Consider the following 57,671-nt stretch of genomic DNA (forward strand, 5'->3'; position numbering starts at 1 on the left):
GCAGCCTTTTTTAATATATCCTTTTCTAATTCAATGCGTTGAATTTGCTTTTTAAGTTCACGAATTTCAATTTGTTCGGGTGTCATTGGTGAAGCTGTGGGTGTCTGGCCATTCCGCTCTTGCTTTAATTGAGTTACCCACTTACTTACAGTTGATTTATCAACACCCATAGCCTTAGCTGCATCTTCTTGTGTAGCCTTAGTCAACTACAAGCTGAGCTGTTTCTAATTTGATTGCAGCAGAATACGTTGCGCGTTTTAATTTCGTCATTTTTTCACCCAAATTTGTATGCTTATTAGCATAACATTTCTTTCTTAATGGGTGGCCAAATTAACTATGCCACTACATAGTTTAGTTAACATGTAGTGGCGAAATCGATATCCAAAGTAAGCAAGGGCTTGGTACAACTGTCACGGTTAAATTACCACTACCAAAAGCAAATAACACAGCAGATAAAGCCCCTAAAAAATAGTTTAAAGCACCTAATTTAAAGGGTAAAAAAATACTTATTGCTGAAGATAACAATATTAACCAAGTGTTGATTAAAGCCATGATGGCTAAAACGAATGCCGAGATCACAATTGTCGAAAATGGTTTACTTGCGTTTGAGGCTGTTCAACTAGAGTTGTTTGATTTGGTATTTATGGATATTCATATGCCGGTTATGGATGGGATTAAAGCCAATCAACGGATAAAAGCAATTCTGCCGCACATACCCATTATTGCGTTAACAGCCAATGTAATGGATAAAGACGTAAAACATTACTACCAGCAAGGTTTTATTGGTCATGTTCCTAAACCAATCGATATCAACGAGTTATATGGTACACTCAGGCGTTGTTTGTATTTAAACGGTTAATTAATGTTGGCTATATTAAATAAGGCCTGACCAATAGAGAGTATTTGATTTTGAAAATAACGTCAGCAGTATTTAAAAACTGCTGACTAATTCCTCGAAAAATATTGTATATAATACCAATCCACAAAATATTTAATCATCTTTCGGGGCTAAACGCGTCGCTACTTGCGTAAAAGTGCTCATTTAGAGCAACTAAATACCGATATTTTTGCCTAGCTATCAACACGTTTTCAAGCCTCAAAATAGATCACTTAATTAAGCGAGTGGGTACACTACTCGTTATTTTTCTACTTTACCTTTTAAAACATAAATTTCACCATCAAAGCTACCTTGAATAGTTAACCCTTGCCCGGCAAGCTCTTTTAAGTATTCGATATGTTCTTCAGTGATGTGTTGCCCCGGAACTAATAGCGGTATACCAGGAGGGTAGGGGGTAACTAAGCCAGCACAAATACGATTATTGCTTTTAGCAATAGGCACCGACTCGCGTTCGCCATAAAAAGCATCGCCTGGAATACACGCTAAATCGATGGCTGGTAAACTTTCTGGCAAGCGAGAGCGCCTTGTTGATTTGGCTAGTTTTACTCTCCCACTATCAAGTTTTTTCAATGCATTGTATAAACGAATAATCTTCGAACGAGTACCACCAAGCGTTAATAACACCAAAATTGTACTGTGAGTGTATTTTTCTATTTCTAGGCCAATTTCATCTAATAAAAATTTATGAATGTCTTTTAATGAGTAGGGTAATTCACTAATATCGATTAGGATTTTTAGTGGATCGTGCCCCATATTATCTTCACTAAAGTGTGGAAATATTTCCATAAAATCGTCTTTACCTAGCACTTTAATGTATTTCAACGATGCCATTTGTTGTTTAAATTCGTCGACATGGTTTAACAAAGCATTAAGTAATTTATAGCCTTCCATTTCCAATTGTTTTTGGCATACGTCAAGCGAGGCAATAAGCTGATACTTGGGGGATGTACTGGCGTAAATACTGTAAATTTCTCTAAAAAAGTCTGCATCGAAGTCTGGATCATTCACATGAATATAAGACGCCTGTGAAAACGCCGATACCACTTTATGTGCTGAATGAGTGACATAATCGGCTCCAGCATGAATGGCTGAGTAGTAACGCAGGCTCGGGTGAAACAAAGAGTAAGCAAACCAGGCTTCGTCAATGAATACTTTAATACCGTGTTGATGGGCAAAATCCACAACTTGTTTTAAATCGCTTAACAACCCATCGTAAGTACAGCCGGTAAGCACCAGTAGTTTTGCGTCGGTATTTTGCTCTATTGTTTGTTTTATATCGGCTAACGAAGGTGGCGCAAAAATACCATATTTAGGGTTTAATATACTCGATAAATAAATGGGTAAACTGGCTGATTGTAAAATGCCATAATGAACAGATTTATGACAATTACGGTCAATAATGACCTTATCACCTTTGCGTAGCAGGGTTTGTAAAATAATTTTATTTGAAGTAGAAGACCCGTTAGTTACAAAGTAGGTATGCTTTACCTCAAACGTTGCCGCCGCAGATTCTTGAGCACGCCCAATAGTATTGGTGCTATCAGATAAAGAGCCTAAGGAATCGACAGATACCGATAAATCGCCAACAAACACATTGCGGCCATAAAATTGATAGAAGTCTTTAATATACGGCGAGTTTCTGAAGCTAGAGCCGCCGCTGTGGCCCGGTGTGTGCCATGAATCGTTCGACTCGCCAACATAACGGCGATACGCAGTCCAAAACGGGGTTTCTGAACGATCGTCAAAGTCATTGATCATATAGCCTAAAATAGCTTCGGGGTCAGAAATAACCTCGTCTTTAAAGAAAAACGACTCAATTTCTTCTGACTCGTTAACTATTTCAAGTCCTTTAGTATCATCGCCAATTACATAAACTGGAAGTTCTAATCGAATGGCCTTTAACTGCTCAATAAAGCGGCTATACGTTCGCTCGCCAACCTTGTTTTGTAAATCCCAACTAAGTACAACAGCCTGAATATCACCATCTTCTTCAACACTTGTTATCGCATCTTTAAGCGTAAAACGCTCAAGAATATCGATATGGATATCGTCTCGCTCAAAATTTGGTATCGCTTTAGAGAGATTTGTAGACAACTCTTTTAAAGTGGATTGGTCTTGCTCAATTAATAATATACGCAGTAAAGGCAACATAAGGATTTTCGTAATAAAAGCTTATAATACTCAGTAGCATAACCAATGCATTGGCACTTGTGAAATCAATACTTTGCAAATGTGCATTAATTCTACTTTATGCATGTCTATGTTTGATGTGTCATTTACAGAAAAAGCTCACGCAAGCGAATGTTCAACAGCTGCTTTAAAGTGAAGAGTTGATTTGATATACGCAAACTTACCTTTTACTCTGTTTTATCTTTAAACTCACACAAGTCTTCAATAATACAGCTGCCACACTTAGGCTTACGGGCGGTACACACGTAACGGCCGTGAAGAATCAGCCAGTGATGTACATCGACTTTAAATTCTGCAGGGACCACTTTTTCGAGCTTTTTCTCAACCTCTACAACATTTTTTCCCATCGCAAACTTAGTACGGTTTGATACACGGTCGATGTGAGTGTCGACGGCTATTGTCGGCCAGCCAAAGGCTGTGTTGAGTACAACGTTTGCTGTTTTTCGGCCAACACCGGGTAGGGCTTCTAGCGCTTCTCGGTTTTCGGGAACGATGCTGTTGTGTTTATCTACCAATATTTGGCACATTTTATAAACATTGGCTGCTTTTGAATTAAATAGGCCAATGGTTTTTATATAATCACGGAGTTTATCGTGGCCTATATCTAAAATGGCTTGTGGTGTATTAGCAACAGGGAATAGTTTTCGGGTTGCTTTATTAACACCAACATCAGTAGCTTGCGCTGAGAGCGTAACAGCAACAAGCAACTCAAACGGGCTTGAGTATTCAAGCTCCGTTTCTGGGTTTGGATTGTTATCGCGTAAGCGTGTAAGTATTTGATAGCGTTTTTCTTTGTTCATATAACTTAAACGTACTTACTATTGAAAGTAGTACGTTTCCCCTTAAGTTAAGCTGGTAACACGTGCACGAGGGCCTTTTTCGGCTTCTGGTGGTGCAGTTTGTTTTGATTTTATTTGTGCATCAATCATATTTTTAGCGGCTATGAGTAACCCAAGCCCCAAAAATGCGCCAGGTGGTAAAATAGCAAGCAAAAACTGATTGTCAAAGTTAAACACTTCAATGCGTAAGCTTTGTGCCCAAGGGCCAAGCAATAAATCGGCGCTGTCGAATAATGTACCTTGGCCTATAAGTTCTCGCATTGCACCCAGCACAACCAGTACAAACATAAACCCAAGTCCCATCATTAAGCCATCAAAGGCGGATAAATGAATCGGGTTTTTAGAGGCGTACGCTTCAGCGCGGCCTATAATTGCGCAGTTAGTTACAATCAGAGGAATAAATATTCCCAGCGATTGATACAAACCAAAGGTGTAGGCGTTCATCAGTAACTGAACGATGGTTACAAAGCCTGCAATGATCATTACAAAAACAGGGATACGAATATCTTTTGGTACCCAGTTTCTTACAATTGATACGCTAACATTAGATCCAATTAATACCAGAAGGGTTGCAAGCCCCAAGCCTAGTGCGTTGGTAACCGTTGAAGTTACAGCAAGCAACGGGCAAAGCCCTAAAAGTTGAACAAGAGCAGGGTTGTTTACCCACATTCCATCTTTATACAGTGTTTTTATTTCACTCATTGCGTTACCTCTTCACACCGACTACTTGGGGCTGTAAAAATAGTATCAAACTCATTTTGCGCAAATAATACGGCGTTTTTAACTGAATTTACAACTGCACGAGGTGTAATTGTTGCTCCAGTGAATTGATCAAATTGGCCGCCGTCTTTTTTTACAGCCCAGCGGTTATCGTCTTCACTGTGCACCGTTAAGCCTTTAAATGTGGTGATCCATGATGACTTTTTAATTTCTATTTTATCGCCTAACCCCGGTGTTTCTTCGTGTTTGGTCGTACGTACTCCCGCTACGGTTCCATCGCGTAATATGGCGGTTAACAGCCTTATATCACCGCTATATCCGTTTGGTGTGACGTGCCTAACAACGAGGGCGACGGGTTGGTTATTTTTTCGTGCTCGGTAAATAACTTGCTTATTGTATGGTCCTAGTCGCTCATCCGTAATAACGATACAGTCTTTGGATAAGTCATTGTCGTAGGTAGTTGGGTCAAGTACTTCGTGCAATTGTGATGTTAAGTATAGTTGCTCTTGCTCTGCAATTTTATCAGCCGTTAGTGCATCAATAGTTGCCACTAGCCCAGTAGTTACAAGGGCGAACGCAGTTAAAATAGCGCCATTTTTTGCCATAGATGAAACAATCATTTTACTGCTCCATGGCCATAAGTACGTGGTTGTGTGTAGAAGTCAATAAGGGGTACGGCAATATTTAGCAGGAGTACTGCAAAGGCAACCGCATCAGGGAAACCGCCAAAAGTACGAATTAAATAAACAAATAACCCAATTAGTGCACCGTAAATCAAGCGACCTTTATTTGTGGTTGAGGCCGACACAGGGTCAGTTGCAATAAAAAATGCACCCATCATAGTTGCGCCACTTAATAGGTGAAATATGGTACCCGGCTCTGTGCCAGGTGCTACTATGTAACCAATAGCACTGCATAATGCTAAGCTGCCAATAAAACTGACAGGAATATGCCAGTTAATTACTTTTTCTTTTAGTAAATACAAGCCGCCAGCTAAAAAGCCAAGATTAACCCACATCCAACCAAGGCCGGCCCATTCGTTAAAAATAGGTTTTTGCATACTTTCATTCACTGTTAAACCATGAGCTACATCTGTTTTAATGATGTCTAGTGGCGTTGCCATTGTAGTGCCATCTATACCAGCACGTACTTGGTCTAAGCTATAACCAGTAGAGGTAAAGTCCGTAAAAATAAGCCGTAATTGTTCTGTAAAGCCAATAGGGTTACTGGCTAGATCTGTTATGGGTAACCACGCTGTCATTTGCACAGGAAACGACACGAGGAGTAAAACATAAGCTGCCATAGCAGGGTTAAATAAGTTAAAACCAAGGCCACCATAAAGTTGCTTGACAATAACAATGGAAAATAAACAACCAATAATTACAATCCACCAAGGTGTTAATGGCGGAATGCTTAGGGCTAATAAAACAGCGGTTAACCATGCACTACCATCACTGAGTGCTGGCCATACTGCTCGCTTACGTATTAGCATTACTGCAGCTTCAAAAACAGTGACAGCCACTAAGGCGAGTACAAGCTGAATAAGTACGCCGCTACCAAAAAAAAGTATTTGGGCAACAAGTCCAGGAATACACGCAGCAATAACGGTTAGCATTAACCGAGTAACCGATTTATGGCTATGATTATGCGGCGAACTGGCCATGGTTAATTTCATGACTGATCATTTCCTTCTTTTTGTAACTTTTTTGCTTTGGCACGAGCAACGGCGGCGGCAATAGCGGCTTTTTTCTTATCTTCACTTGTTTGTACTGGTTGCTCTTCTGTTTCGTTTTGCGTCTCTGCGGCTTTTGCAGCCTTTTTAGCTTTAGCACGTGCAATCGCTGCGGCAACAGCGGCTTTTTTGTCATCGACCTGTGTTTCAGCTTCGTTTTGCGTCTCTTCCGCTTTTGCAGCTTTTTTAGCTTTAGCACGTGCAATCGCTGCGGCAACAGCGGCTTTTTTGTCATCGACCTGTGTTTCAGCTTCTGACTGCTTTTCAGGTTCGTTTTGCGTCTCTGCGGCTTTTGCAGCCTTTTTAGCTTTGGCACGTGCAATCGCTGCGGCTACAGCGGCTTTTTTGTCATCGACCTGTGTTTCAGCTTCTGACTGCTTTTCAGGTTCGTTTTGCGTCTCTTCCGCTTTTGCAGCCTTTTTAGCTTTAGCACGTGCAATCGCTGCGGCAACAGCGGCTTTTTTGTCATCGACAGGCATGGCTGTTTCAGCGTCATTGGTATTAGCTTGTTCATCTTGTAATTGTGCCGCTTTTTTAGCTTTAGCGCGTGCAATTGCGGCAGCGACTGCAGACTTTTTGTCGTTAGGAGTTGAAGCCTCTTCCGAAAGCTCTTTTTGCTCTTTATATTTGCGAGCTTGCTCTTTGCGCAGTGCACGCTCTTTAGCTACTTCACTATTATCTGGCTCAATCTCTGTATTTTGGCCTTCAAGTTTTTTGGCTTTTGCGCGAGCTATTGCAGCAGCAACGGCTGACTTTTCATTCCCATCGTTCGATTTGTTTTTAACACGGGCAAGGGCATCCGCTACTTTTTGTTTTTCATCATCAGACTTAGCTGGTGCCTTGCGCTTATGACGATTTTTACGCTCTTCTTGCTCACGCTCTAAACGCTCTTTTCGCGCATCAAAGCGTTCTTTTGCTCTATCTGCTTTTATTTTTTCAGCTTGTTGTTCTTTTATTTCAACTTTGGCTACGCGGTAGTATTGAACAAGCGGGATCTCGCTCGGGCAAACATATGCACAGGCTCCACATTCAATACAATCAAACAAGTTATGTTCTTGGAGTTTGTCGTACTCTTTAGACTTTGCAAACCACTGTAATTGTTGAGGTAATAATGAAGCTGGGCAGGCGTCTGCGCAGGCACTACAACGTATACAGGCTTTTTCAGGGCCGGGCTCTGCAAGTTCTTTATGGTCGGGCGCTAAAATACAGTTTGTCGTTTTAATGACACCAATCCGTACGGTGGGCAATGTAAAGCCCATCATTGGGCCACCCATTACAACACGCTGTTGTGGTACTGGCGAAAACCCTTGGCAGTCGAGCAGGTGCTTTATTTCTGTACCCAACAAAGCCCATACATTACCTGGTTTGTGTATAGTGTTACCCGTTACTGTAACCACTCGCTCTATAAGAGGTTTCCCTTCGTAAACAGCTTGTTGCACGGCATAAAGGGTACCTGTATTGTGCATAAGTACACCAATATCAGCAGGAATCCCCATGCTGGGTACTTCACGATTAGTCAGCAGTTTTATTAGTTGTTTTTCGCCGCCGGAGGGATAAACTGTTGGCACGGTTTGAACAATAATTTTGTTGTTATGTTCAGCCGCTTTAGTCATTACTGCAATAGCTTCTGGCTTATTGTCTTCTATGCCCACAATACAAACTGTTGGGTCTAAAAGTTGCTGCATTAATTCAATGCCTTGGATAATTTCAGCAGCGTGCTCACGCATTAGCGTGTCGTCAGCGGTTATATAGGGTTCACATTCCACAGCATTGACAATAAAGAAGTCTATTTTTTGCTTTGTATCTGCCTTGATATAAGTTGGAAAACCAGCGCCGCCCATGCCACTAATACCCGCTTGATGAATTATATCAACTAACTCACTATGGCTTAGTGTTTTTGGCTCACTTATTGGGTTAAGTGAACACCACTCGTCTTTTCCATCAGGCTCAATAACAACACTTAGCTCTGGCAGTGCAGACGGGTGAGCCGAGGGCTTTGGCGCTATTTCTGTAATAATACCCGAACTAGGAGCATGTATTGGTACAGACCAGTTAGCAACGGGTTTAGTTAAGGCTTGACCTTTAAGTACGCGTTGGCCTTTTTCTACAAGTAATTTACCATTAGCGCCAATGTGTTGTTTTAGCGCAACTACAAGTTTGTCAGGTAGTGGGAGGCGAGCAATATTCGCACTGTTAGAAAGTGATTTTTGCTGAGGAGGGTGCACGCCGCCAGGAAATTTCCAAACAGTACCTTTTTGTATTTGTTCAAGTAATTTATCCACTCAAACCTCTAATCTATTTGTGTAACAGGAATAGCATTTAACTGCCATTTCCAGTTTTGTTTTGTTTCAGCAACCGGCAGCATATCAATACAATCTACAGGGCAGGGCTCAACGCATAAATCACAACCTGTGCATTCGTCTATTAAAACGGTATGCATTTGGCGAGTCGCACCTACAATGGCATCTACAGGGCAGGCTTGAATACATTTTGTACAGCCAATACATTCGTCTTCGCGTATGTATGCAACGGTTTTAATTGGCTCGGCTTGCTCTCCACCGGCAAGGGGTTTTTCATCAACGCCCATTAGGCCAGCGAGCTTTTTCATCGTGGCTTCACCGCCAGGCGGGCACTTATTAATTTCATCCCCATTGGCAATTGCTTCTGCGTAGGGGCGACACCCCGGGTAACCACATTGACCACATTGCGTTTGCGGTAAAATGGTATCGATTTGTTCAACAATGGGGCTACTTTCTACGCGAAAGCGTATTGCAGCAAAGCCTAAAATTAACCCAAAAACCAGCGCGAGTGAGCCAAGCGCAATTAAGGCATAAAACAAGGTCATATTAAAATTTCACTAATCCGGTAAAGCCCATAAACGCCATAGACATAAGCCCGGCGGTTATCATAGCAATAGAGGCACCTTTAAAAGGTGTAGGAACATCAGCAGCAGCAAGGCGTTCGCGCAGAGCTGCAAATAGTACGAGTACTAATGAAAAGCCAACCGCAGCACCAAAGCCATACACTGCTGATTGTAAAAATGAGTGGTCTTCTTTTATGTTAAGTAAAGCAACACCTAGTACTGCACAGTTTGTAGTGATAAGTGGTAAAAATATACCCAATAAACGGTAGAGTGTAGGGCTTGTTTTACGTACCACCATTTCTGTAAATTGCACTACAACGGCAATAACTAAAATAAAGCTCATGGTGCGTAAAAATTCTATATCCAAAGGGATTAAAATATACTGATTAACCAAGTAACTAGTTACTGAAGCAAGCGTAAGTACAAAGGTGGTAGCTAAAGACATGCCGATTGCTGTATCAAGTTTTCCTGATACACCCATAAACGGACATAAGCCTAAAAATTGTACTAACACAAAGTTATTAACTAGAACGGTTCCAATCAATAACAATACATATTCAGTCATGCGAGCCTCGCGCTTTTAAAGTCCCGTGTATTATCCTTTTTTCTGCCCTGATTAACAACATGTGCAGTGATTATCATTTAAATAAACATCATTAAATTAACTGGTAGTAATGATGATGTAACAGAACTATGAGATAGACATGCTTTTTTCTTTAACATGATGACTTTAATCTTACTAATTTAAGGGGGGCAGTGATCACCGTAGCGCTAAATAAAGGGGGCATAAACAAAAAAGAGCAACAGGTGCTCTTTCTTAAAATAGGTAGTTAAATATCTTTCGGCTTTTCGATGTAGTAGCCTTGAACGCCATCTAAGCACAGAGTTTCTATTATGTGTTTTTCTTCTTGGCTCTCTACACCTTCGGCAAATACACTCACTCCAATTCTGTGTGCTAGATCCACCATTAAACGCATAAAGTATTGATTATTTTTATCGTCCTCTAAACCGCGAGTGTAACTGGCATCCATTTTTATGAAATCGGGTTTTAAATCACGGAAAAACTTGAATGAAGTTAAACCGACGCCAAATCGCTCAACGGTAATGCGTGCACCTACTCGGTGAATCATATCAATAAAGCGTTTACTGGCTTTAATATTTTGTTGTAAACCAAACTCACTTACTTCGAAAACGAGTTTAGATGCTATATGGGTATCTTTTAACAGGCGACGTTCTAACCAAATAACAAATTGGTCGTTATGTGCACTTGAGGCCGTTACATTTAAGCCAAAGAATTTCTCGGATAAGTTACGGCTTTTCACTTTTTCAAGCGATGAGTCAATTATAAGGCGGTCGATTTCTATTGCCATATCAAGCTTCTCAGCCATGGCTAAAAACGATGCAGTAGGGAGCATTTGGTTATCTTCGGTTTTAAACCTAACCTGTATCTCAGCGTATGCCTTAATGCTTTTACCCAAAGGCATAATATTTTGCATTACTAAATGCACACGTTTTGATTCAATAACTTCGTTTATTACTTTACGCCAGTTTTGGTTACCAAAGCCTGCGCTCACATTGTTAACTAAATCGGTTTCGCGTTGCACGTGCCATGCATTAGTTTGCTTAGACTGAGCCATACTCATTGCGTTATCAACCACCGAAAGTAGCTCGCCTAATGGTTTACCTTTTTCGTAACCCACAATGCCGGTATTTGCCACAGAACTTAATTCTTGGTTTTGTTGATATTGAGTGAAGCGGGACTGTAAGTTTTCACCAAAACGCTCGGCTTCTTTAAGCGGTGTATGCGGTAAAATAACTGCAAAGTCAGAGCTGTTTAGCCTAAACAATTGGCTGCCAGTATAAGTGCCGCTCAAGTGTTTAATTATATCAGCAACACCCCTTACGTACTCGTCACCTTTTTGGTAGCCACGGCTTTGATTAATTGCTTGTAACTCACTACAGCGCACCATAGCTAGCGAGCCAAACGTACTTTGCTCGCAGTTCTCGATATGCTTTTCATAATACTCTACAAACATATTTCGGTTACCCAAAGAAGTAATGACATCTTTGTAGGCTTCTTGTTTTATGCTCATTGCAGCATTTTGTATATCTTGACTTTTAGACTTTAAAAAGTGCGATAACCGGTTAAAGCTTGGAACTAAATCTTTCCCCAGCTTTTTGAGACTAGAGCTATCGAGCGCAGTTTGTAGATCGTCATCAACTTGGTTTTGATTAATATAAATATCTATGATGTCAGATACCGTAGTGCTGATATTATTATTCAGCTGATAAAAAATTGACTTAAGTAAGATGATAGGAATGATCACCAACACGGCAGAAATTAGTATAACTATAAAGAGGGCAGTTTGAACTTGTTCGGCTAACTGGCGGATGTTGAGTGTAAACTCTACTTTAACGTCTGCTGCATCATTGACAGCAAATTGAGGGCGTATAGAGTTAAATTGAGACTGAATAAACTCGGCGAATGCTGGCAGCTCTGACGACGAATTGATACTAAACACTTCCGCGCCTTGATAATCTCTAAGCGTGAAGTTTGAAAAGGTATTGCCGTTTGCAATTGATTTTTTTAAGTTTTCTGCAGAAATATCGTTTATAGAAAGCTCATTTATATATTTACTAACGGTTACTTGAGCACTTTTTTGTGCTTCGCTCACCGCATTATCAAAGCCCACTGAAATGAAGTAGCTTCCTGCTGCAACACACAATAACCAAGATATTATTTGTATTAAAATAAGTTTTTTAAATCCAGCCATTTTTTCAATCTTTTTGATATTACAAAGAAAAGGAATCAAGTCCTTGATTATTTAACTAAATGCAACATTTAATAGTTTTTAATCAATGTTTTAGTTATAGGATAGAAGGGTAGTGGAAATAGTAGTGGATGTCTATGGAATTCTTAGAATTGGCTCCCCCTCCCCGACTCGAACGGGGGACCTGCGGATTAACAGTCCGTCGCTCTAACCAACTGAGCTAAGGGGGAACTAAATTTTGACTTGTATGATATTGGCTCCCCCTCCCCGACTCGAACGGGGGACCTGCGGATTAACAGTCCGTCGCTCTAACCAACTGAGCTAAGGGGGAACTACATCATATACATAAACTTGGCTCCCCCTCCCCGACTCGAACGGGGGACCTGCGGATTAACAGTCCGTCGCTCTAACCAACTGAGCTAAGGGGGAATCGTTTATGGTTAAAAAGCTTGGCTCCCCCTCCCCGACTCGAACGGGGGACCTGCGGATTAACAGTCCGTCGCTCTAACCAACTGAGCTAAGGGGGAAGCGTCTTGCCTTTCAACGGGGCGAAATATTAATGACCGCGCTGCAAAGTGTCAACATATAAAAGTCATAAATTAAAAAAAGAGGTTTATTCGTTGTTTTTATGTGCAATCTGCGTGTTTTATAGCTTTATTTGAAACCATTTATTGGACTTTCAATAAAACCATTAGTAGTTAATTAGCGCTGAGTGATCGTTTGCTATAGCCAATTGAGTAAATAAAATACGACTTTGAAATGATTTAGTCTGTTTAAAACACAAATTTAAAAAGTACTGACTCTTGGTTTTAGCTATTTATACTCAAAAATCTGACGTTAGGGTATTTTTTAATCCGAAATAATAAAATCTAAAGCGTATGCTTTATAACGTTTGTAATTTTAGCACCTAACCATATACGCAAGTAAAAGCAAAGGTGCTCATAATTAATACAATCAATGACTTGCAATTATTAATGCTGAAAACAGGTTAGCCTAATAATCACATTGTAAATAAAATTTATTAACCTGATGAAATAGGTTTGCAAAGGTTATAAAACAATATAAAAGCAAATCTCATAACTTTTTAAGTCAGGAGTAAAAGTGTATCTCTCTTAAACCCTTTATAAATGCGGGGTCCAATGAGTTATCCACGGTTTCTGTGGATAACTCTGTTTATGAAACTTTAAAAACATCAGCAGCACCAGTAATTTAGAGTGCTACAACGATTTCAAGCTTTTAAAACATTATTTTTATTTCATTTAAAAACAATGATTTAAGGTTTTTGTTTTATTGTGTGTGATACGATGAGTGGAATTTTTCGTTACGATAAATCTAAAAGTAGATTTGTGTAAAAAAGCATCAGGTAACGCGTGTGTTTTGTAATAAAAGTAACAATTATGTGTCTTAATTGTTTTTTGGCGCGTTAAGCCGCTATTTTAACAATACCGTTTAAAAAACAATGTTTACTTTGAGGGCGTGCTTTAAGCGGTTTTGTTGCATTAAATCTATTGATAAATCCGTGGCTTGAATTGCCCTGATGCTTTAAAATGATCAACTCAGTAAAAGAGGCTATTTATTTCATGCGCGCAACACAAAATCCCAAGACTCGCCCAGATTTACTAAATGCTCCTATCTTGCCCACGTTGAAAACCATGACTGTTCCAATGATTTTTGGCATGATCATGTTAATGATGTTTAATATTGTTGATACCTTTTTTATTAGCTTGTTAGGTACTGAGCCCCTTGCCGCAGTGAGTTTTACATTCCCTGTTACATTTACTGTAATTAGTTTGGCTATAGGATTAGGAATAGGTACCTCAGCTGTCATTGCAAAAGCATTAGGCAGTAACAAAATAGATGAAGCCCGGTTTGATGCCAGCATCTCTATATTGGTGGCTGTTGCACTGGTGCTTACGTTATCGCTTATTGGTTATCTACTTATTGACCCTGTATTTACATTATTAGGGGCAGGGCAGCAGGTGCTGCCGTTAATTCATGACTACATGAATATTTGGTTTATTGGCAGTGTATTTTTAATCACACCAATGATTGGTAACTCCGTATTACGTGCCAGTGGCGATACTAAAACGCCCAGTATCGTAATGGGAGGTGCAGGGCTTATAAATGCAATACTCGACCCCATGTTTATATTTGGTTTTGGTCCTATACCCGCTATGGGTATACAAGGGGCTGCAATTGCAAGTGTAATAGCCTGGGCTGTGGCTGTTGTTATTATCTTATATATTTTAATAGCAAAACGGTTACTTAGTTTAAAAGCTGGGTCACAAACAGTTATGGGGTCAATCCGCAAAATATTAAAAATAGGTGTACCTGCCGCAAGTGCTAATATGCTTACACCAATTGCAATGGCAGTAATGACGGCACTTGTTGCTAATCATGGTCCTGAGGCTGTTGCCGCGTTTGGTGTTGGTAGCAGAATAGAGTCTATTGCAAGTATTTTAGTTCTTGCCTTATCAATGACACTCCCTCCATTTGTTAGTCAAAATTTTGGGGCTGGAAAGTTATGTAGAGTGAAGGATGCATACAAAGGGACATTGAAGTTTGTCATGGTTTGGCAGTTCATAATTTATATTTTACTGATTATTTTTTCTGGCGTTATAAGTCAGTTATTTGGTAAAGAGCAAGCGGTTATAGATGTCATTAAACTTTTTATTTATATCATTCCACTTAGTTATGGTCTGCAAGGTGTGATCATATTATCAAACTCATCGTTTAATGCTTTGCATAAACCAATGAACGCACTGTTTTTAAGTGTTATTCGGTTGTTTATTTTTTATGTTCCGTTTGCTTATTTAGGTAGTCATTTTGCAGGGTTAACGGGATTATTTATAGGTGCTGCTGTCGGTAATTTATTTACCGCATTGGTAGCGTATAAATGGTTTATAAAAGAGCTTGAGTGTTTGAGCAGTCAGTCGTTACAGGAGTGCAATAGTTGAGTGATCATTTTCAGTTAAAATCACAGTTTAAACCAGCAGGGGATCAACCCACCGCAATAAAGCAGTTGTGCGAAGGTTTAGAGGCCGGGCTTGCTCATCAAACATTGTTAGGGGCTACAGGTACGGGTAAAACTTTTACCATGGCTAATATTATTAGCGACTTAAATCGCCCAACAATTATTATGGCCCACAATAAAACGTTGGCTGCACAGCTTTATGGTGAAATGAAAGAGTTTTTCCCAAAAAATGCCGTTGAATATTTTGTTTCTTATTACGACTATTACCAACCAGAGGCCTATGTTGTATCGAGCGATACGTTTATCGAAAAAGATGCCTCAATAAATGAGCACATAGAACAAATGCGTTTAAGTGCTACTAAAGCACTACTTGAACGCCGCGATACCATTATTGTTGCATCGGTTTCGGCTATTTATGGTTTGGGTGACCCCCAGTCATACATGAAAATGATGTTGCTATTAAAAGTTGGCGAAAAAGTTGATCAGCGTGACATGCTTCGCCGCTTAGCCGAAATACAATATACCCGTAACGACATAGAGTTTAGCCGAGGTACATACCGGGTTCGCGGTGAAGTGGTCGACATATTTCCTGCAGAGTCAGAAACATATGCAGTGCGTGTAGAAATGTTTGACGACGAAATAGAACGCTTGAGTATTTTTGATCCGCTGACAGGTGCAGTTGAAAAACATATTGTGCGTGCCACTATTTATCCTAAAACGCACTATGTAACTCCGCGAGAAAAAATTCTTGGCGCAATTGAAAATATAAAAATAGAGCTAAAAGATCGCAGGGCCCAATTGTTAAGTGCCAATAAATTGGTAGAAGAGCAGCGCATAGCACAGCGGACACAATACGATATAGAAATGATGACCGAGTTGGGTTATTGCTCGGGAATAGAAAACTACAGTCGATATTTATCGGGGCGAACTCCTGGCGATCCGCCACCAACATTGCTTGATTACCTGCCTGATGATGCATTAATGATTATTGATGAATCCCATGTAACGGTGTCGCAAATTGGCGCTATGTATAAAGGCGACAGAAGCCGAAAAGAAAACCTTGTAGAATATGGTTTTAGAATGCCTTCAGCCATGGATAATCGCCCACTTAGATTTGAAGAGTTTGAAGCCATTGCTCCGCAAACCATTTATGTATCGGCAACGCCTGGCGACTTTGAAATGGAGCGCAGTGGCGGGGAAGTTGCAGAGCAAATTATTCGTCCAACAGGGCTTTTAGACCCGCTTATAGAAGTAAGGCCCGTTGGCGACCAAGTTGATGATTTATTGTCAGAAATATACCAATGTGTTGATAAAGGTGAGCGCGTATTAGTTACTACGCTTACTAAACGTATGTCTGAAGATTTAACCGACTACCTAAGTGAACACGGCGTAAAAGTGCGTTACTTGCATTCAGATATAGATACTGTAGAGCGCGTAGAGATAATTCGTGATTTACGCGCAGGGGTATTTGACGTATTAGTTGGCATTAACTTACTAAGAGAAGGTTTAGATATGCCTGAAGTGGCGCTGGTTGCGATACTGGATGCCGACAAAGAAGGCTTTTTACGTTCAACGCGCTCGCTTATTCAAACTATTGGTCGTGCCGCGCGTCACTTAGATGGCCGTGCTATTTTATATGGCGATAAAGTGACTAAATCTATGGCAAAAGCGATAGATGAAACAAGCCGCAGGCGCGAAATCCAACATCAATACAATATAGATAACGGCATAGAGCCACGTGCTTTGGCTAAAAAGATTCTTGATGTGATGGATGTAGGGGAAGAGGCTGGCCCTAAAGATAACCTACAACTTATTCGCAAAGAGTCTAAAAAGGTGCTTAGCGCGAAAGAAATTGCAGCGCAAATCAAGCAGCTTGAAACTAAAATGCACGCGTATGCGAGTAATTTAGAATTTGAAAAGGCGGGCTCTGTGCGCGACGAAATACACGAACTACAACAACAGTTGATTAATTAAAAAATGACTATAAATTTTACGCCTCTTATCACGGCACTTGAGAGTGCCCCTATTTTAAATAACGAACTGTGTCGTGTTTTTCACGGGCGAGGCCATAGTATTGAGGCATTGAGCCACTTAAATTTAGATTTTTACCCGCCAAGCTTATTTTTAGTCTCTTACGATGAAATAGACGACAACACGCTTAATCAGTTAACCGAAACACTTTGGCAATGGGCGCAAGCGCATTACCCAGAATTAATTACCTCGCTTGTTTATCAGCAGCGTGCGGGTGTGCAAAGCCAAAACACAGTCATGTTTGGAACGCTCCCTGATAAGCATACAGTAACCGAAAACGGAATTCGCTTTTTAGTCGATTTGCAAAGTCGCCAAAATACAGGAATTTTTCCTGATATGCGAAGCGGCCGCGAGTTTGTAATGGCTAATAGTAAGCATGGCAAAGTACTTAATTTATTTTCATACACGTGCGGTTTTTCGTTAGCAGCAATGCAAGGCGGTGCCGATCATGTAATGAATATGGATATGAGTAAAGGGGTACTTAAAGTAGGTAAGCAAAACCATCAGTTAAATGGTTTTGACAAAGGGGTGAGTTACTTACCTCACGATATTTTAAAGTCGTTTGGTAAATTAAAAAAAGCAGCCCCGTTTGATTTAATTATTGTCGATCCGCCGAGTTTTCAAAAAGGCAGCTTTATTTTAACTAAAGACTACCAAAAAGTGCTTCGCAGGCTCCCAGAGTTACTTAATCAAACAACAAAATTGCTTTTATGCGCCAACAGCCCCGAGCTCTCAGAGGATGCATTTAAAGCACTGATTGACGAGCACACACAAGGTGCGATTACATTCGTAGAACGCCTTGCACCTACCGACCGCTTTATTGAAATAGACAGTGATAAAAGTTTAAAAGCACTCGTCTATAAAATGTCACATTCGCCTGATTAAATGAAACTCAGTAAACGACTGACTGCGATTGATGCGCTTATAACACGCCAGCAAAACACTATTTGGGATTGTTGCTGTGATCATGGCTATTTAGGAATGGCTTTGTTGAAGCGCTCAGCTGCCGATAAGGTCATGTTTGTTGATATTTTGCCAAATGTGATGACCGATTTAGAAGCGCGGTTAACTCATAATAAAAAATTTAGGGAGCCTGGTAATAAAAAGCCAGAATGGCAGGTCTTGTGTCAGGACGTTGGAAGTATAAAGCTTGATGATGTAACAAATCAGGTAGTGGTTATAGCGGGTATAGGCGGTGAATTAGCGCTGCGTTTAGTGCAGCAAATAATAGCTAACAACTCGTCAGAGTCTGTAAAGCATGTGCGATTTATTTTATGCCCAATTCACCACACCTATTTACTGCGCAGTGGTTTACACAAGCTTAATTTGGGTTTGCATAGTGAGCACATTATAAGCGATAAAAACCGTATATACGAACTCATAGAGGTTAGCTTTAAAAGCAGCCAAACGGTAAGTAAAACAGGTGATGCCATGTGGGACTTAAATAATAAACAGCATACGGCTTACATTCAACGATTGTTAAATCATTATAATAAAATGCTCAATAAAGATGAGCTTTATTGTCAAAAAGTTATAAGCGACTATCAAAGTCTATACGATAGTTAAAAAAGCCCAATTTTGTCGGGCGGCTGTGATCTAATTACATAACAAAACACGTAATGTAAGCACAGTTAATATCTTGCCCAGTGCGAGTTTATTTGGTTTATTTATGTCAGATAAAAATAGTCACCTAAATACGTTACTCAGTAACGACAAAAAATGGCAACATAGCTACGAGCAGCCAATTCCTTATGCGCCGCTTGTGCAATTAGCTAATAATAATTGGGTCGTCCCACAGCATTTTTTACGATACAAGCATACACTTGAAAGTGTAAATGAAGTTCTCGAAGGCATAGAATTTTCGGCCCACTTTAGAGTCCTAGCTGCACAAAAAGGCGATGAAATATACCTACAAGTTGCAGTACTAAGCCCTGACAACTACAAAAAAAGTGGCCATCAAAATGCCGATAAAGCAAAAAAATTGCTATTTGGTAGACGCTGGATAGTAGAAGAAAACTTACCCACTTCAGAACTTATTCAAACTGCTTTTTTAGCTTTAAAAGTAGCGCGTGAGCACGAAGTTAGAGAGTTATTTCAATTAAAACAAAATGGTGCAATTAGCACACCATTTAATAATCATCACGATTTACCTGTCATGTCGCAAAACCCAGAGTTAGTTTTACAAACGCACAATTGCGATAATATTAGCGATTTGGTTAGTCGTATTGTGTTTGCTGATTCGATTGTTGAACTGACCGACTATCAAGCCATTACTGACGAGCAGCATTTGTATACAGTAAAGCTGCATTGCGATGGCGCTCAGTTAAGCGAGTTCAACAATAAATCAATTGCGTTTTTGACTACGGGGTCGTCAAGTAATCACTTTTTACATGGTTTTATCACAGCCTTAGTTAACACAAGCAACGACTACGTAAATGAGCAGTTTAAGTATCAAGGTTTTGCTCGTTTTAGTAAAAATGTGGCGGTAGAAAGTATTGGTAAGTTAAGCATTGCAATGCGCTCACCAAATACAGTTGATTTGTGCTCAATGGGTAAGCAAGAAGCTAATCAATTAAACTTCGAAATAGACAGCGGGCGAGCACCTCAGGGGTGTGGACAAGCTATAGGTGGGTTTTTAGCAGCCCATGGAATAGAGCAACCAGAAAATGCCCATCTATATCCAAATTACCTTTAATAAATAAAGCGAACGAGTAAGCGTTTAAAAACGCTTACAGTTTGTTGATCTCTTGCTTAACGTTAAAGCTTGAGTCAGTCACAATGGCTTCAAGTGTTTGTACACGTTCTCTTAGTGCAATCACTTCTGCTTTTGTTTCGGCAAGTTGTTTATTAGCATCGCTATTGTTGTTTTGCATTTTATGTTTAAATTCTAAATGCTTTTTATACATATCGTAAACCACACCCGAACCCACAGATATAAGCACAATAAGTACAATCATCGTAGTACCAGACATAACTATATTCCTTTTATAATTTTATTTTTAAAGTATACGCTTTCTTCACTTTAGATAAAGCTGACAATTGTAACTTTATTTGTAAAGGGCGATGATTTGAAATAAATCAATTAACACTGTGGCTATATACATGTACATCAGTGCTTTTTGTCTGGTGTTCATACTTTATACAGTAACAGGGTTGTTTAATGTAAAATCAATCGCCATATAGTTACTAACACACTATTTTATAAACTAATTTTATCAGAGAGTTATTATGCTAAATAATAAAATACCTCCCGTTATAGTCGTTCTATTTTTTGCAGGCATTATGGCGCTAATAGCGCATTACAGTGTTATTGACTTTACTGTATTTGTTGCCTATTTTGCGGCAAGTTTAGTTATTATTGGTTGCGCAAGCTGTGTTGCGGGTGTTGTGAGCTTTAAGCTAGCCAAAACCACAGTAAACCCCAATAAACCAGAACAGGCATCAAAATTAGTTACCAGCGGTATTTACCGAATTTCACGTAATCCCATGTATTTAGGATTTGCATTTATTTTAGCTGGGTGGGGCGTGTGGTTAAGTTCGGTTTGGGCAATGCTAGGTGTTGTTGGTTTTATTGGTTATTTAACGTTGTTTCAAATAATGCCAGAAGAACGTGCACTTAGTAAATTATTTGGTGATGAATTTACTGCCTACAAAACACGCGTAAGACGCTGGTTGTAATTTTTTAAAAGTGTTTTTAATTATACGCCGTGTAATTAAATGCTATGCAATAAAAAAGGCTGCCATCAAAAGCAGCCTTTTCATTGTATGACCTAAATAACTCTTTATTTGTTGCTTATTCGTATTCTAACGGATCTGTAATATTGTTTAGTGCAAATGCTTCTAAACGTTCTTGGCAAGCACCACACTTACCACAGGCCTTTTCACGGCCGTTATAACAGGTCCATGTTTGGCTGTAATCTAAACCCATTTTTATCCCGTCAGTTAAAATATCAATCTTGGTGTTATTCAGATACGGGCTAAAAATTTCAACGGCATCATAATTAGCTATACGACACACATCATCCATTTTCTTCACAAACTCAGGGCGGCAGTCGGGGTAAATAGCATGATCTCCAGAATGTGCACCGTAATAAACTTGGCTTGCTTTTAGTGATACCGCATAACCAACAGCCAAAGAAAGTAAAATCATATTTCGATTTGGCACTATCGTGCTTTTCATGCTTTCTTCTTCGTAGTGGCCTTCTGGTACGTCGATGTTATCGGTTAATGATGAGCCACCAATAAGCTGATTAATAGCTGATATATCAACTATTTTGTGTGACACATTGAGTTTTTCACACACATTTGCTGCAACTTTAAGCTCTTTTACATGACGCTGACCATAGTCAAACGAAAGGGCATATACATCATGGCCTTGTTGCAGGGCTTTATTTAACACGGTGAACGAGTCCATACCGCCGGAATAAATAACAACTACTTTTTGCGTCATATCTGTTTTGCTCTTAGTTTTAATAGAGGTTTATATCAGGGCGCGATATACTACACGGCCTCGGCTTAAATAACAATTTTTGCTCAGCGCTTTTTCGTCTTTAATAGTAGCAATGTTGCTGCTAGGTAGTAAGTGAGATCTCTTTTGTACAAAATAAATGAAGTGTTTGAAACCATTCAAGGTGAAGCAAGCTTTACTGGCACACCCTCAATATTTTTACGCCTGCAAGGTTGCCCAGTAGGGTGTTCGTGGTGCGACACAAAACAAACATGGGATGTAGACAACGTATACAAAGTGTCTCTTGACGAAACCGTAGAGAAAAAAGCCGACTCAGATCATTGGGCCGATGCCAGTGCCGAGCAAGTACTTGAGCTGTTTAAATCACGTGGCTATACAGCAAAGCATGTTGTAATTACTGGCGGCGAGCCGTGTATGTACGATTTAAATCCAGTTTGTAAGCTATTGCACGATAATGGCTTTACCACACAAATAGAAACCAGCGGCACGTTTGAAATACTTGCCCCGGAGCAAACATGGGTTACCGTTTCGCCTAAAATAAACATGCGCGGCGGTTATGAAGTACTTACCAGCGCCATGAAGCGTGCCAATGAAATTAAGCACCCAGTAGCGATGCAAAAGCACGTAGAAGAGCTAGAAGAATTATTCTCTAAAACAGGGGTAAATCCTAAGCTTGTCTATTTACAGCCAATTAGCCAAAAGGTATCTGCAACCAAATTAGCAATCGACACCTGTATCGACAAAAACTGGCGCCTATCAATACAAGTACACAAGTATTTGGGAATTAGTTAAAGCGAAAGAGCAGCTGTAAGTGCTTAGCTGCTCTGCGTTAAGTTATATTCTGTAGATAAAAGGTTGGGTTGAGTGAAACGAATCCCAACATAGCAATTCCAATGCTCATTTATTCAAACATTCTTCACATTAACACACCAGCCTATTTAAACACGTAGCCGGATAAGCAAAGTGCTATCCGAGACGCTTAGTTAATTTCTTCCTTGCAGTGATAGCACTTATTTGTTGGCAGGCGATAGCTAGTAGCTGATTGCATTATCTGGTTTTTCTTACACTTTGGGCAAAAGTAATTAATAACATTCACAATTAGTACGATTGCAAAAATAAAACTGCCAATATAAAACGGGTTTGCATAAAACTGATTACTTGCCGGCGAAAACTGAAACCCAATAATACATGTGATCAAAGCCACTAAATACGCTTTAAATCTAACTGCCTTTTTCAAATTTAAATCCTTATATTTTGTTCTTTATGTACTTTTATCAAATAGTTTAGTGCTTATCCATATTTGATAAAAAAATATATCTCTGACAAAATAATTAGTGGGAAAGATGGTGCGTACTGGATTTAAGTGCACTTGAAGGGGAGTTTTGACTAGGTATTTTTTATCCAGCCGATACTGAGTACATAACGGCTACCTTTTTCTATTTTCGATACTTGGTGCTCGCTGATATCAGGACGAAATAACTTGATTCGTTTTGTTTCAAATAGGGGGTTAGAGCAAATAAACTCCCCGCCTATATCCGCTTTCTTTAACACAATATTTAGCCTGTAATGTTGACCAGCTTTAACGTGGTAAATGTGCGGAGGTATTTCACTTCCTTTTGGAAACTTTAATAAATACGCATCAAACTTTATTGGCCAAAATGCACCACAAATCAGCATTTTATCATAGCCTGATTTTTGCCTGCCTCGTGACCATCGAAATAGCTTTTTTACAAAATACATACACACTCCTTGATTTAGAAGCTTTTAATTGTTGCTTAAAGCATTATGCACATCGAATATGAGCACTTGGGGGCTTATAAATTATTCAGCACCATTTGTTTTATTTTATGAGCTTTTACAAAGTGATCTAATTGATGGGTTTGAATCCACCAAGTAGCAGCTTCCATTAACAGTTCAGGATTGTTGTTTTTATTAGCAAAAAAAGCATAGAAAGACAGGCCTACATTATCACCTTTACTGGCAATTTTTTTATCACACACTTCAATGATTTTAGTTCTTAATTCTTGTCTCATAAATAAGTGACCTAATAGATCGTATTGGTGAAAACAAAAAGGGACAAATTGTAACTTCAAATTCAAAACGAGCAATTGTATATTTATCTCTCGAAGATACTTTATTTAACCTGGATATTTAGTAAATAACATAAAAAAGCGCTGCTCTAAGACAACGCTTTATGTATTTTTTTGGAAGTAATTAGCTAGCTTATTCTGCTGCCAAATAATCAAGCACCACTTGGTGATGATCTTTGGTTTTAAATTTATCAAATAAGTGTTTAATTTTACCGTCTTGGCCTACTAAAAATGTTAGGCGGTGAATACCATCGTATTCTTTACCCATAAATTTTTTGTAGCCCCATACACCAAATGCTTCTGCAATGGCGTGATCCTCATCGGCTAATAAATCAAAGTTAAGCTCTTTTTTAGTTTCAAAGTTTTTAAGGCGCTTAATTGGATCTGGGCTAATGCCTACAACACGCGTGTTAAATTTAGCAAGCTCGTCTTGTTGGTCGCGCAGGTTTTCTGCTTGTACGGTACAACCCGGAGTAGAAGCTTTAGGGTAAAAATACACAAGTACTTGTTGCTCTTTTAACAATTCACTTAAAGTGATTGTTTCGTCGTTTTGGTTTTGTAAGCTAAAAGCGGGGGCTGTATCACCTGCTTGTAATGGACTAATTGTGTTCATGCTATTTCCTTAACGAATGCGTTTAAAAATATAATCTACGTTTAGGGTATGAGAAAGGCTCTCAAAACTAATTTTAAATTTATCTATGTCTACATCTATTGGGATATTAAATTCTACTTCACAGCGCATTTTTGTGTCAGTATCTTCGTTAAATGTATCTGACTTTAAAGAACAAATGCTGATGTGGTTATCGGCAAAAAAGCGTGTCACTTTGCTTAGTGTGCCCGGGGTATCTATACCTGTGTATTCGAGCGTGTAGCCGGCACAAAACTCGCCAGGGGTATGGCTTGTAGTGCGTTTCATCATGGTTAGCAGGCCAAGTTCCATTGCTTTGGTTGGTAACACATGTTCAATTCTGCTTATGGCCGACATGTCACCATGCAATAACATTATAAAGGTAAACTCACAGCCTAAAATGGCAATGCGGCTGTCTATAATATTACAGTGGCAGTCGCTAACCAATTGCGTAAGCTCACTGACAATACCCGGCCTGTCTTCGCCGATAGCGGTTAACACAATTTGATGATTTGAAAATGCAGTCATGGGTTAAAATACCTAAGTTACAAGGGTTATAACAACGCAATGGATAACACTACTAAATACACTCGAGGACGTGCTCGGCGGCGAAGTTTAACACAAAACGGTGTCTAAACTATAATGCGGGCTAATTAAGCGCGTTTAAAGTACGGTGTTTCTTGTTTTTACTGGCACAGGAAAGTACCATAGCTAAAATTTGCTTAATTGCCCTTAGTTTTTTTCTAAGTTGAGGTGCTGAACTTTATTGCAATTAAGTAGCCAAATAAAAATGTAAAGTTAATATTGATTTTACACTGAACCAAATCGGCATAACCCACTCATATATTTGTTAAAACAATTAAAGGGTATGCTAAGGAGAATTATCTGTGCAGTATTGGATCCCAAAAGCACTTGCAGTAAGTGCATTGGTAAGTTTATCAGGGTGTAGTGTATTTGTTAACGATGCGCATAATGAACGTAATTACCGCGCGCATGAGCCAGTAAAAGCACCAGCGTCTTTATCTCAGCCGGCTCAAGATCCAGTTTATAAAATGGAAGTAGGTCAATACAACAATAATCCAGACGCAACCAATTATCGCCCACCCGCTCAAGTACTCACTGTAGCAAAAGGCAGTTGGGTCGAAGAGGCTGATAATTTAGCACGCGTATATTTTGATAAAAACGATGGCATTGTTGATTTAGATGACTTTATTTGGGATTCAATTAAAGCTGTTTTAGCTGAAAATAACACCGCTACAACCAAAGAAGACAAGCTACTTGGTATTATTGAAACCGATTGGTACGCAATTATTAAAACCGAAGAAAGCTGGTTGTGGGGCGATGAAAAAAACGATGACCTGCAACGTTTTAGATTTTCTATTGAAAAAAAATCGCATGAACGTACAGCTTCTTTACGTGCTGAATTAATAGATTTTAAGGGTGATACAACACTTACAGACTTGCTTAAACAGCAATTAGAAGTGCGTGCACTTAACCAAGTTATTACGGAATTTGATTACCGCTATCGCCAACTTGAAGTTGATATGCGCAAGCGTCAAGGTATTATTTCTTTAGAAATGGGCTTTGACAATAAAGGCAATGCAGCGTTGGTTACTGAGCAATCTTACGATGCGGTATTTGATCGTTTTTCAGGCTTTTTAGAGCGTTTGTCGTTTACTATTGTTGAAATAAACCAAGATACAGGTTTAATTACAGCTGACTATAAAGCTCCAGAGAGCAGTATGTGGGATTCGATTTGGGGCGACGATGTTGCGCAATTACCTATTGATGAAGGCCAATACCAAATTTTAGTGAGTAAAACCAAGCAAGGTGGCACAAGCTTAACCTGGATGGACGATAAAGGCGAAACGCTTGAGCCAGGTACCATGAATGGTTTACAACAAGCACTAGAAGCAGCACTTATTAAGCGCGGCATTAAAATATAAATAATAATACGTCTTACCACAAAAAGAGCGCTTAGCTCTTTTTGTGGTTTTTATAGGTTAAAAATATGTCTCAATTATCAACTTCACCTCAGTACGATTGGCGTACTTGGTTTGCGTTCCTTGTGCCTTCGCTAATTGGTGTGTTTTTGTTTATGACGCCGGTGTCGAGCGGTGAAGCAATGACGATTCCTATTGCAATGATGGCCAAAGCCATGCAAGTATTTTTTGCAGATACAGCACAAGCCATTATTACTGCCATAATTTGTATAACGGGTGCGTTTTCACTCATTGTAAGTGTTTTTAAGCCTCAAGTGATTTGTAAAATACCGCTTTTAAATCATTTGTTTAACGTTAGTTGGATTTGGTTAGTTACGCGTTTATTTGGTACAGCATTTGTATTAATGACCTTCTTAGGCGTGGGGCCGCATGCGATCACGTCTGAAAATACAGGGGCACTCGTGTTAAACGACTTACTTCCTGTGTTGTTTTCGGTATTTATACTAGCAGGGCTTTTACTCCCTTTGTTACTTAATTTTGGGTTGCTTGAGTTGGTAGGTACATTATTAACTAAAGTGATGCGCCCGTTATTTGGCGTTCCAGGGCGAAGTGCCGTTAACTGTGTGGCATCGTGGTTAGGTGATGGTAGTGTGGGAATATTAATGACTGCGCGCCAGTACGAAGATAAATACTACACACAACGCGAAGCCGCTATTATTGGTACTACATTTTCTGCTGTTTCCATTACGTTTTGTTTAGTGGTTATTGGCCAAGTAAAGCTTGAGTATTTATTTGCTCCGTTTTATTTAACGGTGTGCTTGGCAGGTATTACTGCTGCTATTATTGTGCCGCGCTTACCACCGCTTAGGTTTAAAAAAGATTTACTTATTGATGGCTCAGAGCCTGATGCAAACTCAGAGCTGGTGCCCGAAGGTAAATCATTAGTGGGTCATTCTTTAGATATAGCGCTGGCCAAGGCAGATAAATCGCCGGGTGTAGTGGGCACATTAAAAGAAGGCGTACACAACGCACTTGATATGGTATTTGCTGTATTACCTGTTGTTATGGCCGTAGGTACATTTGCATTAATCATTGCAGAATATACGCCGCTATTTCAATATTTAGGTATGCCGTTTATTCCATTCTTAGAATTGTTGCAAGTGCCTGAAGCTGAGGCTGCAGCACAAACAATCATGGTTGGTTTTGCCGATATGTTTATCCCTTCAATCCTTGCAGCTGGGACTATTGAGAGCGATGTAACACGCTTTATCATTGCCGCGATGAGTGTGACTCAGCTTATTTATATGTCTGAAGTGGGGGCGCTGCTGTTAGGAAGCAAAATTCCAGTAAACATTGTTGAGCTGTTCGTAATATTTATTCTCAGAACACTTATAACATTGCCGATTATTTCGTTAATGGCACATTGGCTTGTTGGTTAAGCTTATTTTTAAATTAAAAGCCCTGATTTATCAGGGCTTTTTTGTGTCTTGTTTGTTTTTTAAGTGTGAGTCTGACTTTTTAAATTCCATATTAGCACTGTGTTTTATTAAGGCAATATTTCCTATTACAACACCAAATACCATCACCACAATGAGGATTACTTGCCATGTTTGCATTTTAATTTCTCAGTTTTTGTTTGCTGATTATTTTACGTTTTTAAATAGTAATTACCAGCAAACAAATCAATAGGGTATTAAAATCGCTTGGCAACCGATAAGGTCATAAATGAAACCCCGCATTAGAATAATGAATAATTCGCAAAGCAATGTTTGTATCGCCTAAGTCGGCAACGAGTCCAATACGATCTTCAAATTGATAATGGCTACTTAAATTTTTACCACCAAACTGTGTTTCGTCAATAAGTGAAACACCAATGCCTGCTTCAACATAAAACGGGGTGTTATTAAAACTAAATGCTGGAAACTGCAATACAGGCGATACCGCTAATACCAAGTTGGATTGTGAGTGGTGGTAATGCGCAAATTCCCACAGGTTTACACTGGTTTCGATATAAAAGCGGGTATCTCCAACTAAGTTTTGCATTTTTGGCATATGGTATTGATAAGCTAATTTTATTCCATTTATATTACCCGTGCCTTTAAGTACGTCGACAGCGTAGCCATGGTTTGATTGCGCTAATGCTGTGGTATTAATAAAAAGTGAGGCGATTAATAAAATAAGTATTTTAAAAAAGGATTTCATAGCTGCTCGCTGATAGTTGGTTTATCGAAAAAACAAATGATGAGGGTGGGGAGGTTATAAATACAAGACGAGAGAAAATGGGGATGTATACGGTGTGTTAATAGGTTTTATTAACTTATTGAAATTTAATTACTTAATCTATTGGTGCTTTTTGGGCATTAATAAGTTGCTTATTTGTGCCTTTTTTATTGCGTATTAATGACGTAAATTAGCCCTATCTTAATCACACAAACAAAAAATATTATGAAACTTATTAAACTATTTTTAATTGCTACCGCATTTTTAAGCACATCGCTTTATGCACAAGCTCAGCAATCACCAGATATACTTTTGGAGTCTGTTGCAGACACCCTTTTTGCTGATATAGGTAAAGTGAACAGTAAAGGTAATGCCAGTAAAAGTGAAATGTCGGGAATTGTTGAAAAACGTTTAATGCCACACATTGATATTAAGTTTGTGTCTTTTAAACTATTAGGTAAACACATTAAAGGTATTGAGCGCCAACAAGCTGTTGATTTTATTGACGCGGTTGAGCATTACTTAACTGGTACATATGCCGGTGCATTAATGAAATACACAGGCCAAAAAGTGGTTTTTGAGCGCAATAATGCACAAAGCGACTCAGAATATGCCACGGTTAATACGCAAATTATAGAGCCTAACGCCCCCACAATTGATTTAAGCTTTAAGTTACGCCTAGGTAAAGACAACCAATGGAAAGTGTACGACATTGTGGCTGAAGGTATTTCGCTTTTAAGTGCTAAGCAAAAAGAGATCATCCAGCGCATTTCAGATGTAGGCATTGACCAAGTAATTAGTGAGTTAAAGAACAAATAATTAACCTTTTTGTGTGAAAAAGATCAAGCCCAGCTCCAACCTAAAAAGCAGCCAAGTAATTAGTTACTTGGCTGCTTTTATATTTTTGATTATTCATCTACTTTGTTCTAGCGTGGCGATTTGGGTGTGCTAGAATATTGCCTCTTTGATTAAGCGTGGTGTCAGCTGAAAGCTGTTATAAACTGACCACTTACCTAAGCTACACTGGAGTTGTGTTGTTTTAATGGAAAATGTACTGATTTGGCCAAAGGAATATCCGTTACTCATTAAAGGTCTTGTAGAGCAAAACGGTGCCTTTATTTTAGATGCATTAGAAGCTTGGCCTGCTTGTCGTTCTACAAATGAAGACGATGGTGTGTGTACCACTGTTTTGCCCCCTATTTATTATTTGGCCTGGTTAACCCCGCTTGAGCCTTTTGAAGAGTGTTATTTCCAACATATTTGTGAATACGACGAAGATGCACAAGCGTATATTGGCGCAATGAAAACTCATTTTTACGATAATGAATATACCCCAGAGAGCTTAGTGCTTTTGTTGTGCCAACGTTTAGAAAAATACGCAAGTGTTGCTGCACAAAATGCCGTTGAAACACCGCTTTCATTATTAAGCTTATTTTTTAGTAAACGCTATTTTACACTGATTGAACATGCGTTAAATAATGGCAGTAAGCTCAGTGCTGTTGATGCGTTATCGCTTTGGAAAGAAGTTGATTTTAGAGATCGCTTAAGTCACTTTATACCGGAGTCAATTGCTGACCTAGCCGTGTTAAGTGAACTTGCAAGTGACAAAGTAGCAATGGGTAAAGACTATTTTACTTTATTAAAACAAGTGTCGCCTGATGTTGATTCTGTTGTTTTACTTGAGCAAGCATTACTAACACATTTGCGTAAAAAAACGGCTAAGCAAACAATGGCTATGCGTTTTATTGAGCAAGGAGCAACAGGCACATTAGCTGATGAAAACGGTAAAACTGCATTTATGTGGGCAGCAGAGCGTGGTTTTGTAAACGTGGTGCAAACCTTATTACCTCAGCAAGATAAAAAAGCCCTTGATAGCCTTGGTAACACTGCATTGCATTATGCTGTGCTCTCTAAAAATGAATCGTTAATGGTGATGCTAATTAAAGCCGGGTTTGATTTTAGAGCGCGTAATAACGAGGGCTTAAGTTGTTATAGGTTGGCTGTGAGTATCAAAGCGCAAAACCTAGTTAAATGCCTAGAGCGTGACTTTGGAATTAAAGAGCTATCCCCTGAAGGGCAATTTGATCGTATTAAAAAAGTGCATGTTTTACATGCTATTGTGACTTTATTATTGCCATTACAGTTATTTTTCTTTTTTGATGAAGCGCTGACCATAAAAAGTGAACTGACGCTTGGTTTAACTATGGTTACGGTGATTTGTTTCTTCTTTGCTATGAGCTTAAAGCGCTGCGCTTTGTATCCACATATAAAACACCCTTGGGGTTTATTTATATTGAGGGGCTTTTCGTTATTGAGCTTATTAGCTCAGCTAGGTTTAGCAGGTATCGTGACCTTGGCTGCACTAAGCGAGTTGGTTTAAATAGTTAATACATATTTAAAATGTATAAAAGCGCGTTTACCCAATAGTAAACGCGCTTTTTATTTTACTTTTGAAGCTCGTTAGCGGCTTTTTCGTCGGCTAAATCTTCTTTTAGTTTGCGAATTTTTAAGCCTAACTCTTGCCCGCGGTATCTTGCATAATAAGTACACCCAATAAACATGAAAGATGCAAACAACAACTCAAGTAACACCCAAATCAGCTCATCAGGTGCAACCCAAAGCATAGTTAAACCATGAATAAAATAAAGCATGACAACAAAGTTTGCCCAAGCGTAGGTATAAGTACTGTCTTTTATAATACCTCTAAGTGGGAGTAATAGAGGAATTATAGGTACAAATAGCGACATAACATCCAGCGGGCCCTCTTGAGGCGGCACAAAGTACATCCATAATGGCATTAAAATGAGCAGGCCAATATAGCCAATTAAAGCAATACGTTGAAATTTTACGGTTATTGGCTTTTTAACAGGGGGGGGCGCTGTGTTCATTGAAGTTTACTCGCAATTTTTGTCAGGCGTATACCAACGCTTTGGCATATTTTAATTTCGTCTTTACTTAACTGAGCACTATTATTGCTACCAGCAACGTGCGTAGCGCCATACGGAGTACCGCCAGTTTGTGTCCCTAATAATTCAGGTACATCGTAAGGTACACCAAGTAACATCATTCCGTGATGAAGTAAGGGTAATGATAAATTAAGCAGTGTGGCCTCATTCCCCCCATGCATACTGCTTGACGATGAAAACACACACGCAGGCTTATCAATTAGTTGGCCTTTAAGCCATAGCTCGCTGGTGGTTTCCCAAAATGCTTTGGCTTGAGAAGCCATCATACCAAATCGGGTAGGTGTACCAAAAGCCAAGCCATCACATTGTATGAGGTCATCTTTACTAATAACAATGTCGTGCGGGTTTTTAGCGACAAATGTTCTCAGTAGGGCTGTTGCGCCTTGTTGCTCTATTGACTCAGCTATTTCATGGGCCATTGCTTCAACAGAGCCATGGCTCGAGTGGTATAGTACCACGATGGTTGTACTCATTATAAAACGCTTAACACGTTTTCTGGTGGGCGACCAATTGCGGCTTTACCACTGTGCTCAACAATAGGGCGTTCAATTAACTTTGGATGCTGAACCATTGCGTTTATAAGCGTGGTTTCGTTTGTTTCGTCTTTTAAATTTAGCGTTTTGTACTCGGTTTCTTTTGTACGCATTAAATCACGAGCAGAGCTAAAACCAAGTTGATCTATAAGTGTAGTTATTTGATCAGATGTTAAAGGCGTTTTTAAATACTCAACAACGGTGGGCTCGATTGACTTACTTTGTAAAAGGGCAAGTGTTTCACGCGACTTAGAACAACGCGGATTATGATAAATAGTAACAGACATAAAAGTTTCCATAGTGTGAATTGCCTCTATTTTAGGGCAACAGCTTGCAGACTTAAAGCCTTGCAAGCTCTTTTTGTAAACGGCGGTACTGAGTAAGTAATGCTTTTAATCGCTGCTGTTTTATTAGCTCTGTTGATTCTACGAAGTTAAGCGCTTTTTGGATTTCATCAGCGGCTTTCATGTAAGCACCGTATTGCGATAGCACGTCAGCGTTTGCTTCGTGATAGGCCGCCAATTTGTCTTGTTTTTTGTACGCGTCAGCCAGTAGCTCTTTACCTAAACTATGCTCTGGTTTTTCTAATAAAAAACCTTTAAGCACGTTTTCAGCAAGTTCGTATTGCTTAGCTTCTAATGCTGCATTTGCATAGTTGAGCGTAATTACTTGATTGTTAGGGCGGTAATTATGTAGTTCAGCTAAAAATGAAACGGCTTCGTCGGCTTTTTTTTGCGCTATGAGTAAATCAGTTTGCGTATCAATATAAAATAAATTCTTAGGGTCACTTTTTAATAGCTTGCTTAAAATAGTGTCTGCTTCATCCAGTTTTTCTTGATCAAGTAAACTTAACGCTAAACCGTAATTAAGTGCTGTATTGCTGTAGCTGTTTTCACGAAGGAGTTTTCTAAATAAGGCTTCAGCATTTTCTGGTTTATTGTCGTAACGCGCAAGTACACGGCTTTTAGCAAGATTAAATTCGAGGCTTGCAGGTAAGCGACGCTTTGGGTACTGCTCAGCCCGAAGACGCACATCAGACACTCGACTTTCTGGCAGTGGGTGAGTAAGCAAAAATGCAGGTGGTTTATACTTATAACGAATTTGTGCAGCCAGTTTAGTTAAAAAGTCGCTAGATGCACGCGCATCAAACCCTGCATTATTAAGTGTTTGCATGCCTATTCGATCAGCTTCTTGTTCAGCAGAGCGACTGTGCGTTAATTGGCTAAATGCAGATTGTGTTTGGCTAGCTGAAATAATGGCAATACCAGCGTCAGGGGCAACAATAGTTGCTAAAATACCGGCTATCATCCCCGCTATGGTCATTGCGCTGTTATCTTGTTGTTGCTGAATTCTGCGTGCTAAATGGCGCTGAGTCACGTGAGCGATTTCGTGACCGAGCACAGATGCAAACTGACTCTCGCTATCGGCTTGCGCAATAAGGCCTGTGTGAACACCGACATGTCCGCCGTAAAAAGCAAAGGCGTTAATGTCAGAGTTATTGATCCAAAAAAATGAAAACGGAAAACGTACATCGTTTGCGTTTGCGACAAGCTTTCTACCAATAGTAGTTAGGTATTCATCTAATACGGGGTCGTTAATAATAGGTGAGCCACCACGTATTTGCATCATCATTACTTCCCCAATCGCTTGTTCTTTTTCGAGGGGGAGTACTTGTAATGCAGAAGTTCCCAAGTCAGGAAGATTAAAGTTAGTTTGCGCCTTTAATGGCTCACTTACTAGAAGGCTAAATGTAAGTACGGCACTGCATAAAGATATAAAGGCTGATTTTAGCTGCATTTTATTCCTTGTTTATTGGCTCGCCAATAGCAATTTTGGCTATGTCTATTTCGTCACTGCTTGCACGGCTGTCTTTTTCGCACAATTGATAGAGCTCTTTTATTGAGACTCCATCTACCTTTATTACGTTCAACTCTCGCTGTAAAAAAGTAATAATTTTATGAACAACTTTGTGAGAGTGCAAAATAAGGGCTTTATCGGCTTTATCACCGCGTTCAAAGTAAAAACCAATAAACTTATGTAATTGATTTAACCTTAATAGTACTTTCATTGAATGCGGATCCCACACTCTAAATTCCATAAAGCGGTTATCTTTTATGTATTGGTCAACAACAATATCTTTTGCATAAGGCAGTGCCCACAGTTCAAAGCCCCTGTCTGTAAATACCTGATGTAATGCAATGCGAGGTTTATGTTTGGTATGGATCTCACCTAAATCGTCCTCAAAGCCGTCGAGTATGTCTAGATTCCAGTTACGTCGGTCGATAAGTTGTTTTACAGCGTTATCAAATCCATGCTCTAAAACACCTTCAGACTCACTTACTGAAGAGGCAACTAAATGATAAAAGGGAGGAAGCTCCCCCCAATTTATTTGCTTTTTATACCAATTAATCTCTTTGAGTGTTGGATTACTTGGTAAATGCGCTTTATTATGTGTGCGAGACATTAATCTGTCCTTAACCTGTCCTTACTACTAACTATGTATTACAGAATAAACCATTGCAGGCATTGTTTTAAGAAAAAGTTACATTTGTTGATATTTTATAGGCTACCGATGCACATCAATACGACTTATTATTCATTTTAACAAATTGGTAGAACGAGTATGTTACACCAAGATTTACGAAGTTATAGATGCCCTCAGCAGTTTATTCAGTTTAAATTAGGGCTACGTGAAGCATTATCTAAACAGCAAGCCATCACATTTACAATTGCTAGTGATGAGAGCGTGGATGATATTGAGCAGTTTCTCAAAAAATATGCTTACAGTTACAACTTAGATAAACAACAAGGTTTATTATTAGTGGAGCCATTACGTGTTTGAATATATAAAAACATGGTACGAAAGAAAATTCTCTGATCCTCATTCGGTCACCCTATTATTTTTACTACTCGTTTCTGTTGCCTTACTTTACTTTTTTGGCTCGTTAATTGTCCCGGTTTTAGTAGCATTAGTTATTGCGTATTTACTTGATTGGCCTGTTGTACATTTAGAGCGCCTTGGCTTACGCCGATTTACTGCAACCGTGATCGTAATGCTTATATTTACAGGCATTATGCTTACTTTAATTTTAGTGATTGGTCCTGTTCTGTGGAAACAAACCAGTAACTTAGTGCAAGAAGCCCCTCATATGTTAGAGCAAGGTAAGTCGTATTTAGTTGCCTTACCCGAGCAATACCCAAGTTTAATAAATGCCGACCAAGTACAGGGTATTGTTGCTACTGTCGAGGCTAAAGTTATTGAGTTTGGCCAAGTGGTTTTATCATTTTCATTAACGTCGTTAAAAGATGTTGTAGCGTGGCTAATTTATCTAGTGCTTGTACCGTTGCTCGTGTTTTTTATGCTTAAAGATAAGTTGGAGTTAACGGGTAGTGTGGCTAAATTAATTCCACAACAGCGTCGTTTAATTTTGCAAGTATGGAATGAAATGAACCAACAAATTATGAATTACATTCGCGGGAAAGTGTTTGAAATTTTAATTGTAGGTGGCGTTTCGTTTATTGCGTTTACATTTTTAGATTTACGCTACGCAGCCTTGTTAGGTGTGTTAGTTGGTTTATCTGTGTTAATTCCGTTTGTGGGTGCTGCGCTGGTGACTATTCCGGTCGCTGCTGTGGCGTTATTTCAATTTGGATTAGAAACTCAGTTTTGGACTATTTTGATTATTTACGGGATTATTCAGGCCCTTGATGGCAACGTCCTCGTGCCATTGTTATTTTCAGAAGCGGTTGACTTAAATCCTGTATTTATAATTGTCGCAGTTTTGTTTTTTGGTGGTCTTTGGGGCTTTTGGGGGGTATTTTTTGCCATTCCTTTGGCTTCGCTTGTTAAGGCATTGATTACCGCTTGGTCTTCAACGCAAGAAGAGCTAAATAATAAACTCACAGAAGGTTAGTTCAAAAAGGCATAGAAAACGCACCGTCAGTACTAATTGATTATTACTCAATACGTCCAAAGTTATATAATATTGGTAATAAGATATATCTTTTAGTAATAAGGTGCGTTTTTAGATGTCTGACTCTTTATTAAGCTCTGAGCAAATTTACCTCGATGCAAATGCAACAACGCCGGTGTTGCCATGTATTGCTCAGGTGGTCTCTCATACAATGCAAATTTGCTTTGGTAATCCATCAAGCCCACACATTACAGGTATTCAAGCTAAGCATTTGTTAGAGCAAACTCGTGAAAATGCACGAACAGTGATAGGCGCAAAAGAGGGAAATATTTTATTTACCTCTGGCGCGACCGAAGGCATTCAGACCGCTGTCGTATCCACACTCATTAATGCTAAAACTCATAAAATAGATAATCCAGTGCTGTTGTATGGTGCTACAGAGCACAAAGCGGTACCTAATACATTAAAGCATTGGAATAGTGTATTGGGCATTCATGCTCAAGTTTTGGCTATTCCGGTGGATAATAATGGCATTTTAGACTTAGCGTTTATCGCTGAACATATACCTAATGCGTTAATGATATGCACCATGGCGGTTAATAACGAAACGGGAGTTTATCAAGATTTAGATGCTATTGAACAAACGATCCGTTTTTTAAACCCTGACGTGTCGTGGATGGTCGATTGTGTTCAAGCATTGGGCAAAAAGCAACTTAATCTAAGCGCGACTACAATAGATTACGCTCCCTTTTCGGGCCATAAACTTTATGCACCTAAAGGCATAGGTTTTTTATATATACGAGCTGGCAGTGCCTATACGCCTTTCATAGCAGGGGGCGGGCAAGAGAGCGGTATGCGTTCGGGTACCGAGAACTTACCCGGTATTGCCGGGTTAAATAAACTATTTAGCTTACTGCTAGACAGGTCAGATACCACGTTTAAACCAATCGATGTGCTCAATAGCTACCGCGCGCAAATAAAATGCGCGATTGAAGATACTTTTGGTGAGGTTACGTTTAATCATAGTTTTGAGCATTCGGTACCAACAACACTCAACTTTGCGGTAAATGAACTAACAAGCAAAGAAGTGATTGATTTATTTGATGCTGCTGGTATTCGTGTCAGTGGAGGGTCTGCATGTAGCACGGGTTCTTCAACGAGCTTTGTGCTTGATGCTATGGGCGTTAACCAATGGCAGAGTGAAAATGCAATTAGGCTATCGTTTGGTCCCGCAGCTACAGCCGAAGAAATAGCAAATGCGTGTGAATCTATACGTGCATTAAAAGCCATTTTGCAGGCTAACTGTTTAATCGTATCTGATAGCGCAACACCTCACCAAGATGTGTGCGCGATTGGTTTAACGCAGTTTAGGCACCAAGGAGCTTGTTGTTGGTTATATGTAAGTGAGAATAAACAGGCAATTATTATAGATCCTATTGTAGAGCTCATACCGCGTTTAGAAAAAATAGCCAATACACAAAACCTCACTATTAAGGCAGTGCTTAATACGCATGCTCACCAAGAGCGCCATTGCGGCGTTATTTTATTACGCAGTGTATTAGCGAGTCGATGCGATGACATTGAAATAGATAAACTGGGTTGGCCAATACATGCAGCGCATATTGACCTTAATAACCAACGATTAGAAAAAATAGCCACACCAGGGCACAGTGAAGATAGCGTAAGTTACGTTTTAAAAAGTGAAGATAACCACATCAATTATTGCTTTTGTGGTGACCTAATATTACCAGCAGGCTTGGGGAACACGTCTCTGGCTGGTGGCAATGCAAAGGCCATGGCTCATTCTATTCTAGCGCTTGCTGAGCAGCTAGATAAAACAAGTGTGATTTGCTCAGGACATGATTATTTACAATGTTTTGCGATGAACTGGGAGGCAGAGCAACAACAAACACCTTTATTAAACGGATTAATAAACGGCCAAATGAGTATTGATGAATTTGTTATTAAAAAACAGCTTGATGATCAGGCTAAAGAAAAATCGAGGTCACAATTGTGTGGTTATGTCACCGCGTTGCCCGAATCATATATTCAGCAATTAAATTTTGATAATGCAAAGGCAATGCTTACTAAAAACGATGCGTATTTGATTGATACCAGAGAGCCATATGAGCATTGTGCTAATAATGTATCGCAATTGTTTCGCATCAAAAAAATAAAAACACTCAATATACCGCTTAGTAGAATGGCTAACGCATTGATGGAAGGTCAGCTTAATAAGAGCGGTAAATATATATTGTTGTGTCGTAGTGGTAACCGATCAAAGCTTGCGGCTGCTAACCTAACACAACTCGGGTATCAAACAGTGTATAACTTAGAGGGTGGTTTGGCATTGAGCCTCTAATTATACGACACTAATAGGATTCAAATTAAATCGGCTCTGGTAGCCGATTTTTTATTTATTCACATAAATGTCATAACTATTAAAAAAGTACTGAACGTTTAGTAAAATTCACGAACATAGCAACTTAATCGATTAAGCTTTGTGGGTGCCTTTGAAATTGCGGGTAAAATAATTTGCAAAATATTTATGATACCGGTGTCAAAAGACAAAAATTGCGTTATCATCTGCGTATAAAATAGTAAAAGCAGCGATTTTTTTACGTTTTTGACTATACTAACAGCGTTTTATTTTAGTGTGTTTAGCGCGTATTAAAGATTTTTACATTATAAAAAGAAACTATAAATCAACCGGTTAAAATTTTTAGAGGATATTTAAATGTCGAACCGAACGCAATTAGCAAGTTGGCAAGCCCTTGAACAAAGTGCTGCTAAGATGAAACAAACACATCTTAAAACGTTATTTGCACAAGACGGTACCCGCTTTTCTAAGTTTTCAACTCAGATACCAGGTGTATTATTCGACTACTCTAAACAATTAATTGATAACGATGTTTTTGCTAATTTAGTGTCGCTTGCTAAAGAGTGCGATATTGCCTCTTGGCGAGACAAAATGTTTAGCGGTGAGAAAATTAATATCACCGAAGAACGCTCTGTACTGCATACTGCATTACGTAATCGTGCACATACTCCATTAATTGTTGATGGAGAAAATGTAACGCAAGCGGTTGATAATGAGCTTGCCAAAATTAAAGTATTTGTTGAAAAAGTGCGAAGCGGCCAATGGCTTGGTTATACGGGCAAAGCGGTGAAAGACGTTGTTAGCATTGGAGTAGGCGGGTCGAATCTAGGTCCTCAAATGGCAACTGAGGCGTTAAAAGCACTCGCAGACAACACGCTAAATGTGCACTACGTGTCAAATGCTGATGGTGTACAAATTGCTTCTGTACTTAAAAATATTGATCCCGAAACAACACTATTTGTTATCTCGTCAAAAACATTTACTACATCAGAAACCATGACGAACGCTAAAACAGCGGTAGATTGGTTTTTAGAAACAACAAAAGATGAAAGCACAATTGCTAAACACTTTGTTGCAGTAAGCACAAACTTAGAAAAAACAGCTGCCTTTGGCATTGCTGATGAAAACGTATTCACTATGTGGGATTGGGTTGGTGGTCGCTTTTCATTATGGAGTGCGATAGGCTTACCGATTGCGCTATATTTAGGTTATGACGCATTTGAAGAAATACTAACAGGTGCTTTTGAAGTTGATGAACACTTTAAAAATGCGCCGCTTGAGCAGAATATTCCTTTAATAATGGCTTTGTTAAGTGTGTGGAATACCAGCTTTTTAGGCTACACGTCGCAAGCAATTTTACCTTACGACCAATCTCTTCACATGTTACCTGCGTATTTACAACAAGGTGAGATGGAAAGTAACGGTAAGCATGTTAACTTTGCAGGCGAAACAGTACCGTATACCACGGTTCCAATAATTTGGGGTATGACTGGCATTAACGGTCAGCACGCGTTTTATCAATGCCTGCACCAAGGCAACGTGATTGTGCCAGCAGATTTTATTGCTTCTGTTAAACCACAAATAAATGTTGATAAGCATCATGACATTTTATTATCAAACTTTTTTGCTCAAACAGAAGCAATGATGAGTGGCGTTGATGCAGAACAAGTTACAGCCGACTTAATAGCTAAAGGTAAATCGCAGGCGCAAATTGATGAACTACTAAATCATAAAATTCATCAAGGAAACCGTCCAACAACATCAATGCTGCTAGACACTGTTGATGCTAAAACGGTAGGACGTTTAATTGCGTTATATGAACACAAGATTTTTTGCCAAGGCATAATATTAGATATTTGTTCATTTGATCAGTGGGGTGTTGAACTTGGTAAAGGTTTGGCATCTAAGATTGAAAGTGAGCTGACCGATGATAGTGTAAATCACGATCACGATAGCTCCACAAGTGGACTGATGGCGTACTACAAGCAACATCGTACGCAGTAAAAATTTAGCCTACGTAATAGTAGGTAAACCGAGTACCTTTGAACGGGTAGCGCTGGAGTGCTTAGGGTCTGTATTTTTGTGAGAGGAGATACAGAATCCTAAGGCTCATTTAATAAAGCGTAGATGATAAAAAAATAACAATACATCATCAATTAAGAACAATTCAGCAGGCTTTTTAACACATTATAAAAGCTATCATAATCCAAGTTATAAACAGGCATACCCGCGAACTTATTGTAGGACGGGGTATCACAACGTAGAGAGTAACTATGCTTAATCCTTTTGATATCATAATTTTTGGGGGCGGTGGTGATCTTGCGTTACGCAAATTACTACCTGCAATGTACAGAGCATATCAAGAAGGGAACCTACCTGAAGGCTCACGCATCCTGCCAACAGTTCGTGAAGAAAGCAAACGTGCCGAATACATTGAAACAGCGCACAAAGCACTGCAAGAGTTTTTAAGTAAAGGTGAATTTAACGCCAAAGATTGGAAAGCATTTTCTACTTACTTAGTGCCAGTGGTGAGTAATGTTACTGAAGCTGACGATAACTGGGATGTGCTTAAAGAGATCTTAGATGAGCACGATAGCACTAAATCTCGCGTGTTTTACTTATCTTTACCACCAGCCGTTTATGGCAAGTGTTGTGAAATTCTTTCTACAAAAGATTTGATTACGCCAACATCGCGTGTAGTAGTAGAAAAACCAATCGGTTACTGTGGTGAATCTGCAGAAGCAATAAACGCTAAAATTGCTGAATTTTTTGAAGAAGACCAAATTTTCCGTATAGACCATTACTTAGGTAAAGAAACAGTACAAAACCTAATGGCACTGCGTTTTTCAAATTCATTATTTGAAAACATGTGGGATGCTAAATCGATTGATAATATTCAAATTAGTCTTTCTGAAACCGTAGGACTTGAGAGCAGAGCAGGGTTTTACGACAAAGCCGGTGCACTTCGTGATATGGTTCAAAATCACTTATTACAGCTTTTGTGCCTTGTTGCAATGGAAGCACCTAATAAGCTTAATGCTAATAGTATTCGTAACGAAAAACTAAAAGTACTCGAAGCGCTTCGTCCACTTTTTGATTCAGATGTTGATAGCAATATAGTACGCGGCCAATATGTACCGGGCGATTTAAACGGAAAAATAGTTCCTGGCTACCTAGAAGAGCTAAACGAAGGCGCTAGTAAAACAGAAACCTTTGTGGCTATTCGTGCACACATTGATAATTGGCGCTGGGCTGGCGTACCATTTTACCTTCGTACAGGTAAACGCATGGCAAAACGTTGTGCTGAAATAGTGGTTGAGTACAAAAAAGTATCGCACAATATTTATGAAGAAAATGTTGGCAACATTGAACCAAACCGCTTAGTTATTCGCCTTCAGCCTGAAGAAACGATTCAGCTAACGCTTATGTCAAAGCGTTTGGATAACCTTGAAATGCAATTAGAGCCGGTAACGATGAACATTGAGTTATCACAAGCTTACAGCAATGGTTTCCATTCTGATGCATACAAACGTTTAATGCTTGATGCGGCTGCAAATAACCCATCGTTGTTTATTCACCGTGATGAGGTTCGTCAAGCATGGAAATGGATTGACCCGATTGTTGAGCGTTGGCAAGAGAAAGGTAAGCCTGCACTTTACCGCGCCGGTACGTGGGGGCCTGATGATGCCGATGAACTATTAGCAGAAAATAACCATGTGTGGTTTAACACAGGTGATAAGGCATAATTATGGCGACTTTAGTTGAAAAATTTTTTGATGATAAAGATGCGCTAACGAAAGAGCTATCGGCAACCTTAGAGCAATCATTATTAGATGGTATTAAAGATGATGGCCGTGCGGTACTAATGGTATCAGGCGGGTCATCACCTGCTGCAGCATATAAGCATTTATCAACCCTTGATTTAGATTGGCAGAACGTTGATGTAGCCATGGTTGATGAGCGCTGGGTTGAGCCAAATCACGAGAAAAGTAATGAAGCATTTATTAAAAGTACGTTGTTGCAAAATTTTGGTAATGCAGCCAACTTTATAACAATGAAAAACGATGCTTCTACTGCACAACAAGGTGCTGAAAAATGTGAAGCCGCGTATAGTGCACTGAAAACGCCTTACGATGTAACTATTTTAGGTATGGGGCCAGATGGTCACACTGCGTCTTTATTCCCACATGCAGATGGGTTAGAGCATGGTTTAACAACCACTGAAACGGTTTGTGCGATTAACGCAATACAAAGCGACGTGACGGGTAGTATTACCGAGCGAATGACGCTTACTCTAAATGCAATAGCCAACTCTAAAGTGGTTAAACTACTTATCAGCGGCGATGAAAAACTTGCTGTGTACAAGCAGGCTAAAGCCGGTGGTGATGTTAACGATATGCCACTGCGTGCAGTGCTAAACCATCCTGAAATAAATATTGAAGTTTATTGGGCTCCATAATTTAATCAAATTTACAGTACTCACTCAATTTTATAAAGGCAGCTAAATTAGCTGCCTTTTTGTTTGTTTAAATATTCTGCAGTATGAGTAAGTTTATAGGTGAATATCTGTTAACTATTGTAAATTGGTTGCTTAGTTTTGTATGCTAAATAGCCGCATAACGCTTTATTTTTAAGCGCATTTTAAAATTGTTACGTGTATGTTTTTTGGCAACGTGCAGATTTATTTAAATTTTATTTTTAGATGGCTTATGTCATAAAACTTTCCCTTCCTTTTTCGCCTCAAAAGCATTAGCCTTAGTGCATTAACAATGAAACTTATAAAATTAAAAACGGAGCAGTAACATGGCGGAGCAACAAGTACAGCCTTTACACAATGAAAAGCATGCCAACATTAAAATTCAAAACGGCATCAATGTAGAATTCATGAAAACTCAACATTTAGTGCCTGTAGTTGCACATGAGTTTGCACGCGTAGCAAATGAGTTTCCTATGTCGTTTGTTAAAAATAACGAAGCAGGTACTTTCCAAGCAGTTGCAATGTTTGGCCTAGAGCCAGGCGAAAACTTATTTGTTGAAGGCGACAAATGGACAGCTTCTTTTGCACCAATGGCGTCTACACGTTACCCACTAGGTTTAGTTAAACACCCAGAGCAAGACCAATTTGGTATTGTTATTGATGAAGCAAGCCCACTTGTAAGCGAAACAGACGGTAATGCGTTATTTGAAAATGGTGAAGAAACAGATTACTTAAAGCGTCGTAAAGAGTCACTAGTGTCTTTCATTGAGTTTTCTCAGGTAACCGATGCGTTCACTAAATTTCTTGCTGATAAAGAGCTACTAATAGCACAAACGTTAACAGTAGACATTAAAGGCGAGAAAAAAGACATCAACGGTATTTACCTTATCGACGAGAAAAAACTAAATGAGCTAAGCGATGAAGACTTCTTAGAACTTCGTAAGCGCGGCTATTTAGCACCAATTTACTCTTTCTTAACGTCTACTCACCAAGTAGCACGTTTAGCGCGTTTAAAAGCTAAACAAGCTTAATTTAAACACGGTAACTATAAAAAGCGCCTCAAGGCGCTTTTTTTATGCCATTAAACTTACTTTAGTTGAAATTTACGTTTTAACCGTTCACATTGGCTTTAATACTTTTTCGATAAGGGCCAGCAATGAAAAAAATGATCTTATTATCTATTTTAGCCAGTGCGAGCATAGGGTTTAGTCACAGTGCACTAAGTAAAGAATCTCCGCTTGCCATTGCAATTCATGGTGGCGCAGGAACAATAGATAAAGCAAAATTTTCCCCTGAGCAAGAAAAAGCCTACCGTGCTAAATTATCCGAGGCCGTTGAAGCAGGTTACAACGTACTTGAGAAAGGCGGGGAAAGCTTAGATGCGGTGACTGCTGCAATTACAGTATTAGAACAGTCTGAGTTTTTTAATGCCGGGCGCGGCGCAGTATATACATACGATGGTGGGCATGAACTCGACGCATCAATTATGGACGGGCGTAACCGCCAAGCTGGGGCTGTTGCAGGTGTAAAACATGTAGAGAGCCCAATTAAACTTGCTCGTTTAGTTATGGATAATTCAGTGCACGTTATGCTCAGTGGACAAGGTGCTGAGGAATTTGCAATGGAACAAGGTATTGAACTTATCGAAAATAATTTATTTGATACCAAACACCGTTACGATGCATTGCTTAAAGCAAAAGATAAGCTTGATAAAGCTAAAGCAACAACTAAGTCATATCAGGCCGCACACAATGCGCTACCAGATAACTTTAAAATGGGCACTGTTGGCGCTGTTGCTCTTGATAAAAATGGTAACTTAGCTGCAGGCACATCAACCGGTGGAATGACGGCAAAGCGCTACGGCCGTGTTGGAGATGCTCCTGTTATAGGTGCTGGTACGTTTGCTGAGAATGAGTCATGTGCGGTATCAGCAACCGGCCATGGTGAATATTTTATTCGCTACAACGTGGCAAGTGATATTTGCGCTCGTGTTAAATACCAAGGCAGTACAATCTCTCAAGCCGGTGATGAAGTAATAAACAAGGTATTAAAGCCAATAGGTGGTACAGGCGGTGTTATTATTATCGACACGCAGGGCAATATTAGTTTACCGTTTAACACGTCGGGAATGTATCGCGCGAGTAAATCGAATACGCAAGCAACTTATGTAGGCATTTTTAAAGGCGAATAGGAATACAGACTGATACATGTGATTAAATGTCAAACAACTGAGTGTTTAATGATTTGTAGGATTAACCCGAGCCGTTAACTTTGATACAATTATGGCTCTTTTACATATTTTATAAGGTATGCGGGTGGTTAACCTAGGTCAGTTGTTTGGCGAGCTAAAAACGTGCTTAAAAAAAGATCAATTCATATTCAAAAAACGCCTTCATGGTGTTAAAAAAATAGCCGACGAAACTAAACAAGCCAATGCGCTTGAAAAAATAGCCGCAGATATAACCCGCAGCCAACAGTCAAAAGAAAAACGATTAGCTAACTTGCCACAGGTAACATACCCTGACCAGCTGCCTGTAAGTCAAAAAAAACAAGCTATTAAAGACGCAATAGCAAATAACCAAGTTGTTATTATTGCCGGTGAAACGGGCTCGGGGAAAACGACGCAAATACCTAAAATGTGTTTAGAGCTTGGCCGTGGAGTTGATGGGTTTATTGGCCATACACAACCACGTAGGTTAGCCGCACGCACCGTTGCAAACCGTATTGCTGATGAGATGAAGTGTGAACTTGGCCAACAAGTGGGATTTAAAATCCGCTTTAGCGATCAGGTTTCTAACAGCACATACATCAAACTGATGACAGACGGTATTTTGCTGGCCGAAATTCAGCAAGATCGCTTTTTAAATCAATACGACACCATAATTATTGATGAAGCCCACGAGCGTAGCCTAAACATTGACTTTATTTTAGGGTACTTAAAAAACTTACTGCCAAAGCGTCCAGACTTAAAAGTTATAATTACCTCAGCAACTATTGATCCTGAGCGTTTTTCTAAGCATTTTAACGATGCCCCCATCATTGAGGTATCAGGTCGTACTTTCCCTGTTGATGTTCGTTACAACCCAATTAGCGATATTAAAAAAGAGGGTATGGAAGCCGAAGGCGACCAGTTACAAGGTATTTTTGATGCCGTTGACGAGCTGTGCGCAGAAGGCCCTGGCGACATACTTATATTTTTAAATGGTGAACGTGAAATTCGCGACACTGCCGACGCGTTGAGTAAGCGAAATTTAAAACACACTGATGTACTCCCATTGTATTCGCGTTTATCAAATGCAGAGCAAAACCGAATATTTGCACCGCATTCGCGCCGTCACATTATTTTATCGACCAACGTGGCTGAAACGTCATTGACCGTACCGGGTATTCGCTATGTTATAGATCCAGGGACTGCGCGCATTAGCCGCTATAGTTACCGCACAAAAGTCCAGCGTTTACCAATCGAGCCTATTTCACAAGCAAGTGCTAATCAGCGTATGGGCCGTTGTGGGCGTGTTGAAGCGGGTATTTGTATTCGCTTGTATTCTGAGGATGACTTTTTATCTCGCCCCGAGTTTACTGACCCGGAAATTCTACGTACAAACTTAGCCTCTGTTATTTTACAAATGCTTGCTTTGGGCTTGGGCGACATGGCGCAATTTCCATTTGTGCAAGCGCCAGATAGCAGAAATATCAATGATGGTTTGACTCTGCTTGAGGAGTTACAAGCAGTAAAGCCAGCTAAACGAGATAATAAAACTGCGTTAACGCAATCGGGTAGGGAGCTGAGCCGATTACCCGTTGATCCGCGTTTAGCGAAAATGGTATTAACAGCGCATAAGTTAGGTGCACTTCGTGAAGTTATTATCATTGTGGCTGCTTTATCTATTCAAGACCCACGTGAACGACCTCAAGAAAAACGCGCAGCAGCGAATGAAAAACACGGCCGCTTTGATGATCCTGATTCAGACTTTATTGCCTTTTTAAATTTGTGGAATTATTTAGAAGAGCAACAGAGCGAGCTGACAAACAGCCAGTTTAGAAAATTATGCCAAAAAGACTTCCTAGCCTATATGCGCCTGCGTGAATGGCAAGATATTGTATATCAAATAAGTACTGTGTGTAACGAAATGGGCATGAAGGCAACAAGTGATGTTGCTGATAGCGAAGCCGTACACAAAGCCTTACTAAGCGGTATGCTTAGCCATATTGGTTTTAAGGACGAAAAACAAGCTTACAAAGGTGCGCGTAATAGTCAGTTTCATATTTTTCCGGGGTCAGGTTTATTTAAAAAAGCGCCTAAATGGATTATGTCAGCAGAGCTTGTTGAAACGAGTAAATTGTATGCGCGCACTAATGCAAAAATCGATATCAGTTGGGTTGAACCTTTAGCCCAACATTTGGTAAAACGCAGCTACTCTGAGCCCCACTGGGAGAAAAAACCTGGAGCTGTTATTGCCTTTGAGCAACAAACATTATATGGATTGTTAGTTGTTAATAAGCGCCGCTGTGTGTATAGCAATATAGATCCTAAAGTTAGTCGTGAGCTGTTTATACGCACCGCACTGGTTGAACAAGAGCTAGGTTTAAACGAGCATTTTTTACAGTTTAACCGTGAGCTAATAGAAGATATACAAGTTCTTGAAAATAAGTCGCGCCGCCGTGATATTTTAGTTGATGAACAAACCTTATTTGAGTTTTACGATAAAAAAATACCAAAAGAAATTAATAATCGAGCCGATTTTTTAAAGTGGTATAAAACTCAAAAACAACAAAATAAACACTATCTACATATGACTCGCGATGAGTTAATGCGCCATGGTGCAAACAGTATTACAGAGTTTGATTACCCAGATACATGGCAGCAAGATAATTTAATATTACCGCTTACGTATCACTTTGATCCAGGTCAAGCGGTTGATGGTGTTGCGGTGCAAATACCCGTTGCCTTATTAAATCAAGTGCAAGAAACCGGCTTTGATTGGCATATCCCTGCGTTTAGGCACGAACTTGTTAGTGGCTTGATTAAATCGCTACCAAAATCACTTCGACGTAACTTTGTGCCCGCTCCTAATTATGCTGATGCTGTTATTGCGGCGGTAGAGCCGATGCAAGGCACGTTGCTTGACGCACTTACCACACGTTTGTTGAGAATGACCGGTGTACGCGTTGATCCTGAAGCGTGGGATTTAACATCACTTGCTTCTCATTTACGCTTACATTTTGAAGTACGCGATGAGCACAATAAACTACTTGCTCGCGGTCTAGACCTTGCGAAGCTCAAAGCAGAGCTTCAAGGAGAGGTAACCGAAACACTTTCTAAAGTTGCGGATGACGGTATAGAAAAAGCAGACTTAACACAATGGAACTTTGGTGAACTACCTAAGTCTTACGTTAAAAAGCAAGGCCAGTACGAAATAAAAGCGTATCCAGCGCTGGTGGATAAAAAATCAAGTGCTGCGGTTGAGCTATTTGATAACGAAATAAAGGCACAGATTGCACACCAGCAAGGCCTTCGCCGATTGGTATTATTAAATGTGCCTTCACCTATTAAATATTTACAGCAAAATCTGCCTAATAAGGCTAAGTTGGGATTGTACTTTAATCCTTTTGGAAAAATAGCCGATTTAATTAATGATTGTATTGCCGCGGGTGTTGATAGCTTATTACTCAAATATGGCGATATTAGAACGAGCAGTGAGTTTGAAAGTGTAAAAGAAGAAATACGTGGCGAGCTAGGTGACGCTGTAGTCGATATAGCTATTCACGTTGAACAAGTTCTTAGCATTGCGCATGCGCTACATAAAAAAATGAAAGGGCGGGTTGATTTGACCATGATCACTGCGCATGGCGATATTAAGTCTCAGCTTGAGTCGTTAATTTTTAAAGGGTTTGTTAGTCAACATGGTGCGACTAAGCTGACTGATTTAATTCGTTATTTGAAAGCGATTCAAAAGCGATTAGAAAAGCTCCCTGTTGACCCAAACAGAGACAGAGTGTGTGTACTTGAGCTTGATAAAGTGGCAGCTGAGTATAAAAAGCTGACTAATAAAATACCCAAAGGTATGCCAATACCCAGCGAGATAGAAGCTATATTTTGGATGCAACAAGAGCTAAGAGTTTCATTATTTGCACAAACGTTAGGGACGCCTTATCCTATTTCGTCAAAACGAATTTTAAATGCTATAAAAGAAGTTGAATAATGCTTGCATTTATCAAGAAGGTTAGTACCTTAAAGGTAGGATTTATTTTTGTTTTGAGAAGGAAACGACATAAGCATGTCCTCGGTAATTGAACCTAAAACAAAACGACTATTAGTTGTAGATGATGAGTATTTTAATTACGAAATGCTTAAACCTGCACTTGAGTCTAAATTTGACGTTAGTTATGCTGACTCTGGTCAGAACTGTCTTGCGTCTGCAATTGCCAATCCTCCTGACATTATTTTACTCGATGTATGTATGCCAGGCCTTGATGGCTATGATACATGCAGAATGCTAAAACATACGCCAGAAACTAAAAACATTCCTGTGGTTATGGTGTCAGGCCTTGAGTCTGAGCTTGAGAAGAAAACAGGGTTTGACGCTGGTTGTGATGCTTATGTAGTCAAACCGTTTGCCATAAGTGCACTGTTAGAGCAAATAAACACAATAGTTTAGAGGGAATTATGTTCACAGAAGATAAACGAAACTATAGACGCATGCAGGTAAACGCTACTGCAATGCTTACAACTATTGAGCCGGTTGCCGGCTTAACTTACACTGCTGAATGTGTAGATTTAAGTGCAACGGGATTGTCGCTGCATTTAGATGATTTATTAGAACCAAATACACTTTTGTCTGTTGATATTGCATCAACCCATCCAAGTATTGCCCCTTTAAAAGCGACCGCTAAGGTGATACGTGCCAGCAAAGAAGATGATGGCACGATTACGGCAGGGCTTGAGATAATAGAGTTTAATTAACCAATTAAATGTTAATTAATAAACTTTACAGATAAGCCCCTTTAAGTAAAAGCCTTCAGGGTAGCTGCCCGCAATTGGGTGGTCAGCTGCTTGGTTTAAACGCTCCATTATTAACAAGTCTTTACCCGCGTCTAGTGCTGCGTCTGCAACTACTTTCTGAAATAAGTTTTGCTCCATTAAGCCTGAGCAAGAGAATGTTAATAGTGTGCCGCCTGGCTTTAATATTTGCATAGCGATCATATTGATATCTTTATAGCCCCTGCATGCACCTGTTAGCTGTGCCTTGTTGTCGGCAAATTTAGGCGGGTCCATAACAATGGTGTCGAACTGTTTACCTTCGTCTCTGTACTGGCGTAAAAGTTTAAAAACATCTTGCTTAACAAAATCGACTCTATTTAAATCTAAATTATTATGCTCAACATTACGTTTTGCGGTATCGAGTGCCGGTTGTGATACGTCAACGTTGGTAACATGCTTACAGCCACCACGAAGCGCATAAAGTGAGAATGTGCCTGTGTAGCTAAAGCAGTTAAGCACGGTTTTATCTTTTGAAAAACGCTCAAGTGCTGCACGGCTGTCGCGTTGATCTAGATAAAACCCGGTTTTATGGCCTTCTAAAATATCTACCTCGAGCTTTAAACCATTTTCTTCAATAAGCACAGGCTGTGTAGGTTCAGAGCCCCAAAGTAACCCTTTAATTGGCTCTAGACCCTCTTTTGTGCGTACGTCTACGTCTGAACGTTCATAAATACTGCTGCCAGGAAATATAGCCATCAGTGCGCCTACAATTTCACCTTTATGGCGCTCAGCTCCTGCGCTTAACAGTTGGCATACGAGCACATTATCAAATTTATCGATTGTCACACCCGGTAAGTAATCAGACTCAGCGGCACATAATCGGTAACCGGTTAATCCACCTTCTTCAATTACTTGGCTACGAGCTTCAAGTGCTCGGCGTAAGCGTCGCTCAAAAAAGTGTTGATCAATGATTTCTTTTTCGTCAAAGCTCCACACACGCGCTCGAATTTGAGAGTGCGGGCTATAGGCTGCTGTTGCTAAATATTTACCTTCACTATCATGGATTGTGACTGTATCGCCGAGTCCTGGTTTACCTTTGATCTTTTTAATGGCTTTAGAAAATAACCATGGGTGTTTTCTTTTTAATGATTTATCGCGACCAGCTTGGAGATAAACGGCAGATGACATAAGGCTTCTCGGTTGTATTAAATAAGCGCTGTATTTTAGTCAAGGCAGGGGCAACATACAATGAATGTTTTGCATGAAGGCTATAAAGCGCGGTAAAGTATGACTAATTCAATATGTTAATAAATTTTGGAAACTCCCTTGGCAGAAACCACGTTATCTCCCGCATTACAAATACTCTCTGGGCAATGTCGTGACTTTATTACATCGCTTAAGCATGCTGATGTTGCTCACGATATTACCCATATAGAACGTGTGGTTAGGGTGGCAATACAACTTTGTGAAGCTGAAAATGCCAATATGGCGATAGTTTTACCTGCAGCATGGTTACACGACTGTGTCGCAGTGGCTAAAAATCACCCTGACAGAGCCAAAGCATCGACTATGGCAGCCGATAAGGCGATTGGGTTTTTAAAAGGCTTAGGTTATGACGCAAACTTGTTTGATGAAATTCATCATGCAATAGCGGCACATAGCTTTAGTGCTAACATTAAAATTAAAACGCTTGAGGCGCAAATAGTACAAGATGCAGATAGAATGGATGCTCTTGGTGCCATTGGTGTTAGCCGTTGCATGAAAGTAGGGGGCTCTATAGGGCGTTTACTTTACAGCCCTGACGATCCTTTTTGTACAACTAGAGAGCCTGACGATAAAAAATTTACTTTAGATCATTTTTTTATAAAACTTTTAAATATTGCTAAGAGTATGAACACACCATCAGCTAAAGCTGAAGCACAAAGACGCACCCACTATATGCATGCGTTTTTAGAGCAGTTAAAATCAGAGATTGGTGAATAATATGAGCAACAAAACCATGCCTTTGTTATCGGGGATTGATCACTGCCACATAAACGTAAATAACCTTTCGAATGCAGTGACTTGGTATGAAAAAGTACTTGGCTTTAAAGTAGTTGAGGAGCTTGCGTTTTGGGACGAGACAGGCAAAGGGCCTTTAACACTCCAAGACCAAAATACCACAACACGCTTAGCATTGTTTGAAGGTCAAGTTCGCAGCAAAGGAATTGCGTTTGGTGCTACTGGAGAACAATTTATAGCGTGGCTTGCGCACTTCAAATCAATGGACATAAAAACAGTATTAGCCGACCACGGTGTTACGTTCTCAATATATTTTAAAGATGAAAGCGATAATAGTCATGAAATAACATCTCATGATTATGAACATATCAAGATGTTTTACCCATCTGTTGAGCAGGGCTCGCACAGTGCTAAAAAGAGTTAACGCTCTTGATTGCTTTGCTTGATATTGAGTATTTCGTCCAGTTTATCAACTAATAAGTCGATAATAGCTGGGTCGAAGTGGCTACCTGCTTGCTCTTTCATATGTGAAATTGTCTTTTCTACACTCCACGCGTCTTTGTAAGGGCGCTTCGAAGTCAGTGCGTCAAATACATCTGCAACAGCAATAATTCTTCCTTCGATGGATATTTCATCACCTTTTAAACCATATGGGTAACCAGACCCGTCCCACTTTTCGTGATGCTCAATTGCTAACTTGTGAGCAAGTTGTAATAGCGGGGAAGATGAGTCAGCTAAAATCTTTGCGCCAATTAAGGCATGCTCTTTCATGTGTTGAAACTCTGTGACAGATAATTTTCCGGGTTTTAATAAAATTGCATCAGGAATACCTATTTTTCCAACATCATGCATAGGCGCAGCTTGATGCAAGAGCTCAGCTTGATTTTCTGACATACCAATTCCCAAGGCAAGAACTTTACTATACTGACTCATGCGAACTATGTGCTCACCAGTATCGGTATCTTTATACTCAGCTGCACGCCCTAAACGTTGAACTAAATCCACATGCGCCTGCTTTAATTGCTCAGCTTGAACTAGAGAAAGGTGTTCTAACACGCGCTCTTACAATGGCAGGGCTTATTGGCTTGGTTATGTAGTCAACAGCCCCTAATTCAAACCCTTTGTATTCATCACTTTCGTCGCCGAGAGCAGTGACAAAAATAATGGGGATATGCGATGTTTTGGGGTTATTCTTAATGTGCTCACATACTTCAAATCCATTCATATCTGGCATCATTATGTCGAGTAAAATGAGTTTAGGTAACTCTTTTTCAAGCAAAGTTAAGGCCGCTGTTCCAGATTTTGCAAAAGACAATCGGTACTGTTCACCTAATATTTCACGCATCACTTTTAGATTTGCGGGCTCATCATCAACAATTAATACTCTGGGCCTTTGTGTAGAAAAATCATTTATATACTCATATATCGTTTAGCTTTTTTAGTAATTCGTCTAAGTTAACTCGCGCATTATCAAAATCAAATTCATCAAAGGCATCAGTTATTGCTTTAATATTACTCACAAAAAAATCACTAGAGCAACTCTGTAGATCACTGAGTGCCTTATCATTAAATTCAGCGTTTTTTGCGGATTCGATGAGTGTTTCACACAATAATTTTAGCTCTGTGTTGGAAATAACTTTTTGACTGTTTTCAGGATTACTTAACGGTTCAGTGTTTTTGACCATCAACAACTTAGAAATAATAACCAACTCAGCTTTTATTGCTTTTAAAATATCATCAACGCTACTACCTTGCTCTAAGTTGGATAAAAGCTTCATCAACGCAATTAGGCCCAAATTGCCAGAAATGCCTTTTAGTGTATGTATTAAACTATAGCTACTTTGAGAGTTCAGCTGAGGCTCATTTAACAAAATCTCAAATCGATTATCACTATCGTTTGTAAATTTAGTAATTTCAGTTAGTTGTTTAGATTTAGAGCCCCATAAGGCTAACCCTTTTTTAAAGTCGATATGTTTAGCATTAGGGTCAGTTTGCGCTATTTCGATATCTTTAGAGACGCCTAAACCTAGCACTTGTGCGATTTCTTGGTTTAGCTGATTAATATCAATCGGCTTATTTGCAAACCCATTCATCCCCGCTTTTTTGGCCGAAAGTTTGTCTTGCTGCAACACACTGGCTGTTAATGCAATGATTGGGGTGTTTTTCAATTTTTTTGCTTTTCTAGTTCGCGTATTCTTATAGATGCTTCAATCCCATCACATTCCGGTATATGGATACCCATCAAAATCACATCAAAATCGTGTTTTTGGAAAGTAGCAATGGCCTCAAGACCATTATTAGCTTTAGTAACCGCATGGTGATCTCTTGAGAGTAATAACGAGAGAAGCTCAGTATTTTGTTCTATGTCGTCAACGACCAAAATTCTTAGGGCAGGTAATTGTGTATGAAGACCATCAAAATAGTCAATTTTCTCTTCATCACCCACTTTAAGAGGAAGCGAAAAATAAAAGCAGGTGCCTTTATTTATTTCACTGACTAAATTTATAGTTCCCCCCATCAGCTCAACAAGTTGTTTGCTGATAGTTGTTCCAAGCCCTGTACCACCAAAGCGGCGGGTAGTCGTTCCGTCAGCTTGGACAAAAGGTTGAAAAATAGCGCTCACTCTATCCTTTTCAATCCCAATGCCGGTGTCTTGTACTTCAAAAAATAAATGCCCATTTTGTGTGGTGCTTACGGTAATGGTCACAGAGCCATGCTCTGTAAACTTAATCGCGTTGCCAATCAGGTTGGTTAATATTTGTCTTAACCTGTCAGGATCGCCGTAGTAAGTGTTTTGCACTGACTCTTTAATAGTTAGATTGAGTATAAGATCTTTCTTTTTTGCCTCTAACCAAAAGGTTGAAATAATACTGTAAAACTTAAAATAATACCAGCATGGTCAATGGTAACTATTGCGTCGATCGCTGTTTCTAGAATGGCATTTAGTCGAGACTCATCGGCAGACTTTTCCTCTAGCAGCATTTTATAACGAACCATGCCATTTATAACGGCAACCACACTCGTAATTGCTATCGTTGCGGTGGCGACGGCTATTGCAACAAATGTAAGGCCTGCAGACGCATTAACATCGTTAAATAGTAAAGGCGATGTTGCAACAAAGCGTGTTGCAGCCATGCCCATATAGTGCATTCCTGCAACAGTGAAGCCCAAAATAATTGCGCTTATGGTACTGCTTTGTAGCGCTGTTAATTTAGGGAAAACCTTAGCAAGGTTAAACCGGCTATACAGGGCGGTAAATGATAAAGCGACGGCAACAAAGAGTGATAAAATAAAGGTAAGTGGGTCATAGCGTAATAAAGGCGCCAACTCCATAGCGGCCATGCCGCTGTAATGCATCGTACCTATTCCAGAACCTAATAATACAGAACATAAACCAAGTATTTTAAAGGTCGCTTTATTGTTAATTAAAATAGATACAGCAAATTGGCAAGCAAAAAAAGCAGGGAGAAAAGATAAAATAGTTATTGTTGGGTCGTATTTGATATTTGTGCACAGAGAGAAGGCCAGCATACCGATAAAGTGCATACTCCAAATGCCCGCTGAAAATATTGCTGCGGCAGTGAATTTTGCTAAACGCCTATAATTATAAAATTTTGTTTCTTTAGCTAAATCAATGAGCCTGGTTGTAAAAAAAGAGGCGAATATTGCTATTAAAATAGATATAGATACTAAAAGTGGGTCATATACCCCGTTAATTATCAGGCTAGGGTCATGGTCTGTTACAAAAAACACAGATAGCATATTGGCTCAAAAATTAGTCTTTAAGTGAGTAGTTTAATATAATTATCATATAAATAAATACTTAATTGACTAGTGCGGTATAACAAGTGAGTTCGTTTCAATTTTATAACGTATAGTTTTCAAGTTATTATTTTTTATGTTTATTTTAAGTAAAGTTATTATAAGCTATTAATTAAAATGAAAAATAAGCAGGGTAAAAACCAATAACGTTTATCTATTAAATAGCGTTAAAACGGGCCAAAGAATTAAATTAATGAGAGAAAGTAGTGTTTGATTATCAACTTAAAAAAAGTAAGCGCAGAAAGACAGTGGCTATAAAAATATATAATCAAACAGTAACCGTATACGCACCTCATTATGTGCCGTTAAAACAAATCGATAGTTGGTTACTCGAAAAGCAACATTGGATAGAAACACAATTAAAAAAGCAGCTTAATGTAATAGACACTAAACAGTACCCAATTGAGAACAATAAAATAAAGATTTTTTCTGAGTCGGTTGAATTAATTTTTCGTGAAGGCCCATCATCTGACGTGAAAGAGCATAATAACGCGCTATTTATTACACACTCTAGTCGTGTAAAAAATTATAAAAATAAATATGAGGGTTTAATTAAACGCTATTTAGAAGAAAAGTTAGCGGCTTATGTGGAAATGCGTATTGCTTTTTATTGTGAAAAAATGGAAGAGGCGTTGCCGCAAAAATTAACGTTAGCTGTTTACAAGCGTCGTTGGGGCAGTTGTAACAGTAAGCGAGAATTGTCGTTTAATTTACATTTAATAGGAGCACCTCATAGAATTATTGATTATGTAATAGTGCATGAGCTTGCTCATTTAAGGTATTTAAATCACAGTAAGCAATTTTGGGACAGAGTAGAGATTTTTTATCCAGACTATAAAGCTTCATCCAATTGGTTAAAAACAAACGGCATGAGTTTACAGTGGGTGTTTTAAGCTATTTTGAATATAGGAATATAGGAATATAGGAATATAGGAATATAGGAATATAGGAATATAGGAATATAGGAATATAGGAATATAGGAATATAGGAATAGAAGTGGTGGAGGGAGCTGGATTCGAACCAGCGAAGGCTGAGCCGTCAGATTTACAGTCTGATCCCTTTGGCCGCTCGGGAACCCCTCCACACTATTTTTGTTACATTTGGCCCCACTTAACTTAGCGGTAAGAAAAGTGGTGGAGGGAGCTGGATTCGAACCAGCGAAGGCTGAGCCGTCAGATTTACAGTCTGATCCCTTTGGCCGCTCGGGAACCCCTCCAATGCAACGGTGCTGATAATAGCAAAATGTGCCTTTAAGTAAAGAAAAAAGCTAAAGAAAATTTAAATAAAGCCGATAAATATTCATTACTCATTCCAATCGGCTAAAGTCTATGCAAATCGATGATTTGTTAATCACAGAGCAGCAATTAAGTACTCGGTTAAACCAAAGTGTACATGCAGACCGCCGTGGTGAATTTTCATTGCTGTTAGCAATGCTTTCACAAGATGCTTTAGATTTTAGTCAATTTCATTTACCTAAAAGTGGAATTGAAGATAACACAACTCAAGAAGCGCAGTTAAGAGAGCAATTAGGAGCAGGACCAAAGCAGCCATTAGCACCCAGTGAATTTAATATGCTAATTGGGCAGTTTAATGCACAGCGTTTGTCTTTGGTTGGTGAAAATAAAGGCATGGCCGATATAAAGTTAAATCAGTGTTTAAACCCTGAGCCCTTTTCAATTAGAGATGATGTAAACCACATACCCCTACCCATTATAGATAATTGTGAACTTGCTGTGCGCAGGCGTTTACAAAAAGACGAAATAGAAATAGATAATCCAAAAATGGATGTCGCAGGCTTTTATGACGTTCTAACAGACGTAAATCAGCGTGAACCATTACATTTGACGATGGCATAATTTATGATTCCATCAAATAGTGTCTAGTTACACTATCCATCACTGATTAAATTTTACGACTGCACCAAATCCCAATTGACTAAAATTTGATTTAATGTAAAAAAAGCATCCAAAAATTAAATGCAATTGCTATAATGGCTACAAATGGTATGACATGAATGCCGTTATCATTAAACCAAGGTAATTAGGAACGTAATGAAGAAAACATTCACGCTAAATCACGAGAAAATCAAATACCCTCGTATGGTTGATGCTGCAAAGCATGAAGTGAAAAAATATTTGAAAAGAGAGCGCAACAAAACTCTACCAGAAGATGCAGATTATTGGGCATTTGACTGTAAGTTTGGTAAAACGGCTGAAGATGCGCAAGTG

General features: G+C 39.4%; 50 protein-coding genes, 6 tRNA genes and 4 pseudogenes (1 of these 60 running past the window's edge). 28 read left to right on the top strand and 32 right to left on the bottom strand.

All coding sequences use genetic code 11. The annotated features are described in order from the left end of the window. Positions 1 to 270 (bottom strand): annotated as a pseudogene (locus ACFI34_RS06555) (transposase); the annotation flags it as partial. Positions 271 to 508: 238 nt separating this feature from the next. Here ACFI34_RS06555 and ACFI34_RS06560 point away from each other — a divergent pair. Continuing rightward, positions 509 to 859, top strand: coding sequence for a response regulator (locus ACFI34_RS06560; protein WP_462673054.1), 351 nt, complete (start codon positions 509 to 511; stop codon positions 857 to 859). A gap of 279 nt (positions 860 to 1,138) precedes the next feature. Here ACFI34_RS06560 and ACFI34_RS06565 read toward each other — a convergent pair whose 3' ends face one another. The 13 genes from ACFI34_RS06565 to ACFI34_RS06625 all read right to left on the bottom strand — a co-directional run bounded on the left by ACFI34_RS06565 (position 1,139) and on the right by ACFI34_RS06625 (position 12,540). Next, entirely contained in the window at positions 1,139 to 3,049 is a 1,911-nt protein-coding gene (locus ACFI34_RS06565) for an aminotransferase class V-fold PLP-dependent enzyme (RefSeq protein WP_462672880.1), read from the bottom strand. 206 nt (positions 3,050 to 3,255) lie between these two features. Continuing rightward, entirely contained in the window at positions 3,256 to 3,888 is a 633-nt protein-coding gene (nth, locus tag ACFI34_RS06570) for an endonuclease III (protein ID WP_462672881.1), read from the bottom strand. Positions 3,889 to 3,930: 42 nt separating this feature from the next. Further along, entirely contained in the window at positions 3,931 to 4,629 is a 699-nt protein-coding gene (locus ACFI34_RS06575) for an electron transport complex subunit E (protein WP_462672882.1), read from the bottom strand. Further along, positions 4,626 to 5,267, bottom strand: a complete 642-nt coding sequence (gene rsxG, locus ACFI34_RS06580; protein WP_462672883.1) for an electron transport complex subunit RsxG — start codon at positions 5,265 to 5,267, stop codon at positions 4,626 to 4,628. Before rsxG ends, ACFI34_RS06575 begins: the two co-directional genes overlap by 4 nt. Next, positions 5,264 to 6,322, bottom strand: coding sequence for an electron transport complex subunit RsxD (rsxD, locus tag ACFI34_RS06585; RefSeq protein ID WP_462672884.1), 1,059 nt, complete (start codon positions 6,320 to 6,322; stop codon positions 5,264 to 5,266). The genes rsxG and rsxD overlap by 4 nt, the downstream gene beginning before the upstream one ends. Then, entirely contained in the window at positions 6,319 to 8,661 is a 2,343-nt protein-coding gene (rsxC, locus tag ACFI34_RS06590; protein WP_462672885.1) for an electron transport complex subunit RsxC, read from the bottom strand. Before rsxC ends, rsxD begins: the two co-directional genes overlap by 4 nt. Positions 8,662 to 8,669: 8 nt before the next feature. After that, positions 8,670 to 9,224: an electron transport complex subunit RsxB gene (gene rsxB / locus ACFI34_RS06595; protein ID WP_462672886.1), complete on the bottom strand. Its 555-nt coding sequence runs from the start codon at positions 9,222 to 9,224 to the stop codon at positions 8,670 to 8,672. Between the two features lies 1 nt (position 9,225). After that, a complete protein-coding gene (gene rsxA, locus ACFI34_RS06600) occupies positions 9,226 to 9,807 on the bottom strand; it encodes an electron transport complex subunit RsxA (RefSeq protein ID WP_008134172.1) in 582 nt (193 codons plus the stop codon). Positions 9,808 to 10,072: 265 nt separating this feature from the next. Beyond that, the gene (locus ACFI34_RS06605) at positions 10,073 to 12,016 is read right to left on the bottom strand and encodes an EAL domain-containing protein (protein ID WP_462672887.1); all 1,944 of its coding nucleotides are present in this window, start codon (positions 12,014 to 12,016) and stop codon (positions 10,073 to 10,075) included. Positions 12,017 to 12,166: 150 nt separating this feature from the next. Next, positions 12,167 to 12,243, bottom strand: a tRNA-Asn gene (locus ACFI34_RS06610). A gap of 24 nt (positions 12,244 to 12,267) precedes the next feature. After that, positions 12,268 to 12,344, bottom strand: a tRNA-Asn gene (locus tag ACFI34_RS06615). Between the two features lie 21 nt (positions 12,345 to 12,365). Next, positions 12,366 to 12,442 (bottom strand) — tRNA-Asn (locus ACFI34_RS06620). A gap of 21 nt (positions 12,443 to 12,463) precedes the next feature. Then, a tRNA-Asn gene (locus tag ACFI34_RS06625) sits at positions 12,464 to 12,540 on the bottom strand. Positions 12,541 to 13,593: 1,053 nt separating this feature from the next. Here ACFI34_RS06625 and ACFI34_RS06630 point away from each other — a divergent pair. The 5 genes from ACFI34_RS06630 (at position 13,594) to ACFI34_RS06650 (ending at position 19,713) form a co-directional block, all read left to right on the top strand. Continuing rightward, the gene (locus ACFI34_RS06630) at positions 13,594 to 14,970 is read left to right on the top strand and encodes an MATE family efflux transporter (RefSeq protein WP_462673055.1); all 1,377 of its coding nucleotides are present in this window, start codon (positions 13,594 to 13,596) and stop codon (positions 14,968 to 14,970) included. Then, on the top strand, positions 14,967 to 16,961 hold the full coding sequence (gene uvrB, locus ACFI34_RS06635) for an excinuclease ABC subunit UvrB (RefSeq protein WP_462672888.1): 1,995 nt from the start codon (positions 14,967 to 14,969) through the stop codon (positions 16,959 to 16,961). The genes ACFI34_RS06630 and uvrB overlap by 4 nt, the downstream gene beginning before the upstream one ends. Before the next feature lie 3 nt (positions 16,962 to 16,964). Beyond that, entirely contained in the window at positions 16,965 to 17,903 is a 939-nt protein-coding gene (locus ACFI34_RS06640; protein ID WP_462672889.1) for a class I SAM-dependent methyltransferase, read from the top strand. After that, on the top strand, positions 17,904 to 18,584 hold the full coding sequence (locus ACFI34_RS06645) for a tRNA (adenine(22)-N(1))-methyltransferase TrmK (protein WP_462672890.1): 681 nt from the start codon (positions 17,904 to 17,906) through the stop codon (positions 18,582 to 18,584). A 103-nt stretch (positions 18,585 to 18,687) separates the two neighbouring features. Further along, a complete protein-coding gene (locus tag ACFI34_RS06650) occupies positions 18,688 to 19,713 on the top strand; it encodes a hypothetical protein (protein ID WP_462672891.1) in 1,026 nt (341 codons plus the stop codon). 34 nt (positions 19,714 to 19,747) lie between these two features. Here the strand turns inward: ACFI34_RS06650 and ACFI34_RS06655 are convergent, their stop codons facing one another. Further along, entirely contained in the window at positions 19,748 to 19,990 is a 243-nt protein-coding gene (locus ACFI34_RS06655) for a hypothetical protein (RefSeq protein ID WP_462672892.1), read from the bottom strand. A 256-nt stretch (positions 19,991 to 20,246) separates the two neighbouring features. Here ACFI34_RS06655 and ACFI34_RS06660 point away from each other — a divergent pair, with 256 nt between their 5' ends. Further along, entirely contained in the window at positions 20,247 to 20,696 is a 450-nt protein-coding gene (locus tag ACFI34_RS06660) for a methyltransferase family protein (protein ID WP_462672893.1), read from the top strand. Between the two features lie 115 nt (positions 20,697 to 20,811). Here ACFI34_RS06660 and queC read toward each other — a convergent pair whose 3' ends face one another. Next, positions 20,812 to 21,492 carry a 7-cyano-7-deazaguanine synthase QueC gene (queC, locus tag ACFI34_RS06665; protein ID WP_462673056.1) on the bottom strand — a complete coding sequence of 227 codons (681 nt, stop codon included), beginning with the start codon at positions 21,490 to 21,492 and terminating at the stop codon, positions 20,812 to 20,814. Positions 21,493 to 21,612: 120 nt separating this feature from the next. Between queC and queE the strand changes: the two genes are divergently transcribed. Further along, on the top strand, positions 21,613 to 22,278 hold the full coding sequence (gene queE / locus ACFI34_RS06670) for a 7-carboxy-7-deazaguanine synthase QueE (RefSeq protein ID WP_462673057.1): 666 nt from the start codon (positions 21,613 to 21,615) through the stop codon (positions 22,276 to 22,278). Between the two features lie 594 nt (positions 22,279 to 22,872). On the opposite strand, the gene ACFI34_RS06675 is transcribed toward queE, so the two are convergent. The 4 genes from ACFI34_RS06675 to ACFI34_RS06690 all read right to left on the bottom strand — a co-directional run bounded on the left by ACFI34_RS06675 (position 22,873) and on the right by ACFI34_RS06690 (position 24,732). Beyond that, positions 22,873 to 23,226, bottom strand: coding sequence for a 2OG-Fe(II) oxygenase (locus ACFI34_RS06675; RefSeq protein WP_462672894.1), 354 nt, complete (start codon positions 23,224 to 23,226; stop codon positions 22,873 to 22,875). A gap of 74 nt (positions 23,227 to 23,300) precedes the next feature. Next, the gene (locus ACFI34_RS06680) at positions 23,301 to 23,519 is read right to left on the bottom strand and encodes a DUF6500 family protein (protein WP_058404143.1); all 219 of its coding nucleotides are present in this window, start codon (positions 23,517 to 23,519) and stop codon (positions 23,301 to 23,303) included. A 190-nt stretch (positions 23,520 to 23,709) separates the two neighbouring features. Further along, positions 23,710 to 24,189 carry a thioredoxin-dependent thiol peroxidase gene (bcp, locus tag ACFI34_RS06685; protein WP_058404144.1) on the bottom strand — a complete coding sequence of 160 codons (480 nt, stop codon included), beginning with the start codon at positions 24,187 to 24,189 and terminating at the stop codon, positions 23,710 to 23,712. A 9-nt stretch (positions 24,190 to 24,198) separates the two neighbouring features. Next, positions 24,199 to 24,732, bottom strand: coding sequence for a glycine cleavage system transcriptional repressor (locus ACFI34_RS06690; protein ID WP_462672895.1), 534 nt, complete (start codon positions 24,730 to 24,732; stop codon positions 24,199 to 24,201). Positions 24,733 to 25,091: 359 nt separating this feature from the next. On the opposite strand from ACFI34_RS06690, the gene bamC reads away from it, so the two are divergent. Continuing rightward, positions 25,092 to 26,150 (top strand): outer membrane protein assembly factor BamC, encoded by a 1,059-nt coding sequence (gene bamC / locus ACFI34_RS06695; RefSeq protein WP_462672896.1) that lies wholly within the window; start codon positions 25,092 to 25,094, stop codon positions 26,148 to 26,150. 65 nt (positions 26,151 to 26,215) lie between these two features. After that, entirely contained in the window at positions 26,216 to 27,586 is a 1,371-nt protein-coding gene (locus ACFI34_RS06700; RefSeq protein ID WP_462672897.1) for a YjiH family protein, read from the top strand. A gap of 30 nt (positions 27,587 to 27,616) precedes the next feature. Here ACFI34_RS06700 and ACFI34_RS06705 read toward each other — a convergent pair whose 3' ends face one another. Beyond that, positions 27,617 to 27,763 carry a DUF2897 family protein gene (locus ACFI34_RS06705; RefSeq protein ID WP_006792328.1) on the bottom strand — a complete coding sequence of 49 codons (147 nt, stop codon included), beginning with the start codon at positions 27,761 to 27,763 and terminating at the stop codon, positions 27,617 to 27,619. 77 nt (positions 27,764 to 27,840) lie between these two features. Beyond that, positions 27,841 to 28,349 (bottom strand): annotated as a pseudogene (locus ACFI34_RS06710) (acyloxyacyl hydrolase). Between the two features lie 243 nt (positions 28,350 to 28,592). Between ACFI34_RS06710 and ACFI34_RS06715 the strand changes: the two are divergent. Further along, on the top strand, positions 28,593 to 29,186 hold the full coding sequence (locus tag ACFI34_RS06715; RefSeq protein ID WP_462672898.1) for an MlaC/ttg2D family ABC transporter substrate-binding protein: 594 nt from the start codon (positions 28,593 to 28,595) through the stop codon (positions 29,184 to 29,186). A gap of 223 nt (positions 29,187 to 29,409) precedes the next feature. Beyond that, the gene (locus tag ACFI34_RS06720) at positions 29,410 to 30,747 is read left to right on the top strand and encodes an ankyrin repeat domain-containing protein (protein WP_462672899.1); all 1,338 of its coding nucleotides are present in this window, start codon (positions 29,410 to 29,412) and stop codon (positions 30,745 to 30,747) included. A 64-nt stretch (positions 30,748 to 30,811) separates the two neighbouring features. Here ACFI34_RS06720 and ACFI34_RS06725 read toward each other — a convergent pair whose 3' ends face one another. Genes ACFI34_RS06725 through ACFI34_RS06745 form a run of 5 tightly spaced genes read right to left on the bottom strand, consistent with a single transcriptional unit; the run spans position 30,812 to position 34,330 of the window. Continuing rightward, positions 30,812 to 31,255, bottom strand: coding sequence for a DUF2069 domain-containing protein (locus ACFI34_RS06725; protein WP_462672900.1), 444 nt, complete (start codon positions 31,253 to 31,255; stop codon positions 30,812 to 30,814). Beyond that, positions 31,252 to 31,806 carry an NAD(P)H:quinone oxidoreductase gene (wrbA, locus tag ACFI34_RS06730; RefSeq protein WP_006792333.1) on the bottom strand — a complete coding sequence of 185 codons (555 nt, stop codon included), beginning with the start codon at positions 31,804 to 31,806 and terminating at the stop codon, positions 31,252 to 31,254. The genes ACFI34_RS06725 and wrbA overlap by 4 nt, the downstream gene beginning before the upstream one ends. Beyond that, entirely contained in the window at positions 31,806 to 32,153 is a 348-nt protein-coding gene (gene arsC, locus ACFI34_RS06735) for an arsenate reductase (glutaredoxin) (protein ID WP_462672901.1), read from the bottom strand. The genes wrbA and arsC overlap by 1 nt, the downstream gene beginning before the upstream one ends. Before the next feature lie 52 nt (positions 32,154 to 32,205). After that, positions 32,206 to 33,663, bottom strand: a complete 1,458-nt coding sequence (gene bepA / locus ACFI34_RS06740; protein WP_006792335.1) for a beta-barrel assembly-enhancing protease — start codon at positions 33,661 to 33,663, stop codon at positions 32,206 to 32,208. Between the two features lies 1 nt (position 33,664). Then, positions 33,665 to 34,330, bottom strand: coding sequence for a hypothetical protein (locus tag ACFI34_RS06745; protein WP_462672902.1), 666 nt, complete (start codon positions 34,328 to 34,330; stop codon positions 33,665 to 33,667). Between the two features lie 159 nt (positions 34,331 to 34,489). Between ACFI34_RS06745 and ACFI34_RS06750 the strand changes: the two genes are divergently transcribed. From ACFI34_RS06750 to ACFI34_RS06800, 11 genes are all read left to right on the top strand, one after another. Continuing rightward, the gene (locus ACFI34_RS06750) at positions 34,490 to 34,708 is read left to right on the top strand and encodes a sulfurtransferase TusA family protein (RefSeq protein ID WP_462672903.1); all 219 of its coding nucleotides are present in this window, start codon (positions 34,490 to 34,492) and stop codon (positions 34,706 to 34,708) included. Next, a complete protein-coding gene (locus ACFI34_RS06755) occupies positions 34,701 to 35,780 on the top strand; it encodes an AI-2E family transporter (protein WP_462672904.1) in 1,080 nt (359 codons plus the stop codon). Before ACFI34_RS06750 ends, ACFI34_RS06755 begins: the two co-directional genes overlap by 8 nt. Positions 35,781 to 35,895: 115 nt before the next feature. After that, on the top strand, positions 35,896 to 38,142 hold the full coding sequence (locus tag ACFI34_RS06760; protein WP_462672905.1) for an aminotransferase class V-fold PLP-dependent enzyme: 2,247 nt from the start codon (positions 35,896 to 35,898) through the stop codon (positions 38,140 to 38,142). Positions 38,143 to 38,517: 375 nt separating this feature from the next. Next, positions 38,518 to 40,164: a glucose-6-phosphate isomerase gene (gene pgi, locus ACFI34_RS06765; RefSeq protein ID WP_462672906.1), complete on the top strand. Its 1,647-nt coding sequence runs from the start codon at positions 38,518 to 38,520 to the stop codon at positions 40,162 to 40,164. Between the two features lie 269 nt (positions 40,165 to 40,433). Beyond that, the gene (zwf, locus tag ACFI34_RS06770) at positions 40,434 to 41,906 is read left to right on the top strand and encodes a glucose-6-phosphate dehydrogenase (RefSeq protein WP_138740327.1); all 1,473 of its coding nucleotides are present in this window, start codon (positions 40,434 to 40,436) and stop codon (positions 41,904 to 41,906) included. Between the two features lie 2 nt (positions 41,907 to 41,908). Continuing rightward, positions 41,909 to 42,619, top strand: coding sequence for a 6-phosphogluconolactonase (gene pgl / locus ACFI34_RS06775; RefSeq protein WP_462672907.1), 711 nt, complete (start codon positions 41,909 to 41,911; stop codon positions 42,617 to 42,619). A 344-nt stretch (positions 42,620 to 42,963) separates the two neighbouring features. Next, positions 42,964 to 43,668: a SapC family protein gene (locus tag ACFI34_RS06780; RefSeq protein WP_462672908.1), complete on the top strand. Its 705-nt coding sequence runs from the start codon at positions 42,964 to 42,966 to the stop codon at positions 43,666 to 43,668. Between the two features lie 125 nt (positions 43,669 to 43,793). Further along, a complete protein-coding gene (locus ACFI34_RS06785; protein ID WP_462672909.1) occupies positions 43,794 to 44,828 on the top strand; it encodes an isoaspartyl peptidase/L-asparaginase family protein in 1,035 nt (344 codons plus the stop codon). A 124-nt stretch (positions 44,829 to 44,952) separates the two neighbouring features. Beyond that, positions 44,953 to 48,840 carry an ATP-dependent RNA helicase HrpA gene (gene hrpA / locus ACFI34_RS06790; protein ID WP_462672910.1) on the top strand — a complete coding sequence of 1,296 codons (3,888 nt, stop codon included), beginning with the start codon at positions 44,953 to 44,955 and terminating at the stop codon, positions 48,838 to 48,840. Between the two features lie 75 nt (positions 48,841 to 48,915). Next, positions 48,916 to 49,296 (top strand): response regulator transcription factor, encoded by a 381-nt coding sequence (locus ACFI34_RS06795; RefSeq protein ID WP_008129771.1) that lies wholly within the window; start codon positions 48,916 to 48,918, stop codon positions 49,294 to 49,296. An 8-nt stretch (positions 49,297 to 49,304) separates the two neighbouring features. After that, positions 49,305 to 49,601: a PilZ domain-containing protein gene (locus tag ACFI34_RS06800; RefSeq protein ID WP_006792347.1), complete on the top strand. Its 297-nt coding sequence runs from the start codon at positions 49,305 to 49,307 to the stop codon at positions 49,599 to 49,601. A gap of 15 nt (positions 49,602 to 49,616) precedes the next feature. Here ACFI34_RS06800 and ACFI34_RS06805 read toward each other — a convergent pair whose 3' ends face one another. Continuing rightward, a complete protein-coding gene (locus ACFI34_RS06805; RefSeq protein ID WP_462672911.1) occupies positions 49,617 to 50,807 on the bottom strand; it encodes a class I SAM-dependent methyltransferase in 1,191 nt (396 codons plus the stop codon). 138 nt (positions 50,808 to 50,945) lie between these two features. On the opposite strand from ACFI34_RS06805, the gene ACFI34_RS06810 reads away from it, so the two are divergent. Next, entirely contained in the window at positions 50,946 to 51,602 is a 657-nt protein-coding gene (locus ACFI34_RS06810; RefSeq protein WP_039036719.1) for an HD domain-containing protein, read from the top strand. Position 51,603: 1 nt separating this feature from the next. Then, positions 51,604 to 52,044 (top strand): VOC family protein, encoded by a 441-nt coding sequence (locus tag ACFI34_RS06815; protein ID WP_276755018.1) that lies wholly within the window; start codon positions 51,604 to 51,606, stop codon positions 52,042 to 52,044. Here ACFI34_RS06815 and ACFI34_RS06820 read toward each other — a convergent pair. Next, a pseudogene (locus ACFI34_RS06820) lies at positions 52,041 to 53,034 on the bottom strand (response regulator). The gene ACFI34_RS06815 and the pseudogene ACFI34_RS06820 sit on opposite strands and share 4 nt — an antisense overlap. Before the next feature lie 4 nt (positions 53,035 to 53,038). Further along, positions 53,039 to 55,382 (bottom strand): annotated as a pseudogene (locus ACFI34_RS06825) (MHYT domain-containing protein). Between the two features lie 266 nt (positions 55,383 to 55,648). Between ACFI34_RS06825 and ACFI34_RS06830 the strand changes: the two are divergent. Continuing rightward, positions 55,649 to 56,335 carry a M48 family metallopeptidase gene (locus tag ACFI34_RS06830; protein WP_462672912.1) on the top strand — a complete coding sequence of 229 codons (687 nt, stop codon included), beginning with the start codon at positions 55,649 to 55,651 and terminating at the stop codon, positions 56,333 to 56,335. Positions 56,336 to 56,440: 105 nt separating this feature from the next. On the opposite strand, the gene ACFI34_RS06835 is transcribed toward ACFI34_RS06830, so the two are convergent. After that, positions 56,441 to 56,525: transfer RNA gene (locus ACFI34_RS06835), tRNA-Tyr, on the bottom strand. 49 nt (positions 56,526 to 56,574) lie between these two features. Next, positions 56,575 to 56,659 (bottom strand) — tRNA-Tyr (locus ACFI34_RS06840). 112 nt (positions 56,660 to 56,771) lie between these two features. Here ACFI34_RS06840 and ACFI34_RS06845 point away from each other — a divergent pair. After that, on the top strand, positions 56,772 to 57,299 hold the full coding sequence (locus tag ACFI34_RS06845) for a VC2046/SO_2500 family protein (RefSeq protein ID WP_462672913.1): 528 nt from the start codon (positions 56,772 to 56,774) through the stop codon (positions 57,297 to 57,299). Positions 57,300 to 57,494: 195 nt separating this feature from the next. Then, positions 57,495 to 57,671, top strand: the 5' portion of a protein-coding gene (locus ACFI34_RS06850; protein ID WP_462672914.1) for a DUF6172 family protein. The gene runs 126 nt beyond the window's last position; only the first 177 of its 303 coding nucleotides appear in the window; the start codon lies at positions 57,495 to 57,497; its stop codon lies off the right edge, out of view.

Source organism: Pseudoalteromonas sp. PSi26, assembly GCF_054960575.1.

Excerpts from the sequence above, each read along its gene's own strand:
- ACFI34_RS06645 (WP_462672890.1), top strand. The coding sequence starts at position 17,904 with ATGAAACTCAGTAAACGACTGACTGCGATTGATGCGCTTATAACACGC.
- ACFI34_RS06720 (WP_462672899.1), top strand. The coding sequence starts at position 29,410 with ATGGAAAATGTACTGATTTGGCCAAAGGAATATCCGTTACTCATTAAA.
- ACFI34_RS06705 (WP_006792328.1), bottom strand. The coding sequence starts at position 27,763 with ATGCAAACATGGCAAGTAATCCTCATTGTGGTGATGGTATTTGGTGTT.
- ACFI34_RS06745 (WP_462672902.1), bottom strand. The coding sequence starts at position 34,330 with ATGTCTCGCACACATAATAAAGCGCATTTACCAAGTAATCCAACACTC.
- pgi (WP_462672906.1), top strand. The coding sequence starts at position 38,518 with ATGTCGAACCGAACGCAATTAGCAAGTTGGCAAGCCCTTGAACAAAGT.
- ACFI34_RS06575 (WP_462672882.1), bottom strand. The coding sequence starts at position 4,629 with ATGAGTGAAATAAAAACACTGTATAAAGATGGAATGTGGGTAAACAAC.
- pgl (WP_462672907.1), top strand. The coding sequence starts at position 41,909 with ATGGCGACTTTAGTTGAAAAATTTTTTGATGATAAAGATGCGCTAACG.
- zwf (WP_138740327.1), top strand. The coding sequence starts at position 40,434 with ATGCTTAATCCTTTTGATATCATAATTTTTGGGGGCGGTGGTGATCTT.
- ACFI34_RS06750 (WP_462672903.1), top strand. The coding sequence starts at position 34,490 with ATGTTACACCAAGATTTACGAAGTTATAGATGCCCTCAGCAGTTTATT.
- wrbA (WP_006792333.1), bottom strand. The coding sequence starts at position 31,806 with ATGAGTACAACCATCGTGGTACTATACCACTCGAGCCATGGCTCTGTT.
- ACFI34_RS06785 (WP_462672909.1), top strand. The coding sequence starts at position 43,794 with ATGAAAAAAATGATCTTATTATCTATTTTAGCCAGTGCGAGCATAGGG.
- ACFI34_RS06605 (WP_462672887.1), bottom strand. The coding sequence starts at position 12,016 with ATGGCTGGATTTAAAAAACTTATTTTAATACAAATAATATCTTGGTTA.
- ACFI34_RS06700 (WP_462672897.1), top strand. The coding sequence starts at position 26,216 with ATGTCTCAATTATCAACTTCACCTCAGTACGATTGGCGTACTTGGTTT.
- ACFI34_RS06780 (WP_462672908.1), top strand. The coding sequence starts at position 42,964 with ATGGCGGAGCAACAAGTACAGCCTTTACACAATGAAAAGCATGCCAAC.
- ACFI34_RS06565 (WP_462672880.1), bottom strand. The coding sequence starts at position 3,049 with ATGTTGCCTTTACTGCGTATATTATTAATTGAGCAAGACCAATCCACT.
- rsxB (WP_462672886.1), bottom strand. The coding sequence starts at position 9,224 with ATGACCTTGTTTTATGCCTTAATTGCGCTTGGCTCACTCGCGCTGGTT.
- rsxD (WP_462672884.1), bottom strand. The coding sequence starts at position 6,322 with ATGAAATTAACCATGGCCAGTTCGCCGCATAATCATAGCCATAAATCG.
- ACFI34_RS06805 (WP_462672911.1), bottom strand. The coding sequence starts at position 50,807 with ATGTCATCTGCCGTTTATCTCCAAGCTGGTCGCGATAAATCATTAAAA.
- ACFI34_RS06660 (WP_462672893.1), top strand. The coding sequence starts at position 20,247 with ATGCTAAATAATAAAATACCTCCCGTTATAGTCGTTCTATTTTTTGCA.
- ACFI34_RS06650 (WP_462672891.1), top strand. The coding sequence starts at position 18,688 with ATGTCAGATAAAAATAGTCACCTAAATACGTTACTCAGTAACGACAAA.
- bepA (WP_006792335.1), bottom strand. The coding sequence starts at position 33,663 with ATGCAGCTAAAATCAGCCTTTATATCTTTATGCAGTGCCGTACTTACA.
- ACFI34_RS06725 (WP_462672900.1), bottom strand. The coding sequence starts at position 31,255 with ATGAACACAGCGCCCCCCCCTGTTAAAAAGCCAATAACCGTAAAATTT.
- ACFI34_RS06815 (WP_276755018.1), top strand. The coding sequence starts at position 51,604 with ATGAGCAACAAAACCATGCCTTTGTTATCGGGGATTGATCACTGCCAC.
- rsxA (WP_008134172.1), bottom strand. The coding sequence starts at position 9,807 with ATGACTGAATATGTATTGTTATTGATTGGAACCGTTCTAGTTAATAAC.
- rsxG (WP_462672883.1), bottom strand. The coding sequence starts at position 5,267 with ATGATTGTTTCATCTATGGCAAAAAATGGCGCTATTTTAACTGCGTTC.
- arsC (WP_462672901.1), bottom strand. The coding sequence starts at position 32,153 with ATGTCTGTTACTATTTATCATAATCCGCGTTGTTCTAAGTCGCGTGAA.
- ACFI34_RS06795 (WP_008129771.1), top strand. The coding sequence starts at position 48,916 with ATGTCCTCGGTAATTGAACCTAAAACAAAACGACTATTAGTTGTAGAT.
- nth (WP_462672881.1), bottom strand. The coding sequence starts at position 3,888 with ATGAACAAAGAAAAACGCTATCAAATACTTACACGCTTACGCGATAAC.
- ACFI34_RS06715 (WP_462672898.1), top strand. The coding sequence starts at position 28,593 with ATGAAACTTATTAAACTATTTTTAATTGCTACCGCATTTTTAAGCACA.
- ACFI34_RS06680 (WP_058404143.1), bottom strand. The coding sequence starts at position 23,519 with ATGAGACAAGAATTAAGAACTAAAATCATTGAAGTGTGTGATAAAAAA.
- ACFI34_RS06845 (WP_462672913.1), top strand. The coding sequence starts at position 56,772 with ATGCAAATCGATGATTTGTTAATCACAGAGCAGCAATTAAGTACTCGG.
- bcp (WP_058404144.1), bottom strand. The coding sequence starts at position 24,189 with ATGAACACAATTAGTCCATTACAAGCAGGTGATACAGCCCCCGCTTTT.
- ACFI34_RS06760 (WP_462672905.1), top strand. The coding sequence starts at position 35,896 with ATGTCTGACTCTTTATTAAGCTCTGAGCAAATTTACCTCGATGCAAAT.
- ACFI34_RS06640 (WP_462672889.1), top strand. The coding sequence starts at position 16,965 with ATGACTATAAATTTTACGCCTCTTATCACGGCACTTGAGAGTGCCCCT.
- ACFI34_RS06630 (WP_462673055.1), top strand. The coding sequence starts at position 13,594 with ATGCGCGCAACACAAAATCCCAAGACTCGCCCAGATTTACTAAATGCT.
- ACFI34_RS06800 (WP_006792347.1), top strand. The coding sequence starts at position 49,305 with ATGTTCACAGAAGATAAACGAAACTATAGACGCATGCAGGTAAACGCT.
- ACFI34_RS06690 (WP_462672895.1), bottom strand. The coding sequence starts at position 24,732 with ATGACTGCATTTTCAAATCATCAAATTGTGTTAACCGCTATCGGCGAA.
- ACFI34_RS06655 (WP_462672892.1), bottom strand. The coding sequence starts at position 19,990 with ATGTCTGGTACTACGATGATTGTACTTATTGTGCTTATATCTGTGGGT.
- ACFI34_RS06675 (WP_462672894.1), bottom strand. The coding sequence starts at position 23,226 with ATGTATTTTGTAAAAAAGCTATTTCGATGGTCACGAGGCAGGCAAAAA.